The following is a 56,126-nucleotide window of genomic DNA, read 5'->3' on the forward strand; positions in this document are numbered from 1 at the left end:
TACTGGCGACGCTGCGCAGCCGTTGTCGTCTCCATCATTTGGCGGTACCTCAGGAATCGTGGGCGTTAAGCTGGCTTGAGCGAGAGGTGACAACGTCACAGGAGAGTGCGTTGTCTGCGCTGCGCCTCAGCAGCGGCGCCCCCGCGGCGGCGCTGGCATTACTACAGCCTGACGTCTGGTCGCAGCGAGAAGCGCTCTGCCGGGCCGTTGAGGCTTCACTTAACAACCAGGACTGGCTGAGTTTACTGCCTGCGCTGAATAGCGATCGGGCCGTCGAGCGTCTGCACTGGCTGGCCTCCTTATTGCTCGATGCGCTAAAAATCCAGCAAGGGGCTACGCTGCTGACTAACCCGGACGCGTGGCCCCTGGTGAACATGCTGGCAAGCCGCCTTACAGGCGCGTCTCTGCACGCTATCCTTCATGATGTTTGCGAGAGCCGCGAACAGCTTTTAACCGTGACGGGTCTTAATCGCGAGCTTTTGCTGACCGACCAGTTACTGCGTATTGAACACTACCTGCAACCGGGCGTTACGCCGCCTGTTTCCCATCTCTGAGAGAGACATTATGTTTTTAGTCGACTCACACTGCCATCTTGATGGCCTGGATTATCAATCCCTGCACAACGACGTGGATGACGTGCTGGCGAAAGCCGCTGCCCGCGATGTGAAATTTTGTCTTGCGGTGGCGACGACGCTGCCGGGGTATCGCTCAATGCGTGAGCTGGTGGGCGATCGCGATAACGTGGTGTTCTCCTGCGGCGTTCATCCGCTGAACCAGGACGAAGAGTATGACGTAGAAGAGCTGCGCCGACTGGCAGCAGAAGCGGGCGTCGTGGCGATGGGTGAAACCGGGCTGGACTATTTTTACACGCCGGAAACGAAAGCGCGCCAGCAGGCGTCTTTCCGCAACCATATCCGCATCGGCCGCGAACTGAATAAACCGGTCATCGTACATACACGCGATGCGCGCGCCGATACGCTGGCGATCCTCCGGGAAGAAAACGTGACGGATTGCGGTGGCGTACTACACTGTTTCACAGAAGACAGAGAAACGGCGGGTAAACTGCTTGATTTGGGGTTTTATATTTCGTTTTCCGGGATCGTGACGTTCCGTAACGCTGAGCAGCTCCGTGATGCTGCGCGCTATGTCCCGCTCGATCGCATTCTGGTGGAAACAGACTCTCCGTATCTGGCGCCGGTACCGCATCGCGGTAAAGAGAACCAGCCGGCCATGACGCGAGACGTCGCAGAGTACATGGCCGTGCTTAAAGGCGTCAGTATCGAAGAGCTGGCCCGCGTCACGACGCAAAACTTCTCTGCGCTGTTCCATATCGACCCCGCCCGCCTGCAATCCGTCTGATAAGCCTGTTTTTTTTAGGCTCGTAATTAATAAATAAAACGAGTAAAGTTCACCGCCTCATTTGGGGCGGTGACGGTGTTCTTAGAAACATCCAGACATGCTTTTTGTAAATTACTGAAAGTTTTTCGACCGTCTTAAGCTGAAACGTGATAGCCGTCAAACAAACTCAGAGGGAATTATTTTACTCTGTGTAATAAATAAAGGGCGCTTAGATGTCCTGTCCACGGCACGGTACTCCCCCCGGGCCAATGCGTGAAAGCGTAAAAAAAGCACAAATACTCAGGAGCACTCTCAATTATGTTTAAGAATGCATTTGCTAACCTGCAAAAGGTCGGTAAATCGCTGATGCTGCCAGTATCCGTACTGCCTATCGCAGGTATCCTGCTGGGTGTCGGTTCTGCTAACTTCAGCTGGCTGCCAGCCGTAGTTTCCCATGTGATGGCTGAAGCAGGCGGTTCCGTCTTTGCTAACATGCCTCTGATCTTCGCTATCGGTGTGGCGCTGGGCTTCACCAATAACGACGGCGTTTCTGCGCTGGCTGCAGTGGTTGCTTACGGCATCATGGTGAAAACCATGGCTGTGGTTGCGCCGCTGGTTCTGCATTTACCTGCAGAAGAGATTGCCGCGAAACACCTGGCAGATACCGGTGTTCTGGGCGGTATCATCTCCGGTGCGATTGCAGCGTATATGTTCAACCGCTTCTATCGCATCAAGCTGCCTGAGTATCTGGGCTTCTTCGCGGGCAAGCGTTTTGTTCCGATCATCTCTGGTCTGGCAGCGATTTTCACTGGCGTGATCCTGTCCTTCATCTGGCCACCAATCGGTTCCGCTATCCAGACCTTCTCTCAGTGGGCTGCTTACCAGAACCCGGTTGTCGCGTTCGGTATCTACGGCTTCATCGAGCGTTGCCTGGTGCCATTCGGTCTGCACCACATCTGGAACGTTCCATTCCAGATGCAGATTGGTGAATTCACCAACGCAGCAGGTCAGGTGTTCCACGGCGATATCCCACGTTACATGGCGGGTGACCCAACTGCAGGTAAACTGTCTGGTGGCTTCCTGTTCAAAATGTACGGCCTGCCGGCTGCTGCGATTGCAATCTGGCACTCTGCTAAGCCAGAAAACCGTGCAAAAGTGGGCGGTATCATGATCTCCGCAGCGCTGACCTCGTTCCTGACCGGTATCACCGAGCCGATCGAGTTCTCCTTCATGTTCGTTGCGCCAATCCTGTACATCATCCACGCTGTACTGGCTGGCCTGGCGTTCCCAATCTGTATCCTGCTGGGTATGCGTGACGGTACGTCCTTCTCTCACGGCCTGATCGACTTTATCGTTCTGTCCGGTAACAGCAGCAAGCTGTGGCTGTTCCCAATCGTGGGTGCGTGCTACGCCGTTGTTTACTACACCATCTTCCGCGTGCTGATCAAAGCACTGGACCTGAAAACTCCGGGTCGTGAAGATGCAACTGAAGACAGCAAAGCAGGCGCGACCAGCGAAATGGCTCCGGCACTGGTTGCTGCGTTCGGCGGTAAAGAGAACATCACTAACCTGGACGCGTGCATCACTCGTCTGCGTGTGAGCGTTGCCGACGTTGCGAAAGTGGACCAGCCGGGTCTGAAAAAACTGGGTGCAGCGGGCGTGGTTGTTGCAGGTTCGGGCGTTCAGGCTATCTTCGGTACTAAATCCGATAACCTGAAAACCGAAATGGATGAGTACATCCGCAACAGCTAAGCTGTGACCTGGGGAGACTAAGGCAGCCGAATGGCTGCCTTTTTTATTACTGTGGTTTGTTGTGCCAACACTCAGAAGTCGTAGCTTGCGCTCACTGAGACGTTCAGCGGTGCGCCATAAACCACGTAAGAGCCGACGTAATCGTAATACTCTTTGTCGAACAGGTTGTTGACGTTCGCCTGAATAGCAAAATCTTTGGTGACCTGATAGCGGCTGAACAGGTTAACCAGTCCGTAGCTGCCTTGCTCTGCGCGGGATTGTCCCGCCGGGCCACCGTCCACATCCGTCCACACTTTGTTCTGCCAGTTTACGCCACCGCCCACCGTCAGCGCCGGCAGCATTGGCAGTTGATAACGGGTAAACAGCTTCATTGTCGTGCGCGGCTGATCGGAAATGACAGCGCTGCCGTTCTTTTCTTCCGCAATGTAGCGGGTCGCGCCGAACGTCAGCTGCCAGTTATCGGTCAGGGCGCCGTTCAGCTCGAACTCAATCCCTTTGCTGACCACGCCGTCCAGCGATTCATAAATCGACTCACCGCTCGGCATGTAGGTATAGGTGTTGCTCGCCACGTTATCCTGCTCGATGCGGAAAATCGCCAGCGAGGTGGTCAGACGGGTATTAAACCAGTCTGCTTTAACACCGGCTTCGTAGCTTTTGCCCGTGGTCGGATCGAGATAACGTCCGCTGGCGTCGCGCTTGTCCTGCGGCTGGAAGATGGAGGTATAGCTGACGTAGGTCGACCAGTCTTCGTTGATATCGTAGACCAGGCCCGCGTAAGGCGTTACGTCATCTTCAGTGCTTTCCAGACGGGTGTCAGGAGAGCCCGCCGGGTTATAGCGAATGTTGTAGTTGGTGTAGCGCGCCCCGAGGATCAGGTGCAGCGGGTCAGCCAACGAGAAGCGGGCGGAGGTGTACGCTGAGGACTGGCGAATGTCGTCCTGGCTATAGAGCTTCCACGGCGTCCACTGCGGATCGGCGATATTTCCGTTCCAGTTTTTGAAATTCCCCACGTCCACCATGCCGTACAGCGCATCCGGCATTCTGTTGTCATAGTGGTTGCGCTGTCGGCTGAAACTGCCGCCAAACATCATCTCATGCTGGCGGCCGAAAAGATCGAAGCCGCCGCGCAGGAAGGCATCAACCGCATCCTGTTTGCGTTCACCTCTGTTCCAGCCGCCGTAGCCAACCATGCCCGCCCCGGTCTCTTTTTCCGGATAGCCGGACATATACATCAGCTTGCTGTCGAAGTTGGTCTCCGCGTGCATGCCGTTGACGTGCGCTTCCCAGCCGTTGTCGAAACGCTGGGTCAGGTTAGCGAAGATGCGGGTGCTATCCTTGTCCGAGTAGGCCCAGTCAGGCGCGACGGTCTGGCTGCGATTGTAGTCGGTTTTACTCCCGTCGCTGTACCAGGTCGGCAATCCGCCCCAGGTCGGATCGGCGGTGTGGCTTTCCTGATATTCATACCCTACAGAGAGGGTGGTGCTGTCGGTGACGTCCGCATCCACCACGCCGTAGAGGAACTTCTTCCGGTAGTGGTAGTTATCAACGAAGCTGTCGTTGTCCTGATAGCCCGTAATCAGGCGTCCCCGTACCTTCCCGGACTCTACCAGCGGTGCCTGGAGATCCAGCACGTAGCGCTGTTTGTCCCAGCTGCCGTAGCTGGCCGAGACATTGCCTTTGAACTCATTGCTGTCCGCATGCTTACGCACCATATTGACGTACGCCGCCGGGTTACCGGTGCCGGACATCAGCCCGGTCGCGCCGCGAACCACTTCGATACGGTCGTAAATCGCGGTATCGGCGGCGGTGTCGCCGAAGTTCCACACTTCGCTGATGGAGGTGGGCAGGTCGTCAAAGGCGTAGTTACTGACGAAAAATCCGCGCGAGTAAAATACGGTACGATCGCTGTCCTGCACCTGCGCCGTTACGCCCGTGGTGTTAGTCAACACCTGGCCGATAGACTGAAGGTTCTGATCCGCCATGCGCTGTTGGCTAATGACGCTAACGGACTGTGGGATATCACGGGGAACCAGCAACAGCTTTGTGCCGGTGGTGGTGGTTTTTACGCTGTAATCCCGGTTCTGACTTGCGGAAGGATCCTGCGTATTGTCAAAACCTCCATCCACGACGACGGTGTCTTCGGTTGCTGATGCAGCGAAAGCGGCGGCTGGCGTCAATGCCATAGCAATACAGGCTGCCAGCAACGAAGGTGTTGCGACAGGCTGACGTTGCCCATCCCTGGTGTGATCAATGAAAGACATTATCAAACCCTTATGAACGGTGAAGAGTGTTTGCGTCAGTCCCACAAATACGGTCTGACGTCGTTTTCTATGTTAAAAATGCGCATGAAAATGCAAATGCGAAATATACGCATTGCCATTAATGCTGTAAACAGATGTGTCGTGCGAAACTGAAATAATGTTTCAGCCCGTTATGGCACGCGAGCGGTCACTCTTCAGTCAGCTGATAAATATTCAGCAAAGAATTCGGGGGAGAAGGTTGAAAGGACAGGAGAAACTCGCTCATACTCTTGAATTGTGTCACACAGTCCTCCAGAGAGTGTGTTAACAGCGGACGCACCTAACAAAAAAGGAAAAGGTCATGGCTGAAGAAACGATTTTCAGTAAAATTATTCGCCGCGAAATCCCGTCGGATATCGTCTATCAGGATGAACTGGTAACGGCTTTCCGGGACATTTCCCCTCAGGCACCGACACACATCCTTATCATTCCTAATATTCTGATTCCGACCGTAAACGACGTAAAAACCGAGCACGAAGTGGCGTTAGGTCGTATGCTGACGGTGGCGGCGAAAATTGCCGAGCAGGAAGGCATAGCGGAAGACGGTTATCGTCTGATCATGAACTGTAATCGTCATGGCGGCCAGGAAGTTTATCATATTCACATGCATCTGCTGGGTGGACGTCCGCTGGGACCGATGCTGGCTCACAAAGGTCTGTAACATGTTTAAAGGGCGTATTGCAGCGCTGGTAATGACGATGATGGTTGTGGGGTGCAGCACGCGTCCGGCGATCCCCGTCAGCGATGAACAGACGCTGGTGATGGAATCCTCCGTGCTGGCTGCGGGCATCACGGCGCAACAGCCCGCACTGACCATCAGTGAAATTAAATCTTCTGCCTCCTCTACGCTCTATAACGAAAGAAATGAACCGGTGACGGTCCACTACCGTTTTTTCTGGTATGACGTAAGAGGTCTTGAGATGCACCCGCTGGAGGCGCCGCGCAGCGTCACTCTTCCGGCAAGGTCGTCGGTAACGCTCTATGACAGCGCCAGCTATCTGGGTGCGCATAAGGTGAGACTTTATCTTTATCTCTAAGGGGTGAACCTTGATTAAAAATATGAGCCGTTATGCGCTCGTGACCGCATTCGCGCTGTTCCTCGCAGGGTGTGTGACCCGTACAGAACAGCCAGCACCTGTGGAAGAGGCAAAGCCGGGTACCGAGCAGCCGACACCGCCAACGCAGACCCAGCCAACCGTGCCGTCTGTACCGTCTATTCCGTCACAGCCTGGCCCGATTGAACATCAGGACCAGACGTCACAACCTGCGCCGCGCGTGCGCCATTACGACTGGAACGGTGCGATGCAGCCGATGGTCGGTAAAATGCTGCAGGCTCAGGGCGTGACGGCAGGCAGCGTGCTGCTGGTGGATAGCGTGAACAACCGTACCAACGGTTCGCTGAACGCGGGCGAAGCGACAGAAACGCTGCGCAATGCACTGGCAAACAACGGTAAGTTTACGCTGGTCTCTGCTCAGCAGCTCGCGTTAGCCAAACAGCAGCTGGGCCTGTCGCCGCAGGATAGCCTCGGCACCCGCAGCAAGGCGATTGGCATTGCCCGCAACGTTGGCGCCCAGTATGTGCTGTACTCTAATGTGACCGGTAACGTGAATACCCCAGCCCTGCAGATGCAGCTGATGCTGGTTCAGACAGGCGAAATTATCTGGTCAGGTAAAGGTGCGGTTACGCAACAATGACACCACGCGTGAAGAGATTCTGACGCGTTATTTTCCACAGTACCGCCTTATCGCGCCGCAGGCCCACTCCGGGCTTAGCGGCGCGAGTTGCATTATAGCGCGGGGCGCGCACCGTCTGGTCTTGCGGCAGAACCACGATCCCTTCGCCCCGGCTTTCCAGTTTCGCCGTCAGTTTCGCGCCCTCAAACGCCTTCCGTCGGATCTCGTGCCTGAACCCCGATTTTTCAGCAAGGGCTGGATGGCCGTCGACTATCTGGAGGGGGAGGTGAAAAGCGCGCTGCCGGACACCCCAGCGCTTGCGGCGATGCTGTATCATCTGCACCAGCAACAGCGTCTGGGGTGGCGAATCGCCTTACTTCCACTGCTGGAAAACTACTGGCAACAAGCCTCTCCAGCAAGACGTACCCCAGTGTGGCTTGCGCATCTCAAACGGCTGCGTAAAGCGGGCGAGCCGCAACCGATTCGGCTCTCGCCGTTACATATGGATGTGCACGCCGGGAACATCGTGCATACGCCACAGGGCGCCAGGCTTATCGACTGGGAATATGCCGGAGACGGCGATGTGGCGCTGGAGCTGGCCGCGGTCTGGACGGAAAGTGAAGCCGCGCGGCAGAAACTCATCAGAGACTATGCCAGCGTTGCGCACTTTAACGCCGATGCGCTGGCACACCAGGTGAGACGCTGGCGGCCCTGGGTCATCATGCTGATGGCGGGCTGGTTTGAGATGCGTTTGCAGCAGTCCAGAGATAAACAATTTATTGCGCTGGCAGACGATGCCTGGCGCCAGTTACAAACGAAAGGATAAGAGAGGTGAGTGTGGGTCCAGTCATGTTAGATGTAGAAGGGTTTGAGCTGGATGCGGAGGAGCGTGAAATTCTGGCGCATCCGCTGGTGGGCGGCCTGATCCTGTTTACCCGCAACTATCACGATCCGGCGCAACTGCGTGAACTGGTGCGCCAGATCCGCGCCGCGTCGCGCAATCATCTGGTGGTGGCCGTCGATCAGGAAGGCGGCCGCGTGCAGCGTTTTCGCGACGGTTTTACCCGCCTGCCGGCAGCCCAGTCTTTCGCCGCGCTGCTCGGCACGGAAGAAGGTGGGAAACTGGCGCAGGAAGCCGGCTGGCTGATGGCCAGCGAAATGATTGCCATGGATATCGACATCAGCTTTGCCCCGGTGCTGGATGTGGGCCATATCAGCGCCGCGATTGGCGAGCGCTCCTACCATGAAGATCCGCGTATTGCGCTGGCAATGGCGACCCGGTTTATCGACGGGATGCACGAGGCGGGAATGAAAACTACCGGGAAACACTTCCCGGGCCACGGGGCGGTGACGGCGGATTCCCACAAAGAGACCCCGCGCGACCCGCGTCCGGAAGCGGAAATTCGCGCCAAAGATATGTCGGTGTTCCGCTCGCTTATCACCGATAACAAGCTGGACGCCATTATGCCCGCGCACGTGATTTACAGCGATGTCGATCCGCGTCCTGCCAGCGGCTCCCCGCACTGGCTGAAAACCGTTCTGCGCCAGGAGCTGGGTTTCAACGGCGTCATTTTCTCCGACGATCTGTCGATGGAAGGGGCGGCAATCATGGGCAGCTATGCTGAGCGCGGTCAGGCCTCGCTGGATGCAGGTTGCGATATGATCCTGGTCTGCAATAATCGTAAAGGTGCCGTTAGCGTGTTGGATAACCTGTCACCGATCAATGCAGAGCGTGTTACGCATTTGTATCATAAAGGTTCATTTAGCCGTCAGGAGCTGATGGATTCGGCGCGCTGGAAGTCGGTCAACGCCCGGCTTGAAGACCTGAATGAGCGCTGGCAGGCACATAAAGCCAGCCTGTAAACCCTCCCGGAAGGCGTAGCGTGGTGAGAAGACAATGATCATCTATTTACACGGTTTTGACTCAAACAGTCCTGGTAATCATGAGAAGGTGCTACAGCTGCAGTTTATCGATCCCGATGTACGGCTGATTAGCTACAGTACGCGCCATCCGAAGCATGATATGCAGCATCTGCTCAAAGAGGTGGACAAGATGCTGCAGCTTAACGTCGACGATCGCCCGTTGATTTGCGGCGTGGGGCTGGGCGGCTACTGGGCGGAGCGGATTGGCTTCCTGTGCGACATCCGCCAGGTGGTCTTCAATCCTAATCTTTTCCCGAATGAGAACATGGAAGGCAAAATTGACCGCCCGGAAGAGTATGTCGATATTGCGACCAAGTGCGTGAGCAACTTCCGTGAGAAAAACCGCGATCGCTGTCTGGTGATCCTCTCGCGTAATGATGAAGCACTGAACAGCCATCGGGCCGCAGAGCTGCTGCATCACTATTACGAGATCGTCTGGGACGAAGAGCAGACCCACAAGTTCAAGAACATCTCCCCGCACCTCCAGCGCATCAAAGCCTTTAAAACGCTGGGCTAAACCACAGCCTGCCACTTCAGAAACCCGGTCGCGAATGCGCACCGGGTTTCTTTTTGTCCAGAATTGTCTACTTTTAAGCCATCAAAACTTGATGCATATCAATTTTGGTATGACCAATGCGCCTGACGTGTTATTCTCAATGCACCTGAATGGTTTCAGTGCTGTAACCTGTTGTTAATTAAGGGTTATTTTCATAACTTTTAATTAACAATTGGTTAATAATTTGAGGGGGTCACGTTGACTACGCCATTGAAAAAGATAGTGATTGTAGGCGGTGGTGCTGGCGGGCTGGAGCTGGCCACACAGTTGGGCAAGAAGCTGGGGCGCGGTAAAAAAGCCAAAATCACGCTGGTGGATCGTAACCACAGCCACCTGTGGAAACCGCTGCTGCACGAAGTGGCGACCGGCTCACTGGATGAGGGCGTGGACGCGCTGAGCTATCTGGCGCACGCGCGCAACCATCATTTCCAGTTCCAGCTGGGCTCGGTGGTTGACATCAACCGTGAGAGCAAAACCATTACCCTGGCCGAGCTGCGTGATGAAAAAGGCGAGCTGCTGGTCCCCGAGCGCAAGCTGGCGTATGACACGCTGGTGATGGCGCTCGGCAGTACCTCCAACGACTTCAACACGCCGGGCGTTAAAGAGCACTGTATCTTCCTCGATAACCCGCACCAGGCGCGTCGTTTCCATCAGGAAATGCTGAACCTGTTCCTGAAGTACACCAGCAATCTGGGTGCGAATGGCAAGGTTAACATTGCCATTGTCGGCGGCGGCGCGACAGGCGTTGAGCTGTCCGCAGAGCTACACAATGCGGTTAAACAGCTGCACAGCTACGGTTACAAAGGGTTAACGAACGATGCGCTGAACGTCACGCTGGTTGAAGCCGGTGAACGCATTCTGCCTGCGCTGCCTCCGCGTATTTCCGGTGCGGCGCACAATGAACTCACCAAGCTGGGCGTGCGGGTGCTGACGCAGACCATGGTGACCAGCGCCGACGAAGGCGGCCTGCACACCAAAGACGGCGAGTATATCAAAGCGGATCTGATGGTCTGGGCGGCCGGTATCAAAGCGCCTGACTTTATGAAAGATATCGGCGGCCTGGAAACCAACCGCATTAACCAGCTGGTCACCGAGCCGACGCTGCAAACCACGCGCGACCCTGAAATCTTCGCTATTGGTGACTGTGCTTCCTGCGCGCGTCCTGAAGGGGGCTTCGTGCCGCCGCGCGCTCAGGCCGCGCACCAGATGGCAAGCCTGGTGCTGCACAACATCCTGGCGCAGTACAAAGGCAAGCCAATGAAGGCGTATGTCTATAAAGACCACGGTTCGCTGGTATCGCTGTCAAACTTCTCTACCGTCGGTAGCCTGATGGGTAACCTGATGCGTGGCTCGATGATGGTGGAAGGGCGCATTGCACGCTTCGTGTATATCTCCCTGTACCGTATGCACCAGATCGCGCTGCACGGCTACTTTAAAACGGGCCTGATGATGCTGGTGGGCAGAATCAACCGCGTCATTCGTCCACGTCTGAAGCTGCACTAATCTTTCACTCCCTCCGGGCCATCCGGAGGGATTTTTTAGCATATCATGCTGCTCGTCGTGGATTAGGTGCCTAAGAGTTCTCCTAAACGCGATATATCTCTCCCCGATGTCCACTTTTTGATCCTTTGTCTTATTGGCGAAGCCGCGCCTCCATAGCAGAATTGTTACCAATAGCAACAAAGGAGGAAGTCCCGTGAATAAATCAATGTTGGCGGGTATAGGGATCGGCGTCGCAGCTGCGTTAGGTGTGGCTGCTGTTGCCAGTCTCAACGTTTTAGATCGCGGCCCGCAGTATGCGCAGGTGGTTTCTGCAACGCCTATTAAAGAAACCGTAAAAACCCCACGTCAGGAGTGCCGTAACGTCTCCGTAACCCACCGTCGTCCGGTACAGGATGAAAACCGTATTGCCGGCTCTGTTCTGGGTGCGGTAGCGGGTGGGGTGATTGGTCACCAGTTTGGCGGTGGCCGGGGTAAAGATGTCGCGACCGTGGTCGGCGCGCTGGGTGGCGGCTATGCCGGTAACCAGGTGCAGGGCGCAATGCAGGATAACGATACTTACACCACGACCCAGCAGCGCTGTAAAACCGTCTATGACAAGTCGGAAAAAATGCTGGGCTATGACGTGACCTACAAAATTGGCGATCAGCAGGGCAAAATCCGCATGGATAAAGACCCGGGCACCCAAATTCCACTGGATGGAAACGGCCAGCTGGTACTGAATAACAAAGCGTAAAAAAGATGTTCTCTGAACTTAGCTCCTCAAGCGCTCAGGCTGAGGAGCTTTTTTTTTGCGTCAGATTTTGAGCAGTTCAGGCCACAGGCGCAGCGTGGTGTCGGAAATGTTCTGCAGTTTTTCCAGCGTCGCCCCTTCACGGGCGCTGATCGACATTCCCTGTAAAATACAGCTCAGGTATTGCGCCAGCATCTGAGGCTGGCAGTGCGCGGGAATTTCACCGCGCTGCTGGCGCTGAGCCAGAAATGCGCTGAGCGTCTCCTCCTGCATCGCATGACGCGATTTCACCGTATTGGCGATCTCTTTTGATGCTGCCGCCAGGGTGGCAGAGGTGTTAATCATAAAGCAGCCCGCGGGCGTATCTTTACTGGTGAAGCAGGTGGCAACGGCGGTGAAGTAATCCCGTAGCGCCTGTTCAACGCTTTTCTCTTCACAAAATAGCTGGGCTTCGTGTTTCGCCGCAAAGCGCGAAATGTACCTGTCCAGCACCGCCCTGAACAGCCCCTCTTTATTGGTAAATTCAGCATAAAGCGTCGGCGCTTTAGCTCCGGTGGCTTCTACCAGATCGGAAAGCGAGGTCGCTTCATACCCATGTTGCCAGAAGAGAGTCATGGCCTTATCAAGCGCTGCATCCCTGTCAAACACTTTTGGTCGGCCACGGCTTTTCTTCACACAACTCGTGACGTCGGTTGTCATTTGCCGTTGGTCCTCTGTTGGTTTGTTGAATAACCATTATAAAAATAAACGCAACCCACCACCAGTGCAGAATGCTTAAAAATAAATTAATCATATATGTATGAAAAATAAGAAGTTTAAAAATTAATTAATACTCGTTATAAAAATATGTTGACGCGTGAGCTGGATCACATTTATTATTTACCTATCGATCGTTAACTAAATAGATAACGACCAAAAAATTCATCTGCCAAAGGTAAACATTATGAAAAACGTAAAAACCCTCATCGCTGCTGCTGTACTGAGTTCACTCTCTTTCGCAAGCTTTGCTGCTGTACAGGTACAATCCACTCCAGCCGATCAGCATAAAGTCGGGACGATTTCTGCGTCTGCCGGGACTAACCTGGGCTCTCTGGAAGATCAGCTAGCACAAAAAGCGGAAGCAATGGGTGCAAAATCTTACCGCATCACCTCTGTGACCGGTCCTAACACCCTGCACGGCACCGCTGTCATCTACAAATAAGCCGGGCATAAACCCTCATTTATGCCACTGCAATAAAAAACGCCCTGCTTAGCAGGGCGTTTTACTTTCCGTCTTACATGGACTGCTGGACGACATCGTGATGCCGGGTGACATCGGTCGGCATGCCTGACCGCGCTTCCATCGCGCGCTCCATCACCAGGCTATCGGTATTCGCATTCGTTTTGAAGCTCACCATCGCGGCATTCAGGTTAATGGGTAACGTCTGGGGATCATCGCCGATATTTTTTGATAGCGGCTGGTGAATCTCAACCAGCCGCACGCCGCCTGGCTCTTCAGAGACCTTAATCGGCGTATTGATAATATTCACCTTCGTTCCCGGCGTAACGACGTTAAACAGCGTTTTGATATCGTCATCGCGCAGACGAATGCAGCCGGAGCTGACGCGCATGCCGATGCCAAAATCCGCGTTTGTACCGTGCAGCAGGTACACGCCGCCGTATGCGGCAAGGCGGATCGCGTGATGACCCATCGGGTTATCCGGGCCTGCCGGAACCACGGCAGGAAGATCGATGCCCTGGGCCTTATAGCGGGCGCGAATGTTGGCCGTCGGCGTCCAGGTTGGGTTGGCGCGTTTATCCGAGACGGTGGTGACCATCGTCGGCGTCAGCGTATCGCCGCCCAGTTGACCAATACCGATAGGGTAGACGGTAACCTCATTTTTACCCGGCGGGTAATAGTACAAACGCAACTCCGCCAGATTGATCACGATCCCCTCCCGCGGGGCATCCGGCAGGATAGTCTGTAACGGAATGGTCAGTACGCTGCCCGCGCGCGGGACGTACGGATCGACGCCGGGGTTCGCCTGCAGCAGGGCCAGAAAACCGACGTTATATTTTTTGGCTATCGCTTCCAGTGAGCCACCATTGTTTTCAACCACATGAAAGCGGTTTTCACCCACCACCTTGCTGCCGGGCGGGGGAAGGGGCCAGGTGTTTGCCCGCGCAGGAAGCGCAACTGCGACGGTGGCTGCCAGCGCAAACAGGGTTATCCAGCGGGTAAAACGCGAAGAGGTCATCATCACCATAATCCATATAAATGATAAGGTTATTGTTTTATAAGGGGTTAAGATAATTATGGCGAATGGGTGTGTCGGGAAGATCGGGTGAAGTGCAAAGAGTTTGTAAATTGTCCCCCCGCCATCACTGCGCTAACGGGGGGAAGGGCGAGTTACGCGACAGCGTTCTCTTCCAGCTGACGCATAAAGCTACGCACCCAGTCCATGCGCGTTTTGCGCTCCGTCAGCTCCTGGGTAAATTTCAGTCGCGTCGGGCCATCAAGACGGAAGTGCTGCGGCTGTTTTTGCAGCAGGCCGATCAGCCACATCGGGTTGACGTGGTTCTTCTCGGCAAATTCAATGACGCCGCCTTTTTCGTTGCCCTCAAGCTTGCGAATGCCCAGCTTCTGCGCCTGCTGGCGCAGGCGCGCGATATCCAGCAGGTTACGCGCAGCATCTGGCAGCAGGCCGAAGCGGTCGATCAGCTCAACCTTAATTTCTTCCAGCTCGTTTTCCGTCTTCGCGCTGGCGATGCGCTTGTAGAACGACAGTCGGGTATTCACGTCCGGAATGAAATCATCTGGCAGCAGGGAAGGCATTCGCAGCTCGACCTCGGTTTGCTGGCTGGTCAAATCTTCCAGAGACGGCTCGCGCCCGGCCTTCAGAGCGTCCACCGCGTTTTCCAGCAGCTCCATATAGAGCGAGAAGCCGATGGTCTCCATGGAGCCGCTCTGGTCCTCACCCAGCAGTTCACCCGCACCGCGGATCTCCAGATCGTGCGTGGCCAGCGCGAAGCCTGCGCCGAGGTCTTCCAGCGAGGCGATGGCTTCCAGGCGCTTTTGCGCGTCGGTGGTCATCGCTTTCGGATGCGGCGTCAGCAGCCAGGCGTAGGCCTGATGGTGCGAACGCCCGACGCGGCCGCGCAGCTGGTGAAGCTGGGCCAGGCCGAAGTGATCCGCGCGTTCGATGATAATTGTGTTCGCCGTTGGAATGTCGATCCCGGTTTCGATGATGGTGGTACACACCAGCACGTTAAAACGCTGGTGGTGGAAGTCGTTCATCACCCGCTCCAGCTCGCGTTCGCGCATCTGTCCGTGACCGATGGCAATACGCGCTTCCGGTACCAGTTCCGCCAGCCTGTCGGCGGCTTTCTGGATATTTTCGACATCGTTATACAGGTAATAGACCTGACCCCCGCGCAGCACTTCACGCAGAATGGCCTCACGCACCACCAGATTGTCGTACTCGCGGACAAAGGTTTTTACCGCCAGACGACGCGCCGGCGGCGTGGCGATAATCGACAGATCGCGCATGCCGCTCATCGCCATGTTCAGGGTTCGCGGGATCGGCGTGGCGGTCAGGGTCAGGATGTCGACGTCCGCGCGCATCGCTTTGATGCGCTCTTTATGACGCACCCCGAAGCGGTGCTCTTCGTCGACGATCAGCAGCCCCAGATCTTTCCACTTCACATCGCTTTGCAGCAGCTTGTGGGTACCGATCAGAATATCGATCTTGCCTTCGCTTGCCTGCTCCAGGATCTGCGTCTGCTCTTTGGTGCTGCGAAAACGCGACAGCATCTCGATGCGTACCGGCCAGTTGGCGAAGCGGTCGCGGAAGTTGTCGAAGTGCTGCTGGGCGAGCAGGGTGGTCGGCACCAGCACTGCCACCTGCTTGTTGTTTTCAACCGCAAGGAAGGCGGCGCGCATCGCCACTTCGGTTTTACCGAAGCCGACGTCGCCGCAGACTAAGCGGTCCATTGCCAGCGGCTGGCACATGTCGCTCAGCACGGCGTTAATAGCCTGAGCCTGATCCGGCGTAGTTTCAAACGGGAAGCTGTCGCAGAACAGCTGGTACTGTTCTTTGTCGTGCTTAAAGGCGAAGCCCTCTTTGGCCGCGCGCTGGGCGTAGATATCCAGCAGTTCGGCCGCCACGTCGCGCACTTTTTCCGCCGCTTTCTGGCGTGCACGCGCCCAGGCGTCGCCGCCCAGCTTGTGCAGCGGCGCATTTTCCTCCGCGCCGCCCGCATAGCGGCTGATCAGGTGCAGCGACGAGACAGGTACATAGAGTTTGGCGTCGTTGGCGTAGGTCAGCATCAGGTATTCACCTTTGATACCGCCCGCTTCCAGCGTGGTCATCCCCTGATAGCGGCCAACGCCGTGCTCCAGGTGAACAATCGGCTGGCCTGGATGCAGCTCGGCCAGGTTGCGGATCAGCGTGTCCGGGTTGATGGTCCGACGGCTGTCCTGACGGCGGCGCGCGACGCGATCGCCCAGCAGGTCGCTTTCGCAAATCAGCGCCAGGTTGTTGAGCGTGTCAATGAACCCGTGCTCGGCGGCGCCAATCATCAGGTAACGACCGTTTCCGGTTGCTTCGCTCAGGCGAAGAATGCGCTTCGGCGCCACCTTAATGCGTCCCAGCAGCTCACCCAAAGCTTCGCGGCGGCCTTCACTCTCAACGGAGAACACCACCGGGCCAGTAAAGGACTCCAGGAACTTGCGCAGATTATCCAGCGGCGATTTCTGCTGAGCCTGAACGGCCAGCTCCGGCAGCGTGCGGAAGGCGAGGTTGGTGTTGGCGGCCTTATCGGCAAGCGAATCGGTTTTCAGCTGCATGCGCGGCCAGCGCTTCAGCTCGGCGTTGAGTTCGTCGGTGCGCAGCCACAGCGCTTCCGGCGGCAGGAGCGGACGCATCGGGTCAACGCCCCGGTTTTCGAAGCGTGCGCGGGTTTCGCTTTCAAAGCGGCTGGCGCTGGCGTCGATATCGCCGGTGTTCACAATCAGCGTATTCGCCGGGAAGTAGCTGAACAGGGCGGGCAGCGGCTCGCTGAAGAAAAGCGGCTGCCAGTATTCGATTCCGGCCGGGAGCGTACCTTTGCTGACCTGCTGATAGATATGTTCTGCATCGCGCTTTACGTCGAATCTGTCGCGCCACTGGCTGCGGAACAGCTCGATGGCGGTTTTGTCCGTCGGGAACTCGTGGGCAGGCAGTAAATTGATGGATTCCACCTCTTCCAGCGTGCGCTGGGTGTCGGCATCGAACACGCGCAGGCTGTCGATTTCATCATCAAAGAAATCCAGACGATACGGCTGGTCGCTGCCCATCGGGTAAAGGTCGAGCAGCGCGCCGCGGGTGGCATATTCCCCGTGCTCCATGACCTGATCGACATGGCGATATCCGGCACCGTCAAGCTGGTCTCGCAGGGTGTCGCGAGACAGACGCTGGCCTTTTTTCATCACCAGCGCGTGACCGTGCAGATAGCTATGCGGGCAGACGCGCTGCATCAGGGTATTCACCGGCACAATCAGCACGCCGCGCTGCATGGTCGGGAGTTGATATAGCGTCGACAGGCGCGAGGAGATGATCTCCTGATGCGGGGAGAAACTGTCATACGGCAGCGTTTCCCAGTCGGCCAGGCTGAACACCAGGCTATCGGTGAACTGGCGGATTTCATCGTGCAGGCGCAGGGCGTTTTGCATATCCGGGGCAACCAGCACCACCGGGCCAGGGTGCCGCTCAGCGATTTCTGCCACCAGCGTGGCGCACGCCGCGCCCGTGAGTTCACCCAGCTGGCGCTGGTCGCCCGCTTTGACGGGCAAGGAATAACGATAGTGTTCAGGCATGGCTATGTCAGAGTCTCTTATGGATATACCAACAGTATTGGGGCATATCACTGATACGCAATGTCTTTATTATCCTCGATCGTTTTACATAAGCAAATTGTAACCGCACGGCAGGGCTAAACGCCCCCAAAACGGGGGCGGAGAGGGCATTAACGGGTGGCAGGTGACAGGCTCCGCGTAGACGGAGGAGAGAAGAAAAGGTCCCCGAACAGCGAGGTGGAAATTTTACGCACCCCAAGCCCGGCAAGGGTACAGATCAGCAGGCTGGCAATCGGGTAGATCAGAATTAAGCACAGCTCTGCCCAGACCGGCCACAGGGCGGCATTCATCTCGCCAATCAGGATCAGGCTGAAGGCCTCAATTAAGATGCGGTGGGTGGTATAGATCGCAATGGTGTTTGAGCCAATCACGTTCAGCAGGTTGTTGGGATGTACGGCATAACGCTGCTCAAGGCTGTAGAACAGCTTCATGATCAACACGATCGACAGCAGAGAAAGCAGGAGAGGAACGTTAGCAAACCACAGCACCACGGAGACGGCCGCGAAAGCGCCAGTAGCCAGCCAGGTGCGGCGCAGGTTGAAGCTTTTCATCCACGCCATCAGCTCGGCGCCATACCACGCCCCCAGGCTGTAGTAGATCATGTTGCGTACCACGCTGTTCATTCCCCACCACGGCAGCGGCAGGAAGTTGATCGCGATGCTCGCCAGCGCAAGCAGTCCGAGTACCGGCAGCTTCCAGCGGCTCAGCAGTTTACATAGCGTGAAGTAGACCACCAGAGCATACAGATACCACAGGCTGGTGCTGGCGGTGAGCATGCCCCGCACAAATCCTGCCAGGGAATCGGCGTAGGCCGCGTTCGACGAGGTGGCAAGCTCGCGATCGGGCGCCAGCCAGGCGTTCAGGTGGATCAGCGCCTGCCATTGCAGGATCCCCCACAGCGCCAGAACCCAGACAATGCTCCAGATCCGCTTGTCGAGGCTGGTGCGCCAGTCTACCTCATCAATATAACGACGGATCAGATAGCCGGAGATAAAGAAGAAAACCGGCATCCGGAACGGGGCGAGATAGAGGTTAAAATAGACCCAGCATTTGGCGAGGAGACCGGAGAGCGGATGCTGTAGCCCGCTGAGATGAGGATAAAAGGTGATGACCGAGTGGTAAATCACCACCAGACAGATGCACAGCCCTTTTATCTGGTTTATCCATAATGCTTTTTGCTTCATTGTTCGCAACTACCTTATTGCCATAGACGAACGAGCAATTGTTGTTAAACGAAACCGTGATGTAATGGGTAACAGTCTGTATCAGGAGGTTTTTCGGAAAAGGTGGAGGTTGCGAGGCGCGGTTTCAGACATTAGTACCCTGATTTATCTGAATTTTTCGGAAAAATGATTACCAAAGCTTACGGTTTCAGTCATTTACCCTTAACGGATTCGCTTATATACTCGTGGGTCTGCTATCAGCAAACAGACGGACTTCATGTATCAACCTGTCGCACTCTTCATAGGCTTACGTTACATGCGTGGGCGCGCCGCGGACCGCTTCGGTCGCTTTGTCTCCTGGCTTTCGACTATTGGCATTACGCTCGGCGTGATGGCTCTGGTGACGGTGCTTTCCGTCATGAATGGCTTCGAGCGCGAGCTGCAAAACAACATCCTGGGGCTGATGCCGCAGGCCGTTCTCTCATCGAATAACGGTTCCGTTAACCCGCAACAGCTGCCGGAAAGCGCGGCGAAGTTACAGGGCGTCACGCGCGTTGCGCCCTTAACCACTGGCGATGTGGTGCTGCAAAGCGCCCGCAGCGTGGCGGTCGGCGTAATGCTGGGGATTGACCCGGCGCAAAAAGACCCGCTGACGCCGTTCCTGGTTAACGTGAAGCAAACCGATCTGGAAGCCGGAAAATACAACGTGATTCTGGGTGAGCAGCTTGCCGGGCAGCTTGGCGTCAACCGCGGCGATCAGCTGCGCGTGATGGTGCCGTCCGCCAGCCAGTTTACGCCAATGGGTCGCCTGCCGAGCCAGCGCCTGTTTAACGTGATTGGTACTTTTGCCGCCAACAGCGAAGTTGACGGCTATCAGATGCTGGTGAACATTCAGGATGCGTCACGCCTGATGCGCTACCCGGCGGGGAATATCACCGGCTGGCGCCTGTGGCTCGATCAGCCGCTGAAGGTCGATACCCTCAGCCAGCAAAAACTGCCGGACGGCACCAAATGGCAGGACTGGCGCGAGCGTAAAGGCGAGCTGTTCCAGGCCGTGCGCATGGAAAAAAACATGATGGGGCTGCTGCTGAGCCTGATCGTCGCCGTGGCTGCATTTAACATCATCACCTCGCTGGGCCTGATGGTGATGGAGAAGCAGGGCGAAGTCGCCATCCTGCAAACCCAGGGTTTGACGCCGCGCCAGATCATGGCGGTCTTTATGGTGCAGGGGGCCAGTGCAGGCATTATCGGCGCGCTGTTGGGCGCCGTGCTCGGCGCGCTACTTGCCAGCCAGCTTAATAACTTAATGCCGATCATCGGCGCGCTGCTTGACGGCGCGGCGCTGCCGGTGGCTATCGAGCCGCTGCAGGTGGTCGGAATTGCGCTGGCCGCGATGGCCATTGCGCTGCTTTCTACGCTTTATCCTTCCTGGCGCGCTGCCGCCACTCAACCCGCTGAGGCTTTACGTTATGAATAAGATCCTGTTGCAATGCGACAACCTGTCCAAACGCTATCAGGAAGGCACTGTGCAGACTGACGTGCTGCACAATGTGAGCTTCAGCGTGGGCGAGGGCGAGATGATGGCGATTGTCGGCAGCTCCGGCTCGGGCAAAAGTACTCTGCTGCACCTGCTGGGCGGGCTGGACACGCCAACTAACGGCGACGTGATCTTCTCCGGTCAGCCGATGAGCAAAATGTCCTCTGCGGCGAAGGCCGAGCTGCGTAACCGCGAGCTGGGCTTTATCTACCAGTTCCACCACCTGCTGCCGGACTTCACGGCGCTGGAAAACGTGGCGATGCCGCTGCTGATTGGTAAAAAGAAACCGGCAGAAATTAACGCCCGCGCCAGCGATATGCTGAAAGCGGTAGGACTGGGCCACCGGGGAAATCACCGCCCGTCGGAGCTGTCCGGCGGCGAGCGCCAGCGCGTGGCGATTGCCCGCGCGCTGGTCAACAACCCGCGTCTGGTGCTGGCGGATGAACCGACCGGTAACCTGGACGCACGCAATGCGGACAGTATCTTCCAGCTTCTCGGCGAGCTGAACGCCTCGCAGGGAACCGCGTTTCTGGTGGTGACTCACGACCTGCAGCTGGCAAAACGCATGGGTCGCCAGCTTGAGATGCGCGACGGCCATCTGAATGCGGAACTGACCCTGATGGGAGCAGAGTAATGGCGTCACCGTTATCGTTACTCATCGGGTTACGTTTTAGCCGCGGTCGCCGACGCGGCGGCATGGTGTCGCTGATCTCCGTTATCTCGACCATCGGTATTGCGCTGGGCGTAGCGGTGCTGATTGTCGGCCTGAGCGCCATGAACGGCTTTGAGCGCGAGCTGAATAACCGCATTCTGGCGGTGGTGCCGCACGGGGAGATCGAGCCGGTTAACCAGCCGTGGGCCAACTGGAGCGATGCGCTCGCCAAAGTGGAAAAAGTGCCGGGCATTGCCGCGGCCGCGCCATACATTAACTTTACCGGGCTGGTGGAGAGCGGGGTAAACCTGCGCGCCATTCAGGTGAAAGGGGTGAATCCGGCCCAGGAGGAGCGGCTCAGCGCGCTGCCGAAATATGTGCAGAACGGCGCGTGGGCGAACTTTAAGGCCGGCGAGCAGCAGATCATTATGGGTAAAGGCGTTGCCGATGCCCTGAAGGTGAAGCAGGGCGACTGGGTGTCAATCATGATCCCCAACGCCAGTGCCGATCACAAATTACAGCAGCCCAAGCGCGTGCGCCTGCACGTCACCGGTATTCTCCAACTGAGCGGCCAGCTTGACCATAGCTTTGCGATGGTTCCGCTGGAAGATGCGCGCCAGTATCTCGACATGGGCGACAGCGTGACGGGCATTGCCATTAAGGTGAACGACGTCTTTAACGCCAACAAACTGGTGCGTGATGCCGGCAGCGTCACCAATAACTATGTTTACATCAAAAGCTGGATCGGCACTTACGGCTATATGTACCGTGATATCCAGATGATCCGTGCGATCATGTATCTGGCGATGGTGCTGGTGATTGGCGTGGCGTGCTTTAATATCGTCTCGACGCTGGTCATGGCGGTTAAGGACAAGAGCGGCGACATCGCCGTGTTGCGTACCCTCGGGGCAAAAGACGGTCTTATTCGCGCCATCTTCGTCTGGTACGGTTTGCTGGCAGGGCTGTTCGGCAGCCTTTGCGGCGTGGTGATTGGCGTGGTGGTTTCTCTGCAGCTGACGCCGATTATCAACGGGATTGAAAAGCTTATTGGTCACCAGTTCCTGTCCGGTGACATCTATTTTATTGACTTCCTGCCGTCTGAACTGCACTGGCTGGACGTTTTTTATGTGCTGGTTACAGCACTTTTACTGAGTCTGCTGGCAAGCTGGTATCCGGCGCGTCGCGCAAGCCGAATTGATCCGGCGAGGGTATTAAGTGGCCAGTAATTACGTCATGGTGTAGCGGTCCTGAGGCCGCTATGTCAGAAAGAGGAATGCGTTATGTATTATGGATTTGATATTGGCGGCACCAAGATTGCGCTCGGCGTGTTTGATAAAGACCTCAAACTCCAGTGGGAAACCCGCGTTCCCACGCCGCGCGAAAGCTACGATGAATTTTTAACCGCCATTGCCGCGCTGGTAGCGCAGGCGGATGAACGATTTGGCGTGAAAGGCAGCGTCGGCATCGGTATTCCGGGGATGCCGGAAACCGATGATGGCACGCTGTATGCCGCCAACGTGCCTGCCGCCAGCGGTAAACCGCTCCGCGCCGACCTCTCGGCCCTCCTAGAACGCGACGTGCGTTTAGATAACGATGCCAACTGCTTTGCCCTCTCTGAAGCCTGGGACGATGAATTCCGCCGCTATCCGCTGGTGATGGGGCTGATCCTCGGTACCGGCGTAGGCGGGGGGATTGTCATCAACGGCAAGCCGATTACCGGGCGCAGCTACATCACCGGGGAGTTTGGTCATATCCGTCTCCCGGTGGATGCGCTGGAGGTGGTAGGGCGTGATTTCCCGCTCACCCGCTGCGGCTGCGGCCAGCACGGCTGTATCGAGAACTCTCTCTCAGGACGCGGGTTTGCATGGCTTTACGAACACTTCTATCATCAGAAACTTGAGGCCCCTCAAATCATTACCCTGTGGGAGCAGGGGGATGCGCAGGCGCGTGAGCACGTCGAGCGCTATCTGGATCTGCTGGCGGTGTGCCTGGGAAATATTCTCACCATCGTCGACCCGGATCTGCTGGTGATCGGGGGAGGGCTGTCAAACTTTACTGCGATAACGGAACGGTTGTCCGGGCGTCTGCCCCGACATTTATTGCCGGTCGCCCGCGTGCCGCGCATTGAACGCGCGCGACACGGGGACGCGGGAGGCATGCGCGGAGCCGCATTCCTTCATCTCACCGATTAGTTTACGAGGTCTTTATGCTGTCGCGTCGCCAGGGTCGACTCAGCCGTTTTCGCAAAAACAAACGCCGCTTACGAGAGCGCTTGCGCCAGCGGATCTTTTTCAGAGACAGAATCATGCCAGAAGCGATGGATAAACCCAGAGTGGTGGTACTGACCGGGGCGGGGATCTCCGCCGAGTCAGGAATTCAAACCTTCCGTGCGGCAGACGGGCTGTGGGAAGAGCACCGCGTCGAGGACGTGGCGACGCCGGAAGGCTTTGCCCGCGATCCGGAACTCGTGCAGGCGTTTTACAACGCTCGCCGTCGGCAGCTTCAGCAGCCTGAGATTGCGCCAAACGCGGCGCATCTGGCGCTGGCGAAGCTGGAAGAGGCGCTCGGGGATCGTTTTCTGCTGGTGACGCAGAATATCGACAATCTGCACGAGCGGGCCGGTAACAAGAACATCATCCACATGCATGGCGAGCTGCTTAAAGTTCGCTGCGCCTGGAGCGGCCAGGTGCTGGACTGGAAAGAGGACGTGCTGCCAGAGGACAAGTGCCACTGCTGCCAGTTCCCGTCGCGCCTGCGTCCGCACGTGGTCTGGTTTGGCGAAATGCCGCTGGGGATGGATGAGATCTACAGCGCGCTGGCGATGGCGGACGTGTTTATCGCTATTGGCACATCAGGTCACGTTTACCCGGCGGCGGGGTTTGTTCACGAAGCGCGACTGCACGGGGCGCATACGGTGGAGCTCAATCTGGAGCCGAGCCAGGTGGGCAGCGAGTTTGAAGAGAAGCAATATGGCCTGGCGAGCGAAGTGGTGCCAGCGTTTGTAGATAAGCTTCTGAAGGGGCTGTAAGAGTAACGGGCGACGTTGCGTCGCCCGTTATGTATTGCATTAACGACCTGCTTTTAACTTCTGATAATACTCTTCGTAAAGGCGGCTCGCGTCGCCTACATCGTTCTGCCATTCTCCTTTGCTGATGGTTTCGGCATCCGGATAGAGTGACTTATCGTTAGCCACGTCAGGCTTCAGCAGTTTGCGGGCGGCCAGGTTTGGCGTCGGGTAGCCAATCGTCTCGGCTACCTGTTTCGCCACGTCCGGACGCAGCAGGAAATTAATCAGCTTCAGCGCACCGTCCACGTTCTTCGCGTTGGCCGGGATCGCGAGGCTATCCATCCAGAAGATCCCGCCTTCCTTCGGCCAGACCACCTCCAGCGGCGTCCCGGCCTGACGGGCAACATACGCAGAGCCGTTCCACACCATCCCCAGGTTTACTTCGCCTTCCATATACGGGTTTGCCGGGTTATCAGAGTTGAATGCCGCCACGTTAGGCATCAGCTTTTTCAGCTCGTTGTAAGCCGCGTCGATCTCTTTCGGATCGGTGGTGTTACCGGAATAGCCAAGCTTACGCAGCGCGATCTGGAACACTTCACGCGCGTCATCGGTTAACAGCAGGCTGCCTTTGTATTCCGGTTTCCACAGATCCGCCCAGCCGGTGACCGTTTTCGGATCGATGGCCTCGCTGTTCACGCCAATCGCCGTCGCGCCCCAGATGTACGGAATGGAGTAGTCGTTATTCGGGTCGAAAGGCTTGTTGAGCATCTCAGGATCGAGGTTTGAAAAATTAGTTAGCTTCGTTTTGTCGATCTTCTGGATCATGCCCTCTTTGCGCATTTTGTCGACAAAGTACGTGGAAGGAACCACCAGATCGTAGGCGCCGTCCTTGTAGGTTTTGAGCTTGGCGTACATGGTTTCATTCGACTCGTAGGTCGAGTAGATCACCTTGATGCCCGTCTCCTTTGTGAACTGTTCCAACAGGCCCGGCGGCACGTATTCCGTCCAGTTGTAGAAGTAGAGCGTTTTGCTGTCATCAGCGTGCGCGGCACCCATGCCAAGCACCAGCGCCGCAGCGGCGAGCATTTTTTTCATTTCATTGTCCCCTGAGATTTTGTTTTATCACGAGCAAGAACCTGGCTGGCGATCACCAGAACCAGCGAAAATAGCAGCAGTATGGTCGCCAGCGCGTTCACCTCCGGTGAGACGCCAACTTTTACCATCGAATAGATCTTCAACGGCAGAATTTCGTAGCTCGGCCCGGTCACGAAGGAGGAAACCACGACGTCATCCATCGACAGGGTAAAGCTGAGCAGCCATCCGGCGGCGACGGCAGGCATCGCCAGCGGCAGGATGATTTTGCGCAGGATGATCATCTCGCTGGCACCCAGATCTTTCGCCGCTTCCAGCATGCGCACGTCGAACCCTTTCAGACGCGCGTAGACGGTGACCACCACAAACGGCAGGCAGAAGGTGATATGGGAAAACAGCAGCGACCAGAAGCCAAGCTGTACGCCCAGCAGCATAAACAGCACCAGCAGCGAAATCGCCATCACGATGTCCGGCGACATCATCACTACAAACAGCATGCCGCTGACAAAGGGCTTGCCGCGAAAACGGTAGCGATACAGCGCCACGGCGGTCAGCGAGCCAATCAGCGTGGCGAAGGTGGCGGAGACGATCGCCATCGTCAGCGAGTGCTGTGCGGCCTGCAGCAGGCTGTCATTGTTCATTAGCAGGCTGTACCAGTTGGTGGTAAACCCCTGCCAGTTGATCCCGAACCGCGAGCTGTTAAACGAGTTCACGATCAAAATGATAATCGGGATATAAAGGTAAGCGTAAATGGCGGTCATAAAACCGCCGCGAAGCAGTCGACCGATCATTCGAGTTCCACCTTCTTGTTGAGCAGGCGAGAAGCGCGCCAGTAAACGAGCAGCATCAGCCCCATCACCACCGTGAGCGTAATGCTGGTCGCGGAGCCGAACGGCCAGTCGCGGATGTTCAGGAACTGGCTCTTGATCACGTTCCCAATCAGCAGGTTTTTCGCCCCGCCCATCAGGTCAGACACGTAGAACAGGCCCATCGCCGGGAGCATCACCAGCAGACAGCCCGCAATAATGCCGGGCATGGTCAGCGGAATGATAATGCGGATAAAGGTCTGCAGCTTGCTGGCCCCCAGATCTTTTGCCGCTTCCAGCAGCGGTTTATCGAGCTTCTCAATGCTGGAGTAGAGCGGCATCACCATAAACGGCAGCAGGATATAGACCAGGCCAATGATTACCGCACCTGGGGTAAACATGATGCGCACTGGCGTATCAATCACGCCCAGCCACAGCAGAAACGCGTTGAGGTAGCCTTTGGTGCTGAGGAAGATTTTCAGCCCGTAGATGCGAATCAGCGAGTTGGTCCAGAACGGCACAATCAGCAGAAACAGCAGCAGCGGGCGCACCTTTTGCGGCAGTCCCGCCAGGAACCATGCGAAAGGGTACCCCAGCAGCAGGCAGGCCACGGTGGCAATCAGCGCCATATTGAGCGAGTGCAACAGCACGTCGAAATAGAGCGGATCGAGCAGGCGCGCGTAGTTGTCCAGCGTAAAGACCAGCGAAACGAAGTTTGCATCGTCGCGGGTCAGGAAGCTGGTGGCGATGATCATCAGGTTGGGTAAAAAGACAAATAACACAAGCCAACCGACGATAGTGGCAATGACCACCTTCTGGAACTTACTTGTGTTCTTCATCAGCCAGCACAACCTCCCAGCTTTCTACCCAGTTGATAACCATTTTCTGGTCAAGAGAGTGGTCAAAGTCAGGATCGTCCTCGTTAAAGAATTCGCTGACCATCACCATTTTGCCGTTCTCCAGTTCCACAACGGACTCGAGGGTCATCCCTTTATAGTTACGTTCGCGAACGTAACCGATCAGACCTTCGACGTCGGCCGTGTCGTGGATCTCATCAACGCGGAGATCTTCCGGGCGCAGCAGGACATTGAGTTTTTGTCCTTTCTCGACGGCAAAGTTCACGGTGATAATGCAGTCGCGTCCCTCGACGTTCGCGCGAACGCGCTGTGCATCCAGACGCTCAAGCACGGTGGCGTTGAAGATATTGATCTCGCCAATAAAGCTGGCGACGAACAGGTTTTTCGGCTCTTCGTAAATTTCACGCGGCGTACCGTCCTGTTCAATCTTGCCGTCACGCATTACCACGATACGGTCTGACATGGTCAGCGCCTCTTCCTGATCGTGGGTGACGAAGACAAAGGTGATGCCGAGCTTGCGCTGTAGCGCTTTCAGCTCGTTCTGCATCTGCTTGCGCAGCTTGTAATCCAGCGCGGAGAGGGATTCATCCAGCAGAAGCAGGCGCGGTTTATTGACGACCGCGCGGGCAATGGCCACGCGCTGCTGCTGACCGCCGGAGAGCTGGTGGGGCTTTCGCTGGGCAAACGTCTCCAGCTGAACCATGCGCAGGGCTTCGGTGACGCGCGGTTCGATCTCATTAGCCGGGGTTTTTTGCATCCGCAGGCCAAACGCCACGTTCTCAAACACGGTCATGTGCGGGAACAGGGCGTAGCTCTGAAAAACGGTATTGACGTGGCGATCTTCGGCAGGAACCTGGGTTATGTCCTGGTTCTCAAGATGGATGCGGCCATTATCAACGCTTTCCAGCCCGGCGATAAGGCGCAGTACGGTGGTTTTGCCGCAGCCGGAAGGGCCAAGCAGCGTAAGAAACTCACCATCATTGATGGTCAGGTTGAGGTCGGAAATGACGTCTTTGCCATCAAAGCTTTTACGAATTCGTTCCAGTTGCACCAGCGGTGAACGAGAACGGGATTGTGTATTCAATTTTTGCGCTGTCCCATATAGACGCCTCAGGCAGCAGACTGAAGCGGGGTTTGTGTGTAACCACCTTGGTGACTCGTAATGAGGGCGGACATTCTACGGCAATCCCCCGTAATCGCCAATCCTTGTCACTGATTCATAAGCTACATTTATTAACGCATAAAGATATAAACGTAAAAAGTTCTCGTTTGCGGGATAAAAGTGACCTGACGCAATATTTGCGTTTTGATGCTTACTGATAATGTTGTCACAAAAAGTGAGGGTGACTGCATGGATAAATTACTTGAGCGTTTTTTACAGTATGTTTCGCTGGATACCCAATCTAAGCCGGGTGTCCGCCAGGTGCCAAGCACCGAAGGCCAGTGGAAGTTGTTAAACCTGCTTAAAGAGCAGCTTGAGGCCATGGGGCTGGTCAACGTCACGTTAAGCGAAAAAGGCACTGTGATGGGAACGCTGCCGGCGAATGTGCCGGGTGATATTCCGGCGATTGGCTTTATTTCTCATGTCGATACCTCACCTGATTTTAGCGGCAAACACGTGAACCCGCAGATCGTGGAAAACTACCGCGGCGGTGATATCGCGCTGGGGATTGGCGACGAAGTGCTCTCTCCGGTGATGTTCCCGGTGCTGCACCAGCTGCTCGGCCAGACGCTGATCACCACCGACGGCAAAACGCTGCTGGGGGCGGATGACAAGGCGGGCATCGCGGAAATCATGACGGCGCTGGCGGTGCTGAAAGGTAAAAACATCCCGCACGGGGACATCCGCGTTGCTTTTACCCCAGATGAAGAGGTGGGTAAGGGCGCGAAGCACTTCGACGTGGACGCTTTTAACGCGCAGTGGGCGTATACCGTCGACGGCGGTGGCGTGGGCGAGCTGGAGTATGAAAACTTCAACGCGGCGTCGGTGACCATAAAAATTGTCGGAAACAACGTTCACCCAGGGTCTGCCAAAGGGGTGATGGTGAACGCGCTGTCGCTGGCGTCGCGTATTCATGCGGAAGTCCCGACGGAAGAGAGCCCTGAACAGACAGAGGGGTACGAGGGCTTTTATCACCTCACCAGCATCAAAGGCACCGTGGACAGCGCGCAGATGCACTACATCATCCGCGATTTTGACCGTAAAGCTTTTGAGGCGCGCAAGCGCAAAATGATGGAGATCGCCAAGAAGGTTGGGAAGGGATTGCATCCTGACTGCTATATTGAGCTGATTATTGAAGACAGCTATTACAATATGCGCGACAAGGTGATGGCCCATCCGCACATTCTGGATATCGCCCAGCAGGCGATGCGAGACTGCGATATTGAACCGGTCTTAAAACCGATTCGCGGCGGCACTGACGGCTCGCAGCTATCGTTTATGGGGCTACCGTGCCCGAACCTGTTTACCGGTGGCTATAACTACCACGGCAAGCATGAATTTGTGACGCTGGAAGGGATGGAAAAGGCGGTGAAGGTGATTGTGCGCATAGCCGAGTTAACCGCTAAACGCTAAAAAAATGCCCGGTGGCGCTGCGCCACCGGGCATTGTCACAACTCAGTCCTCAAAGAACCAGTACCCGCTGTTGACCAGCGCGGCCAGCATCGCGAGGAAGGATGGGTCTTCCAGCGCGTCGCCAAAGGTTTCTGCAGTCAGTACCATATGGCTGGCAATGGCTTCCAGCGCCGGACGGTGCGGGGAGTCGAGCTTTTCACCGTTGACGAAGACCTCTTCACCAATGCGCAGCACGCGTAATCCGCCCAGACGAACCAGCTTGTCACCCTGCTGCAGCGCATCATAGATCTCATCTGCCTGATACGGCGGCTCCGGCGGTGCAACGTCCAGCTCGTGGCGTGACTGGCTGATAAATTCGCCAAACCACTGCCTGAAATGTTCCGGCTCGTTGATCAGATCCAGCATCATGCCGCGCAGCTTATCCAGCTCTTCTGGCACGATGTCTGCCGGATGCTCGCGTGCAGGCACATCCGGATCGCTGTAGCGATAGCTTCCCAGCTCGCGCTGCAGGACATAGTCGGCAAAGCCGCTGATCATTTCGCGGCCGCTTGGCGCACGGAACCCGACAGAGTAGTTCAGCGAGTTCTCCAGGGAGTAACCTTCGTGAGGGAATCCTGGCGGAATGTAGAGAATATCGCCTGGCTCCAGCTCTTCGTCGATAATGCCTTCGAACGGATCCACCTGAAGCAGATCCGGGTGCGGGCAGTGCTGCTTCATCGGCACTTTTTCGCCCACGCGCCAGCGGCGACGGCCCGTGCCCTGAATGATAAATACGTCGTACTGGTCCAGATGCGGACCCACGCCGCCGCCAGGTACGGAGAAGGAGATCATCAGATCGTCCATTCGCCAGTCGGGCAGGGCGCGGAACGGGCGCATTAGCGCGGCAGTCGGCTCGTGCCAGTGGTTAACCGCCTGCACCAGCAGCGACCAGTTGCTTTCGCCGAGATGATCGTAGCTTTCGAAAGGACCGTGGCTGACCTGCCATTTCCCGTCCTGGTGGCTGACCAGACGGCTGTCGACTTCGTTTTCCATGGCCAGACCGGCCAGCTCGTCAGGTGAGATAGGGTCGACAAAGTTGCTGAACCCGCGTTTCAGAACCACCGGGCGCTTTTGCCAGTAACGTTCAATAAATTCGGGCCAGTTAAGTGTTAAGTGATAATCCATATTTTTTTATCCGCAGGCTCTTACTGACTCGGATTATAACGGAAGCTCAGCCCCCCGGCTGCGAGATCCTCGCATTTTTCACATAACGGGTTAACTATCGTCCGATGTGGGCTGCTGACGACCAAAAATCACTTCCATTCTGGCCCCGCCGAGCAAGCTTTCGCTGGTTTCGATTTTTCCGTCATACTGGTCGACAATCTCGCGGGCGACGGCTAAACCCACGCCCTGACCGGGGCGCAGCGTATCCGCTCGCTGACCGCGATCGAACACCACATCACGTTTATTAAGCGGGATCCCGGGGCCATCATCCTCAACGATAATGTGTAACTCGTTATCCGTCTGGCGCGCCGATACTTCAACAAACTCCAGGCAGTATTTACAGGCGTTATCCAGCAGGTTGCCCATCACTTCCATGAAGTCATTTTTTTCGCCAACAAAGCTAATTTCAGGCGAAATGTCGAGACTGATGTTGACCCCTTTACGCTGATACACCTTGTTAAGGGCGGACGTGAGATTATCCAGCAGCGGGGCCACCGGGTGCAGCTCGCGGCTCAGGAGCGCGCTGCCGGAACGCATGCTGGCGCGGTGCAGATAGTAGCCAATTTGCTGCGAGATTCGGCTGATTTGTTCCAGCATCACCGGCTCGGCATCGTCGACGCTCAGCCTTGAGCTGCGCATGGAACGCAGGGTGCTTTGCATTACGGCCAGCGGCGTTTTCAGGCTGTGGGTGAGGTCGGTCAGGGTCGTGCGGTACTTATCATAGCGTTCACGCTCGCTTTTCAGCAGGCGATTGAGGTTACGCACCAGACTGGTCAGCTCACGGGTGGTTTCCGGATTGAGTTTTTCACGATGATGTTCCTCAAGCTCGCGCACCTCTCGCGCCAGGGACTCAATAGGGCGCAAGCTCCACCACGCCGCCACCCAAAGCAGCGGGATCACCAGCAGCAGGTTTGCGGCCAGAACATAAACGAACCAGCCCCAGACCTTATAGGAACGTTTTAGCTCAACCGGAATGGTGTCGATCACCACAATAGTTAACTGCGGCATGTTCATGGTCGCCGGGTAGATATTGATCGCCACCGAATGCGTCATTTCCGTCTCGGCATCGTCAGCCCGGATTTCATTGAGCTTTTGCTGCATCGAGCGATCTTCGCGAATCAGCGTGCTGGTGGTATTGAGATCGGCTTCTATCTCATGAAACCCGTTGGTTTTGAGCCACTCCGGACGAATGCTTTTCGCCAGCCACGGAATATCGCGTTGCGCCCAAAGCAACTTTCCCTTTTCATTGTAAATCAGGGCTAAAGTAGGACTCTGTTGATCCAGGTTCTCCGGCATTTCAACGGTGATGTGGTTGTCTTCCCATGTGGCCAGGGTATAAAACAGATTACTTTCGCCGCGTAACAGTCGAAAGGTCGTTTTATCGAAGCTGACGCTGTAGCCCACCAGGGCGACCAGACCGTAGGAGAGCGACAGCACCAGCACCACCGCGGCCGTTGCCAGTAAAAAACGAACCCGCAGCGAGAGGGGCAGAATGTGGCGCAAAATCCGTCTCATTTAGCGTAATTCGAACAGGTAGCCCTGGCCGCGAACGGTCGTAATCACGTCCTGCGGATACTGCGCCTGAATTTTCTTACGCAAACGGCCCATCAGCACGTCTATGGTGTGACTCTCGCGCAGCTCAGCATCCGGGTAGAGCTGGAGCATTAAGGAGTCTTTGCTCACTACTTTTCCGCTGTTACGGATCAGCGTTTCCATAATGGTGTATTCGAACGCGGTGAGCTTGATTACTTCATCGTTAATCGAGAGCTCGCGACGGGAGAGATCCACCTGGAAAGGCGGAATGGAGATAACCTGTGAAGCCAGCCCGCTGTTGCGGCGTAACAGCGCCTGCATGCGCGCCGCCACTTCTTCAATGTGAAACGGTTTGGTGACGTAATCATCCGCACCGGCGCTGAGCACTTCAACTTTGTCCTGCCAGCCTTCGCGGGCGGTGAGAACCAGAACCGGCAGGGAAACGTCATGGCTGCGCCAGCGACGAATTAACGACAGGCCGTCTTCATCAGGCAGGCCTAAATCGACAATGGCGATGTCCGGCAGGTGTTCATTGAGATAATAATCGGCTTCTTTTGCATCTTCAGCATCATCCACCTGATGTCCCATCTCCTGAAGCTGAACCTTCAGGTGGTGGCGTAGCAATGCGTTATCCTCAACAACCAGTACGCGCATCATCTTTTCTCCCAGAATAAATAGTATGAATAGTTTAACGCTGATTATGTTGCTGTGGGGATAAACATTCAGTAAACCGGGGAAAAGCAACCCCCTTTCCGGGCGGAAAGGGGGGAAGGAACATTACTTCAGCTCATCAACCATGGTGATGGCGCGGCCAATGTAATTCGCCGGAGTCATGGCCTTCAGGCGGGTTTTCTCTTCTTCCGGCAGTGCCAGACCGTCGATAAACTGTTTCATGCCTTCGGCATCGACGCGTTTACCGCGTGTCAGCTCTTTCAGCTTCTCGTACGGTTTTTCGATACCGTAGCGGCGCATCACGGTCTGAATCGGCTCTGCCAATACTTCCCAGTTGTGATCCAGCTCGTCAAGAAGACGATCACGGTTCACTTCGAGCTTGCTCACGCCCTTCAGGGTGGACTGATACGCGATCAGCGCGTAGCCAATGCCCACGCCCAGGTTACGCAGCACGGTGGAGTCGGTCAGGTCGCGCTGCCAGCGGGAAACCGGCAGCTTGCTCGCCATATGCTGCAGCACGGCATTCGCCAGGCCCAGGTTGCCTTCGGAGTTTTCGAAGTCGATTGGGTTCACTTTGTGCGGCATGGTGGAGGAGCCAATTTCCCCGGCGATGGTCTTCTGCTTGAAGTGGTTCAGCGCGATGTAGCCCCACACGTCGCGATCGAAGTCGATCAGGATGGTGTTGAAGCGCGCGATGCAGTCAAACAGCTCTGCAATGTAGTCGTGCGGCTCAATCTGGGTGGTGTACGGGTTCCACTGGATCCCCAGAGAGGTCACGAACTCTTCGCTGAACTGATGCCAGTCCACTTCCGGGTACGCGGCAATGTGGGCATTGTAGTTACCGACCGCGCCGTTGATTTTACCCAGAATTTCAACCTGCTCCAGCTGACGATACTGGCGCTCCATACGGTACGCCACGTTCGCCATCTCTTTACCCATCGTGGATGGGGTGGCTGGCTGGCCGTGAGTACGGGAAAGCAGCGGAATGTCGCGGTATTCCACGGACAGCGCTTTCACCGCGTCGATGATTTTACGCCAGTAAGGCAGCACCACTTCTCTACGCGCGGTGGAGAGCATCAGCGCGTGAGACAGGTTGTTGATATCTTCGGACGTACAGGCGAAGTGAATGAACTCGGATACCGCATGCAGGGCCGGGACGCTTTCCACTTTCTCTTTCAGGAAGTACTCAACCGCTTTCACGTCGTGGTTGGTGGTGCGTTCAATGGTCTTAATGCGCGCGGCATCTTCTTCGCTAAACTCAGCAACGATTTTATCAAGGTAATCGTTTGCCTTTTCGTCAAAAGCAGGAACTTCCTTGATTGCTGCCTGGGCGGCCAGCTTCTGCAGCCAGCGTACTTCAACCTGAACACGGAACTTCAGCAAACCATATTCGCTGAAGATCCCGCGCAGCGCGCTGACTTTATCGCCATAGCGTCCATCGACAGGGGATACGGCGGTCAGTGAGGATAATTCCATAATTCGCAACTCCGGGAGGTTAACAATGAGCAAGAATTTGTTTTGCCTGAGTAGTCAGGCGATTACGAGAAAACATTAACTGCAGGCGGCCACCGCCAACCTGATGCCACAGCACGGCGGCGCGGATCCCAGCCAGCAGGGAAGCGCGGACCTTCGCCTGCACCTGCGGGCTTTGCAGTACGGCAGGGGAGCCGGTGACCTGAATGCGCGGGCCCAGCGGGCTGATGACGTCAACGTAAATGCCCGCCATGGCGCTCAGCAGCGTTTCAGACTGCAGGTCAAAATGGTCGAGCTGACGCTGTAGCCCGGCGATGCGCTCGCCCAGGGTATTGAGCGCGCCTTTCGCCGCGCTCAGCTTACGCTCAAGCACCATCAGGCTTAAGGTGTAGCGGGTCAGTTCCGCGTTTAGCCCCTGACGGCTACTGGCGTTAAGCACGCCAAGCAGGGTTTCAAGACCGAGACGAAGATTGGTTTCGCTGCCGCCGAACACGCCCAGGGTTGAACCGGGGTTGAGGTCGATAACGCTGTTGAGCGAAACGTGCAGGGCATCAGCGTCACAGTGACCCTGATGCGCCAGCTGTTGCACCAGACGAGCAGACTGGCAAATTCCTGCCAGCGCCAGGGTGATGTCATAATAATTCTTCGCCACACGGTCTCCTTTATGTGTGCAATCGGTTAAACAGCGGGCAGCGGCAGGCGCTGTTCAATGATCCCGCCGCCCAGGCAGATTTCGCCGCTGTAGAAGACAGCAGACTGGCCCGGGGTAACGGCGGCGACCGGCTCGTCGAAACGGACGTCAATACGGTCGTCATCAAGCACGGTGATGGTGCAAGGAATATCGGTCTGGCGGTAGCGCGTTTTCACCGTGCAGCGCAGCCTGCCTTTCAGGGGCTCGCGATCGACCCAGTGCAACTGCTGTGCGATAAGGCCAACGGACATCAGACGCGGGTGGTCGTGACCCTGAGCCACCACCAGAATATTGTTTTCGACGTCTTTGTCGACCACGTACCACGGATCTTCGCTGCCTTCTTTCGTCCCACCAATACCCAGGCCTTTACGCTGGCCTAAGGTGTGGTACATCAGCCCCTGATGCTGACCAATCTCGTCGCCATCAACGGTGACAATTTTACCTGGCTGTGCAGGCAGGTAGCGGCCCAGGAAATCACGGAATTTGCGCTCGCCGATAAAGCAGATACCGGTGGAGTCTTTTTTCTTCGCGGTGATCAGGTCCAGCTCTTCGGCAATTTTACGCACTTCCGGCTTTTCCAGTTCGCCGACCGGGAACAGGCTTTGCGCAATCTGTTCGTGGCTCAGCGTATAAAGGAAGTAGCTCTGATCTTTATTGCCGTCGAGGCCGCGCAGCAGTTGGCTTTTGCCATTCACGTCCGCACGACGCACGTAGTGACCGGTCGCAATGTAGTCAGCGCCCAGATCTTCCGCGGCGAATTCCAGGAAGGCTTTAAATTTGATCTCTTTGTTGCACAGAATATCCGGGTTCGGGGTACGGCCCGCTTTGTACTCTTCAAGGAACAGTTCAAAGACGTTGTCCCAGTATTCTGCGGCAAAGTTAACGGTGTGCAGTTCAATGCCGAGCTTGTCGCATACGGCCTGCGCGTCGGCGAGATCCGCTGCGGCAGTGCAGTATTCCTCGCCATCGTCTTCCTCCCAGTTCTTCATGAACAGGCCCTCCACCTTATAGCCCTGTTGCTGCAACAGGTAGGCGGAAACGGAGGAATCGACACCGCCGGACATGCCGACGATCACTTTTTTCTGGCTGTTATCTGACATGGAATACTCACGACATTGAACTTCAAGGCGGCGTATTCTATCACGCCCCCCCACCGTTGACACCCTCTGTAAACGGCCAGTTAAATTCTCCGATGACACCCAGCGGCAGGCGTGCGCCTGACTGCCAGCAGCGGATGCTTTCCGCAACCAGCGGCGAGCGCAGGTTTGGCGCGTTCAGGATCTCCTCGGCGGTGACCCACAGGCAGCGATCGATATCGTCATCATGCGGTTCTGTGGCGCACGTTTCGCTAAGCTCAACGGCGAATAAAAAGCGCAGGAATGGGGTGCTGTCGGGCGCAATCCACTGATGCATGCGAATGAAGTGCTGGGGCTCAGCGCGGATGCCAGTCTCTTCCCAGAGCTCGCGCTTCGCGGCCTGCAGCAACGTTTCATTGGCTTCAAGATGCCCGGCAGGCTGATTCCACAGCGCCCTGCCGTTGATGCTCTCTTCCACAACGAGGAATTTTCCCTGCGCGTGCACCACGCAGGCGACCGTAACATGAGGTTTAAACATCGTTTCTCCTTAAGGGGCAGCGTCGCGCCATTCGCCGTTTGCCAGCGTATCCAGCGTGTAGCTGCCCATGGCGTAGCGAATCAGGCGTAGGGTAGGGAAGCCGACGTGCGCGGTCATTCGCCTCACCTGGCGGTTGCGGCCTTCATACAGGGTGATTTTGAGCCAGCTTGTCGGGATGGATTTGCGCTCGCGAATGGGCGGGTTACGCGGCCACAGCCACTCCGGCTCATTCACGCGTTCAATACCGGCGGGCAGGGTGGGGCCGTCGTTCAGCGTCACCCCGCTGCGCAGTTTCGCCAGCGTCTCTTCGTCCGGCTCGCCTTCAACCTGCACAAAGTAAATTTTGCCGGTGCGTTTGCCCGGTTGTGTAAGCTTTGCCTGTAGGGCGCCGTCGTTGGTTAGGACCAAAAGTCCTTCGCTGTCCCGGTCCAGGCGACCGGCGGCGTAGACGCCCTGAACGGGGATGTAATCCTTTAGCGTGCTGCGTCCGGCCTCATCGGTAAACTGCGGCAAAACATCGTAGGGTTTATTGAACAGAATAACCCGCTTTGGCTGGGTTTCTTGCGGTCGTCTGGCGGCTTGTCGCGAGCTGAATCGCTCAACCCGGTGTTTTGTAAAAGAAGTTTTCTTCATGGTATTTTCAGGCGTTATCAATTGCCGCATTATAGCCTAATAACGAAGACCTTTCATGGCGCAGGACAATCAGGTACTATCGAAGGGCTCATTACAATTTATTAACATAAGATCAGTAACAACCAGAAGCGCTCGAAGGAGAGGTTAATGGAAAGCAAAGTAGTTGTTCCGGCGGAAGGTAAAAAGATCACCCTGCAAAACGGCAAGATTAACGTTCCTCACAATCCGATTATTCCGTTCATCGAAGGCGACGGTATCGGTGTAGACGTTACCCCGGCAATGCTGAAAGTGGTTGATGCCGCTGTTGAGAAAGCCTACAAAGGCGAGCGTAAAATTTCCTGGATGGAAATTTACACCGGTGAGAAATCAACGCAAGTTTATGGCCAGGACGTCTGGCTGCCAGCGGAAACGCTGGACCTGATCCGCGACTACCGCGTTGCTATTAAAGGCCCACTGACCACTCCGGTCGGCGGCGGCATCCGTTCTCTGAACGTGGCGCTGCGTCAGGAGCTGGACCTGTACGTGTGTCTGCGTCCGGTTCGTTACTATCAGGGCACCCCAAGCCCGGTTAAGCACCCTGAACTGACCGACATGGTTATCTTCCGCGAAAACTCAGAAGACATCTACGCGGGTATCGAGTGGAAAGCGGACTCTGCTGATGCAGAAAAAGTGATTAAATTCCTGCGCGAAGAGATGGGCGTGAAGAAAATTCGCTTCCCTGAGCACTGCGGTATCGGCATTAAGCCGTGCTCTGAAGAAGGGACCAAGCGCCTGGTGCGTGCGGCCATCGAATACGCGATCACCAACGACCGTGATTCTGTGACCCTGGTTCACAAGGGCAACATCATGAAGTTCACCGAAGGCGCGTTCAAAGACTGGGGCTACCAGCTGGCGACCGAAGAGTTCGGCGGTGAGCTGATCGACGGCGGCCCGTGGCAGAAGATCAAGAACCCGAACACCGGCAAAGAGATCATCATTAAAGATGTGATCGCCGATGCGTTCCTGCAGCAGATCCTGCTGCGTCCTGCTGAATACGACGTGATCGCCTGTATGAACCTGAACGGTGACTACATTTCTGACGCCCTGGCGGCACAGGTTGGCGGTATCGGTATCGCCCCTGGCGCGAACATCGGCGACGAGTGCGCCCTGTTCGAAGCAACCCACGGTACTGCACCAAAATACGCAGGCCAGGACAAAGTGAACCCAGGCTCTATCATCCTCTCCGCAGAGATGATGCTGCGTCATATGGAATGGTTCGAAGCCGCAGACCTGATCGTCAAAGGTATGGAAGGCGCAATCAACGCGAAAACCGTAACTTACGATTTCGAACGTCTGATGGAAGGCGCTAAGCTGCTGAAATGTTCAGAGTTTGGCGACGCGATTATCGCGAACATGTAATCCAGATTCTGGGTTAAACAAGAGCGGGGGCCTGAGGGTTCCCGTTTTTTTTGCTTCTGCCTGCGGGAAATAACACGATGCTCGCTACTGTTCTTATCACTGTCGTTGCATTCATCCATATCTACATTCTTGTGCTGGAAATGTTCCTGTGGAACACCAGAACAGGGCACAAGGCTTTTAATCTGCGTCCCGATTTTGCGCGCGACACCCGCGTGCTGGCCGCGAATCAGGGGCTGTATAATGGTTTTCTGGCTGCGGGTCTGCTCTGGAGCCTCTGGCTTGGTGAAAAGGGTATATCTGTGGCCATCTTCTTCCTGACCTGCGTGTTGATTGCCGGACTCTTTGGCGCAGCGACCGCCAGCCGAAAGATACTGTACGTTCAGGCCATACCTGCTCTTGCAGCTCTGCTTGCCCTGCTTATCTGACGCAACGCGTTGGTTAACCGTACGTCGTCGGATATACTTGTGGCTTCACCCTCAGAGATTAACGCTGCTATGAATAACGAAATCCCACTGAAGTATTATGACATCGTCGAAGAGTACGCGACGGAAGCCACAAAGCCCGTGAGTGAGTCAGAGCAGGACTCGCTGGCGCATTATTTCCAGCTGCTTCTCACGCGTTTGTCGAATAATGAGGAGATCGATGAGGAAGCTCAGCAGGAGATGGCGCGTGAAGCCGGGGTTCGTGCCGAACGTATTGATGATATTGCAAACTTTCTTAATCAGTGGGGAAACGAGTAACCTACCGCGCGATCCCAGCGAGTCGCTTCGCAAGCTCGCTTCGGGTGACAGATTTTGAGAAATACCATCCCTGAATCAGCGCCTCGGGGTATCTTTCAGCAATAAAGCGATACTGTATTTCGCTCTCTACGCCTTCGAAAACAAGCGTTTTATTCAGTTTTGCGAGGGCGTCGCTAAAAATGACAAAAATGTTCTGCTTGTAATGTTCACTGATGCCATCGACCAGCGACTTGTCGATTTTGATCTCATCATATTCAAGCAGCGAAAGCCTTGCCAGGTTTGAGTTTTGCACCCCGAAGTCATCAATGGATATTCTCACGCCAAGGTTTTTTAAATCCTTGCAGAAATCTTCCAGAATATTCCCCGTTGAAATGGCTTTTTCAGAAAGCTCGATTTTGATCAGAGAGAGCGGAATGTTATTAGCTAAACAGCTACGGCGCAAAATGCTGATAAACTGTCCGTCTTCAATTTCCGTTCGGCCAACATTGAGCGAAACAACCAAATGATATTTAATAATAAGTGGCGCGATATCCGAAAGGGATTTTTGGAGAATATTAATATAGTAATTTTTATACAGGCCAATTTTTTTGATTAATGGAATAAACAGTTCCGGGGAGACGTCACCGTATCTTGCGTCACGCCATCTCGACAAGACCTCCACGCCTACAATTTTTTTATCCTCAATCCGAACAATGGGCTGGTAATGAACGCCGATAGTATTAGTGATAACAGCTTTGACCAGCGTCCGCTCCAGGGAGAACCGGTCCTCGTTGAGTCGAAAGAAAAAGAGCGTTATCGCTATCCAGATAAAACATAAAATGACCGCGAGAACGATAAATAAAACGGGAGATAACGAGGCCAGTCCCGCGTTGTGATGCTTCACAATGACGCACAAATCCCATGTGGTGCTGCACCGGGTGAGGGTCAGGGTAAACAAGGAGGAATTCAGTTCGCTCTGTTGGTTTAATTCAGGCGTAGCCGAAAAAAACGTTCTGCTTAAGTCCCTGGTGGTGGTGCTCAGAGAATAGCTCTCCGTAACCGGGGTGAATTTATCGTAAGCATAGCGGGAGGTGAAGATAATGTGATTATTATAGATGGCCGCATTGCCGGTAAAAAAATCCTTTCTCGAAAATTGCGCGAGGAGAAATCCTCTGGGCGTTTCATGGAGCTCTTCAGGAAGCGGGACAGGATTAACGAGTTTACCCCAAAAAGCGGTACAGACTATTTTTCCCTTTTCAATAAAACCGACGTCAGCGACATAGCGGCTTTCGAGCTTGACCTGCCGGTAGCGATCGAGGCTGTCTCTGTCGCATCCCTGTGTGGTCAGGTTTTTGAGCGTCTGCGCCATGCTCTGGGTCAGACTTTCTGAATGCTGTAAAAGGGTTCGGGAAATCTCAAGCTGTTTGCTTTTCTGCTGGCTCCCGATAACTGCATTAACCGCAAAAAGAGACAGGAAGACCAGAAACGCTGAAACGATAGTAACGGCAATGATCTTTTTCATTTTCCAGATACCCTGTCCGCTCCCTCATCTCTCAAATCTTATCACAGGCAGTGCAAGCTACAAGCCTGATAATAACGGCAGCCGTTATGCTTAAGTGCAATTTGTTTTCCTCTTAACCTGAGCTTTGTTACAGTGACAAGAGTTGTCAGCCAGGGATGCCAGGCGTGATAAGGTGGAAAAGCTCGTGCATGTGAAAAATACTTTTTACACAACAACCATTACCGTCATCATTGTCTCATTGATTGTTTCATTGTCGCTTGCCGTCCAGATTGCCACGTCCCGACAGCAGTCAATCCAGCAAATCAATACAAGCGTTGCCAACCTGAGCCATACCCTTAACGTCTACACGGAAGGGATCATTCGCCAAAGTGAAATGTTGATTACCACCGTTTCCGACACAATCGAAATTTATGGTATGACCCCGCAACAGGCGATCAATATTCAGCGAATGATAAGCAATCAGGATAATCTTCTTACTCAGATTAATAATGTGGTTGTCTATGATGCGCATGGGGATATCTTCACTGCATTGCACAAAAATTTTGCGGGCCCCCATAATGGCGCGGATAGAGCATTTTTTGTCTATCACAAGGAAAATAAAAGTCAGCAGATTTATATTGGTGAGCCGGTGATAAGCAGAACCAATGGTAAATGGGTTATTACTCTTAGCCGACGCCTTGAAACCCACACCGGTGCATTTAACGGTGTTGTGGTGGTGACGCTGGGTATCGAAAATTTTCTGGCGCTTTATGGACAGATTAATATTGGTCACGCGGGCGTTATTGGTTTAACGACGCAAGCAGGCGTTTTACTGATTCGTTATCCCTTTAAAAATAACTATATCGGTACGATTTTTTCTGACTCACCTCTCTTCAGAAAATACCTCAAGGTACAAAATACTGGGATAGCCAGCTCTGTCTCCAGGTTTGATAAAATCGAACGCATTTATGCCTATGAGAAAAACAGGCGCTACGGACTGGTTACGACGGTAGCGGTAAGCATTGATGAAGCCCTTTCACCGTGGCGCAAGCAGGCGATTCAGCTTGCCGCACTTATTTTGGTGTTTACCGCGACGCTCATCGTGGCGTCCTGTTTCCTCTATTCCGACTTATCCAGAAAAGCACGGGATAACAAAGCGCTAAAGATTATTGCCTCGGAGGATGCGCTGACAGGGCTTTATAACAGGCGCATCTTTGATGAAAAAATCGTCTCGGAAATTGCGGCGTGTGCGGCAAAGGACGCGCCGGTTTCGCTGCTCCTTGTGGATGTGGACTACTTCAAAAAGTACAACGATAACTACGGTCATCCGGAAGGGGACAGTTGCCTGGCGTTGCTGGGAAACTGCCTCAGGGAAAGTCTCACCCGCGACAACCAGATTGTGGCGCGCTATGGCGGGGAGGAGTTTGCGCTGATTTTGCCTGAAACGGATATCCAGGAGGCGCTCCGCCTTGCGCAGAGGATTATTTGCTATGTTTTCTCTCAGCAAATTGAACACGCATTTAGCCCCTTCGGGCGGGTCACGGTAAGCGTAGGGGTCTCCAGTGCGCGTGCTGTCAACATCGCGGGTAGCCAGCAGAATATTATTAATGCTGCCGACCAGGCGCTCTATCAGGCAAAACGCGGCGGGCGCAACCGGCACGCTTTCGTTGGGGCTTGATCAAAAAAAAGCCCACTCATGAGTGGGCAAGAAATACTGGAAGCAATGTGAGCAATGTCGTACTGAATACCTGAGTGTTTATCTCAACTATTCAGTGTTGAGAAAGATAATCTTTCTCAACAAAAGATGCAACCCCATAGTTCTTGTGGAAGGGCATGTTGATGAAGAAATGCGCAGACTCTCTCTGTGAGGCTTATCACAAATTTCCTTTCTCAGATCCTGTGCTATCCTTTTTGTGTCGTTGATTTAATGACAAAAACCATACAGAGAGGAAAGTTATGGGAATTTTATCCTGGATTATCTTTGGGCTTATTGCGGGTATTCTGGCGAAGTGGATCATGCCGGGCAAAGATGGCGGTGGGTTTATCGTCACCATAATACTGGGTATTGTCGGCGCGGTAGTCGGCGGTTGGATCAGTACGCTGTTCGGTTTTGGTAAAGTCGATGGCTTTAACTTCGGCAGTTTCGCGGTCGCGGTGATCGGCGCGCTGGTTGTGCTGTTTATCTACAGAAAGATCAAAAGCTAATACTGAAGCGTTAAAAAGGCTGCCATATGGCGGCCTTTTTACGTAACGGGTTTACCACCAGCCAAACTGCGTGCCGGCAAACGCCACGACGGCAACGATCAACATAATGAGGGTGGTTTTTCTCATTTATGCCCCCGGAGCAGCGTAACCACCGACAAAAAACCACGCCAGAAATACCACCGCCGTTATAAAAATAACGACCGGGAAGAGGATCCCTATTCTCATATCATCACCTGTTTCGGTTTTTATAACGCCGTAGAGTGTACGGGGTTAATCCATCGCGAGAAAGCCTGTTTTGCTTTTTCCTTTCTTATCCTGATACATCGCGATATCTGCGGCACGTAACGCACTGTCCGGATCGGTTACGCCGGGATCCACTTCGATAACGCCGAGGCTGGCGCCAGGATAAATGATGCTGATGCTACCCAGCCAGTATTCCCCCGCAATTCGGGCGCTGAGGCGCGTTCTGAGAAGGTGGATTTGCTCCTCATCCTCGACGTTGCTCAGAGTGGCCACCAGGAACTCATCGCCGCCCAGCCGGCCGATGATATCGTCCTGCTGTTTTTCTGCGGTCAAACGCTTGCCCACTTCAATCAGGAACTGGTCGCCTGCTTCATGCCCGTATCGATCGTTAATCAGTTTAAAATCATCCAGATCGATAAAGGCAATGATGGCGTTACGTTTCAGATGCCGCGCCAGCGAAAACAGGGTGGTCAGATCCTCAAAAATGGCGCGACGGTTGGGTAACCCTGTAAGGGCATCTGTGTAGGAGTGGGCGATAAGCGCCGCGTTGGCTTCACGGAGCTGGGTCACCAGAGACTCTTTCTGAATGTACTGACTAATCAACCCGGCGAAGAGTTTTAGCATCTGCTCACCGCGTGCGCTGAGCGGTTTTTTTGCCGTGCTGGTGGCGCAGAGCGTACCGTAAAGTGAGCCATCGGCAAGATGAACGGGGATGCTCATATATGTGGTGATGCCGAGTGCTTTCGCCGCTTCACACTCCGGCCAGCGCTCGGGGACATCGTTACTGAATAATGTGTCGCTATCCAGCGCGCGCTTACACAGCGTTTCATCCCATGGCACGCTTAACCCTTCCGGGATAGTCATCTGCTTGCTGTTTCGGGCATAGAGGATATGCTGCAGCCGGGCTGTTATATCCACCTTCGTCAGATACGTCGACTCCATGTCGGTGACGATTTCCAGCATCTCCAGCAGCTGACGAACGAGGCTTTCAAGGGATTGCTCGGTGGCAAGGGTTTCTGAAACGCGAGCGAGGATAAGATCCGACATGACGTAGAATGACTCCCAGGCAGAAGACGTCTGCATCTGCATGTTATGCTGAATTTTTAGGCTTCCGGCATAGTAAAACATGAATATAGAAAATTTAATATATGCAGAGGTAGGCAGCAGGCGGGAAAAAAAGCCCCGTTGTTGAGAACGGGGCAAAGACATCTTGATTACGGAATGATGTTCTCTGGTCAAAGTGAGAACATGCCAGACTGTAGCGTTGAAAAGTGCAGTTAGAATGGAGAAATCATGGAGAAAGCGGCGACAAGCCGTTACCCTTAGCCAACGATGATGTCAAAAGGATCAACAAGATGAGATTTCTGCTAATGGCGCTGGCGCTTCCCCTGGTTGCCTGCACCGCAAAAACAACCCCACCCGACGCCCCGAAACCGCCGCACGCCGTGGGCATGGCGAACCCGGCTTCCGTTTACTGCCTGGAAAAGGGCGGGGAACAGGTCCCAATTCAAAGCCCGCAGGGAGTCCGCACCGAGTGCAAGCTGCCCAGTGGCGAAGTGATCGACGAATGGACGCTCTATCGTCGCGATCATCCGCAACCTGCCAGGTGACAGAGGGACAGTAGCTGCGATACACTTCTCTTTAGGATTATTCTTAGCCAATTTCTGGCTACCGTTACCGCGAGAGAAGTATGTTTCAGCTTAAACCGGGCAGCGTGGCGATGATCGTCGGTGCCCGCACGGCGTCAGGCCGTCGCAATATTGGTAAATCTGTGGAGCTATTTGGTCTTTGCCAACCCGGCCAGCGTTTCGTTAACCCGGTCAACGGCGTGATGACGCAGTTACCCGCAAGCGCGGACCGCGCGCTCTGGCTGGTGACGGGAGACGTCTACGCCTTTGATAATCAGCACGGCTTTGCGTTTGTTCGCGCCGAACACCTGATGCCGCTCACCCCGGACGAAGCTCCGCAAATTCAGGATGAGCTGACGGTCAGCTGATCACAGATGGCGCAGCCAGTCGGCTAAGACCAGAGCGTGATTCTGCTTCGTGTCCTTCGCGCCGTAGAGCAGGGTTACGGTCTGCTTTTTCGCCAGCGCCGCCAGACGCTCTCCTTCGTCCTTATGCTGCGCCAGCTCTTCCTTGTAGGCTTTAGTGAAGGCCGCGAAATCAATCGCTTCGCTATGAAAGTCCTTGCGTAACGCGCTGGATGGTGTGAGCGTTTTACACCATTCGTCATACGCGAGGTCCGTTTTTTTCACCCCACGGGGCCAGAGCCTGTCCACCAGAACCCGATAGCCATCGCCCGGGCTCGCCTGTTCATAGACGCGTTTGCACTGAATCATAATTCCACCCTCCCAATTTAAGGTATTGTGATAATTGCAGAAGATCGGTAGTCTGAGGTTCCTTATGTTATCTGATAATACTCTGGCATAAGGAACCTTTCATGGAACACCTCCCGGTTAAAACGACGCTGCGCATTGCGCTGGTTGGCGATTACAATCCTGATGTTATTGCACACAAGGCGATCCCGCTGGCCATTGACGACGCCGCCGCGGTCCTTGACCTCACCGCCGATTACGACTGGCTTGCCACCACGGAATTAACCAGTTCTGAGGATCTGGTGGGCTACGATGCCATCTGGCTGGTTCCCGCAAGCCCCTATAAAAATACCGAGGCGGCCTTTATTGCCGCACGCTACGCGCGTGAAAACAGCATTCCGTTCCTGGGCACCTGCGGTGGGTTCCAGCATGCGTTAATTGAGTATGCCCGTAACGTGCTGGGCTGGAGCGACGCGGCACATGCTGAGACGGATACCGAAGGCACGATGGTGATTGCGCCGCTGACCTGCTCGCTGGTGGAAAAAACCGATGCCATTGAGCTGCGCAATAATACGTTGATCGCGAAGGCCTACGGAAAGCCGGAAATCGTAGAGGGTTATCACTGTAACTATGGCGTATCGGCGGCGTTTGCTCAGGAACTGGAGAGCGGTGATATGCGCGTGACGGGCTGGGATGAGCAGGGGGAAATTCGCGCTGCGGAGCTGGTGACCCATCCGTTCTTTGTGATCACCTTATTCCAGCACGAGCGTGCTGCGCTGGAAGGGCGTCCGGTGGTGCTGGTGCAGGCAATGCTGCGCGCGGCGCGCGGGTAAAAAAGGCAGACCCGATGGTCTGCCACCGTGTTTATCGGGGCGCGATTTCCCGGTCGCGCCCGGCAAGTACGCCGCAGATGGCCATGACGACAGCGGCCAGCGCGCAGGCGAGAAGTGGGATCCGCCAGTCTCCAGCCGAATCGTGAATTTTACCCATCAGCGGCGGACCGCAGGCGGCGAGCAGATAACCAATAGACTGTGCCATACCGGACAACGCTGCCGCCTGGTGTGCGGAGCTGGCGCGCAGGCCGATGAACGTCAGGCCGAGGATCATCGTTGCCCCGGTACCAAAGCCAAACACCAGCGTCCACATCACCGCCATCTCAGGCATAAACCACAAACCCGCCGCGCTAACCGCGCACATCAGCCCAACCGCTCCGGCGATGGTTCGCTGATCCTTCAGGCGCTGGAGGACGAGCGGAACGGCAAGCCCCGGCACGGCCGTGGCAAGCTGTAAAAGACCGTGCACCGAGCCGGCCTGCGCTTCGCTAAAGCCATGGCTGAGTAATATGGCCGGCAGCCAGCCGATGATGACGTAATAAATCAGCGAGTTAATCCCCAGAAAGAGCGTCACCTGCCAGGCGAGTGCCGAGCGCCAGATCGCTCGGTTATGCAGCGCGCCTGCGCCCGTTACGGTTGCGACGTGTTTTTGACGCCACTGCGGCAGCCAGAGCAACAGCGCGATCAGCGGAAACGCCATCAGCATCAGCAGCGCGCCATGCCAGCCCGCATCACCCTGCGCCAGGGGAACAATCAGCGCCGAGCCTAACGCGGCAGAGACACCCATCGTCAGGGAATAGGCGCCGGTGAGTTTTGCCACCTGACCCGGGAAATCACGCTTAATTAAGCCGGGCAGCAGCACATTCCCCAGAGCGATCCCGCAACCAATCACCGCCGTTCCGATGAAAAGCAGGGTAGCGGAGGGCAGGGAGCGAACCGCAATCCCGATGCAAATCAGCATCAGGGCGATAAACAGGCTGCGCTCCATGCCGATACGCCGGGCAACGCCCGCCGCGAGCGGGGAGACAAGAGCAAAGGCCAGCAGGGGCAGGGTGGTCAGCAGACCGGTTTGCGCCGTGCTTAAGCCATAATCAAGGCGAATAGTGTCGAGCAGCGGCGCTGCGCCGGTAAAGGTGACGCGAAGCGTGGTGGCAATCATCAGGATGCCTGCAATCAACAGCGCGCCCTGTTTTCCTGAGGTGCGAAGAGCAGTAGTCATTGTGTTCTCATACGTTCAAGCGAGCGCACACAATACCGATTTTCTCCGCGGTTGAAATCAGGCTAAAATGACAGTTTATCGCTAATATCGGACAACCTGATGATTGGTCTGGGACTGGACGGCTACGATCCTGATAGCCAGCACGATGCGGCCGTCGCGTTTCGCATCCGCGTGGTGACGGAAGAACAATATATTCCGCAGCATCAACACCGTAAGGGGCAGCTGATTCTGGCCCTTGGCGGCGCGATCACCTGCGAAGTGGAAAATGCGATGCTGATGGTACCGCCCCAGTATGCCGTCTGGATCCCAGGCCAAATGCCGCACAGCAACAGGGCCACGCCGGGGGCGCAGCTCTGCTTTTTGTTTATTGAGCCTGGTGCCGCCAGCCTGCCCGACCGCTGCTGCACCCTGAAAATCTCTCCTCTGGTGCGGGAACTGATTTTATCCCTGGCGGAGAAATCACGTGAACAGCTGCATCTTGCGGCCACATCGCGTCTGGTGGACGTCCTGTTTGACGAGCTGCCGCTCCAGCGCCAGGAGCATCTGCAGCTGCCCGTCTCTCCCCATCCTAAAATCCGGCTGATGAGCGAGAAGATGGCGGAAGAGCCCGCCGCCTGGCAGACGCTGGCACAGTGGGCGAGCCATTTCGCGATGAGTGAACGCAACCTGGCGCGGCTGGTGGTCAAAGAGACCGGTTTAAGCTTTCGCCGCTGGCGTCACCAGCTTCAGCTGATCGTGGCGTTACAGCATTTGATTAGCGGAAAATCGGTGCAGCAGGTGGCACAGTCTCTGGGCTATGACTCTACCACCGCGTTTATCACCATGTTCAAAAAGGGGCTGGGCCAGACGCCGGCGCGTTACATGGCCAGCCTGACTATGACTTCCCGATAAACAGGGACACCAGCCCTGCCGCAATCAGCGGGCCTACCGGCACGCCGCGGAAGAGCGCCACGCCGAGTACAGTGCCCACCAGCAGGCCCGCCACCAGCGAGGGCTGGCTGCTCATCAGCGTAACGCCGCGTCCGCCCAGCCACGAAACAAAAATCCCCACCGCGATCGCCACCAGTGATTTCCAGTTCACAAACGAGTGCAGCAGCGTTGAGGCGGGAAGGGTGCCGCTGGCGATGGGAGCCATCACCCCGATGGTTAAAATGATGATCCCGATGGTGAGGCCTTGTTTTTCTATCCACGGGAAAAAGGTATTTAACGGGGTCACGCGCACAATAATCAGCACCAGAATCGAGATGGCGACGGTGGTGTTATGGCTGATAAAGCCGAGCGCGGCGAGCGCCAGAAGAATGAGCAGAGTTGGGTCAAACATGGGGGATCCTTGCCAGAATAATTATCCTGCTTACTGTACGCGTAAACGCGGCGGAGGACAGCGTTTAAAAGATTTTATCGCTGTCATTACCCTGTCATTTACGCGGATTAAAACGAAGGCAGGTATCGCAAAGGGATCGCCATCATGAACGATCACATGTTTGTTGAAACGCTCATTATCTCCTCATCGTTTTTCGCTATTGCCGTGATTCTCGTCGCCTCCGTGCTGTTTCTGGAAAGAAGAGGCTAGCGCCGTTACGACGACGCTTTATGGAAGTTTACAAGCTCAGGACGGGCGATGCGCAGGTAATCCTGGGTGTCCATGATCACGGATTTCTCCAGTAAACCGGCGTTAAAGGCAATTTCGTCGAAACGCTCGAACAGCAGCGGGTCGGCCACCAGCGCCAAATCAGGATGGAAGCTAAAGGGCGGGATCGCGCCAAAAACGCAGGCGGTAAGGGTATCGACCTCGGCCGGGCTGGCGAGGGAGGCTTTAAGCCCGCCAAAATGGCTGGCAAGCTGGCTCAGATCGGCCTGCAGGTCGGCGGCCAGAATCGCCAGTACGTGTTTTTTAACGCCGTTGCCCTTCACCTTGCAGACCAGGGCTTTTGCCCCCTGGCGCAGATCGGTCCCGCGAATTTCACTCACCGCTTCGCATTTCCCCACCGCCTCGTGCTCCATGACGCGAAAACGCGCGCCCTGCTCGGTGAGTAAGGTAATCAGCTGATGGTGGGTACTTGTCCCCATAACGTAGTCAGTCATCACAATTTTCCCGGTGATAATCCAGTATGCAGCTTGCTACATTAGCACGGGATAAACGGGGTCGAAAGAAAACAGCCAGCGGATTCGCTGGCTGTTGGGTTATGCGTTGCTGGTAGCAGATTGCTTGTGGAACAGCTCCCTGAACACAGGATAAATATCATCCTGATCGCGGATATGCTGCATGGCAAAGTTATCGAACATGGACTGCAGATGTTCATATTCCCGCCACAGGGTTTGGTGGGCACGACGGGTGATTTCGATATAGCTGTAGTAACGCACCACCGGCAGAATTTTCTTCGCCAGGATCTCGTGACATAGCGGTGAGTCGTCGGCCCAGTTGTCGCCATCCGATGCCTGCGCCGCATAAATGTTCCACTGCGCCGGGTCGTAACGCTCTTTCACTACTTCATCCATCAGCTTCAGGGCGCTTGATACGATGGTCCCCCCGGTCTCCTGGGAGTAGAAGAACTCATGTTCATCCACCTCTTTGGCCTGGGTGTGATGGCGGATATAGACCACTTCCACGTTCTTATAGGTTCTGCTCAGGAACAGGTAGAGCAGGATGTAGAAACGCTTCGCCATATCCTTGGTGGCCTGATCCATCGAGCCGGAGACGTCCATCAGACAGAACATCACCGCCTGGCTGGAGGGTTCAGGACGTTTTTCGTAGTTCTTGTAGCGCAGGTCGAAGGTATCGATAAACGGCACGCGGTCGATCTTCGCTCTTAGCTCGGCAATCTCTTTACGCAGGCGCTCCTCTTCCAGCAGCTGCGCCGGCTCCGTGTTTTCCACGACCTTCAGGCTGCTCTCCAGCTCGCGCAGTTCGCGACGTTTGCCTGCCGTCATGGCCGTGCGGCGCGCCAGAGAATTCTGCAACGAACGCACAACGCTGATATTGGCGGGCACGCCGTTAGCGGTATAGCCCGCGCGATGGGTTTTATACTCGTTAAGCTGACGATGCTGATTCTTTTTAAGATTCGGCAGCGCAAGGTCCTCAAACAGCAGGTCGAGATATTCATCTTTCGAAATCTGGAAAACGAACTCATCCTGGCCTTCACCGTCCTGGCTGGCCTGCCCCTGACCGCTTCCTGAACCACCGCCGCCGCCCTGAGGGCGCTCAATCCTGTCGTTCTGAACGAAGTGGTCGTTACCTGGATGAACGCGATGGCGCAGGCCGCCGCGCCCCTGATGAAACATCGGTTCGCTGATGTCATCGGTAGGGATGGAGACAGACTCGCCGCTGTCGACGTCGGTCACCGAGCGTTTGTTGATGGCCTCGGAGATCGACTGTTTAATTTGCGCTTTATAACGGCGCAAGAAGCGCTGGCGGTTCACCGTGCTCTTGTTTTTGCCGTTAAGACGCCGGTCAATAAACCAGGTCATATACCCCCCGTACTGCATTTGCCAACTTGCGTTTTTGTTGGCCCGGCAGGCGCAGGCGCTACCGGGCACTTGTTTTAGGACGATTTACGCACGCGCAGATACCATTCGCAGAGCAGGCGAACCTGTTTGCGGGTGTAGCCTTTTTCCATCATACGGTCGACAAAATCGTCGTGTTTCTTCTGCTCGTCGGTTGAGGTTTTGGTGTTGAACGAGATCACCGGCAGCAGCTCTTCGGTATTGGAGAACATTTTCTTCTCAATAACCGTGCGCAGCTTCTCGTAGCTGGTCCAGTTCGGATTGCGCCCGTTATTATGCGCTCTGGCGCGCAGGACGAAGTTCACAATCTCATTACGGAAGTCTTTCGGGTTGCTGATCCCGGCAGGCTTCTCGATTTTTTCCAGCTCCGCGTTCAGGGATTCACGATCAAACAGCTGGCCGGTATCCGGGTCGCGGTACTCCTGATCCTGGATCCAGAAGTCAGCATAGGTGACATAGCGGTCGAAAATGTTCTGCCCGTATTCTGAATAGGATTCCAGATAGGCCGTCTGGATCTCTTTGCCAATGAACTCGGCGTATTTCGGGATCAGGTAGCCTTTCAGGAACTCAAGGTAGCGTTCAGCCTGCTCCTGCGGGAACTGCTCGCGCTCGATTTGCTGCTCCAGGACGTAGAACAGATGAACCGGGTTGGCCGCCACTTCCGCGTGGTCGAAGTTAAAGACCCGGGAGAGGATCTTAAACGCGAAACGCGTGGAGAGGCCGTTCATCCCTTCATCAACCCCGGCGTAATCGCGGTATTCCTGGTACGATTTCGCTTTCGGGTCGGTATCTTTCAGGCTTTCACCGTCGTAGACGCGCATTTTCGAATAGATGCTGGAGTTTTCCGGCTCTTTCAGACGCGACAGGATGGAGAAGCGCGAGAGCGTTTCCAGCGTGCCCGGAGCGCATGGCGCATGCACCAGCTCACTGTGGTTAAGCAGTTTTTCGTAAATTTTGATCTCTTCGGAGATCCGCAGGCAATAAGGCACCTTGACGATGTACACGCGGTCAAGGAAGGCCTCATTGTTTTTGTTATTACGGAAGGTTACCCATTCCGATTCGTTCGAGTGGGCGAGAATAATCCCGTTAAACGGCAGGGCGGAGATACCTTCCGTACCGTTGTAGTTACCTTCCTGGGTCGCTGTCAGCAGAGGATGCAGCACTTTGATCGGTGCTTTAAACATCTCGACGAATTCCATAATCCCCTGGTTGGCGCGGCACAGCGCACCGGAATAGCCATAGGCATCCGGGTCGTTTTGTGCGAAGTTTTCAAGCTTACGGATATCGACTTTACCCACCAGCGCCGAGATATCCTGGTTGTTCTCATCACCCGGTTCCGTTTTGGCAATAGCGATCTGCTCCAGGATAGATGGCCACACTTTCACGACGCGGAATTTGGTGATATCACCGCCAAATTCGTGCAGGCGTTTTGCCGCCCACGGCGACATAATGGTGCCGAGGTAGCGACGCGGGATGCCAAACTCTTTATCCAGAATTTGCGCATCTTCCTGCGGGTTAAACAGGCACAGCGGATGGTCGTTCACCGGGCTGCGTTCGCCGTTGGCGCTCAGCACATAAATCGGTACGCGCTGCATCAGCGACTTCAGGCGTTCAGCCAGCGAGGATTTACCGCCGCCGACGGGGCCGAGTAAATAGAGGATCTGTTTCTTCTCTTCCAGACCCTGGGCGGCATGCTTCAGATAGGAGACAATCTGTTCAATGGCATCTTCCATACCATAGAACTCTTCGAACGCCGGATATCGGGCGACCACCCGATTCGAAAATAGACGGGAAAGCCGTGGCTCCAGGGCAGTATCAACCATGTTTGGCTCACCGATAGCCATCAATAGCCGTTCTGCCGCATTGGCATAGGCACTGCGATCTTGCCGACAAATGGTAAGAAACTCCTGCAGTGTGAACTCTTCGTCCTTGGCAGCTTCGTAGCGCTGGCGATAGTGATCGAATATATTCATGGCATGCCGTCCTTTCGTTTTTTAGCACAGGATAAGAGCCGTTCGTATGAGTAGTGGAGGCTCCCGGAAGAGAATCTCTCGCACCCCACTGCCAGAGCAGCAACCTGTGTGCCAGGTCAGACGCTAAGAACCGCAGGTGTTCAGGAAAACTCTTCTTAAATTTAAGCGTAGATGGCATTTGCCAAACTTGCATGCTGAGAAAAACTAATTTCAATGACATATCAATAACTCATCCAAAAATTTCCACCCTGGTTATAAGGCTTAAGCACGTTTTTCATGCATCGGTCATATAAATGAAAGCGGGTTGTCATCTGAAAAGTTAAAAATAATGGGTTAATCAGACTGATTAGCAGGCAAAAAATTTTGGGATGTACGGGAATGGCGGTTACACTTCACCCGCTGATTATTTGACTACAGGAAAGAATGGATTGTGACCAAACTCAAACTTCTGGCATTGGGCATCCTTGCCGCGACCGCAGTTAGTACCGCTCAGGCGGAAAGTCAGTGGACGGTGGGTGCGGGCGTTGGCGTCATTAACAGCCCATACAAACAGTATGACCGCGATGTTTATCCTGTACCCGTTATCACCTATGAAGGCGATAACTTCTGGTTCCGCGGTCTCGGCGGCGGCTACTATCTGTGGAACGATACGGCCGATAAGCTTTCTATCATGGCCTACTACGATCCAACGCACTTCAAGCCAGGCGACAGCGACAGCCACGCGCTTCGCCAGCTCGACAAGCGCAAAAGCTCCATGATGGCCGGGCTTTCATACGTGCATAACACCCAGTATGGCTTCCTCCGTACGGCCCTGGCGGGTGATACGCTGGATAACAGCAACGGCTTTATCTGGGATCTGGCGTGGTTGTATCGCTATACCAATGGTGGGCTCACCCTGACGCCGGGTATCGGCGTGCAGTACAACAGTGAAAACTACAACGACTATTACTACGGCGTCTCTAAAAACGAGTCCCGTCGCAGTGGGCTGAAAAGCTACAGCGCCGATGATGGCTGGGATCCTTACCTGGAGCTGACCGCGAGCTATAACTTCCTTGGCGACTGGAACGTCTACGGTACCGGCCGTTACGAGCGTCTGAGCGACGAAGTGAAGGATAGCCCGATGGTTGATAAGTCCTGGGCTGGCATCTTCTCGGTGGGTGTGACCTACAAGTTCTGATTGTGCATTATCGCGGTGCAATCATTGCATCAAAACGGGGCGCTTGCGCCCCGTTTGCTTTGGTGTGGTGCAGCGACCTTATCGCTTAACGATGCGAATTGTCTGCCCTAAACGAGACGGCTTTTCCTCGCTCGCTTTCTGCGGGGTGGTTACGCAGGCCGTTTCCACGCAGACGAACGTTTTGTAACCGTCCTCAGGGATGTCGGCCATGCTGATGGAGAGTGCAGGCCCCGGGTTCCAGCCCACCACGTTGCTGTGATGGTGATGAACCACCTCAATGCCGCGGTTCAGAGCACCGTCGTGGATCACGCTGCACGCTTCCGGATGCAGATAGACGCGGTCAGTACGGTCAGGGAACGCCTGAACGCCGTCGCTCAGCTTACCTTCCTTCGCGTTATCAACTTTGTCGATAAAGGTATCGCCCAGGCCGCTCACCTTCACTGCATTGATGTCACCCACGTTGAAGTAGGTATGCAGGGCAGAGGTGGTCTCGAACTCGCCGTGGGCTTCCAGCTCAATCTCGCAGCTCTGACCCAGTTTGAAGCGGGCATACAGGGTGAAATCATGCGGCCACAGGGCGCGGGTTTCATCATTAGCCTGCAGCTCAAAGGTCAGTACTGCGCCGTTGTCATCTTCGTTATGCGCTTTGAGCGTCCACTGCTGGTTACGGGCGAAACCGTGAGAAGGCAAACCCGGCTGTACGGACGGGCCAAACCACGGCCAGCAGATCGGCACGCCGCCGCGAATCGCATCCCCTTTTTTGAACGAGGTGGCGTCACTCAGCCACAGCGCTTCCGCTTCGCCTTCCGGTTTCCAGGAGAGCAGGTGCGCGCCGTTCAGCGCCACGGAGGCTTTAACGCGCGGGTGGTCAACGACGATAACGTCAGCACCGTCAATCTGACGGCGGGAGAGCACAGGGGTAAGTTGTTCGACTACCGGAAGTGCAAAAATTTTATTTATCATTAAGCAATCCTCTGTCTAAAAAACAATAAAAAAGGCGACCGAAGTCGCCTTTTTGGATCAATCACTCATCTCAACTTATTTGGAGATGTGAGCGATCAGGTCCAGTACTTTGTTAGAGTAGCCGGTTTCGTTGTCGTACCAGGAAACCAGTTTCACGAAGTTGTCGTTCAGTGCGATACCTGCTTTAGCATCGAACACGGAAGTGCACACTTCGCCGTTGAAATCGGTAGATACAACGTCGTCTTCGGTGTAACCCAGAACGCCTTTCATTGGGCCTTCGGAAGCAGCTTTGATTGCTTTCTTAATTTCTTCATAAGAAGCAGCTTTTTCCAGACGAACTGTCAGGTCAACAACGGATACGTTAGGAGTTGGAACGCGGAACGCCATACCAGTCAGTTTGCCATTCAGTTCTGGCAGTACTTTACCTACAGCTTTAGCAGCACCGGTAGAGGATGGGATGATGTTCTGAGCCGCGCCACGGCCGCCGCGCCAGTCTTTGTGAGACGGGCCGTCAACGGTTTTCTGGGTAGCGGTGGTCGCGTGAACGGTAGTCATCAGACCTTCGATGATGCCGAAGTTGTCGTTGATTACTTTAGCCAGCGGTGCCAGGCAGTTGGTGGTGCAGGATGCGTTAGAAACGATGTCCTGGCCAGCGTAAGTTTCGAAGTTTGCACCGCGAACGAACATTGGGGTGTTGTCTTTGGAAGGACCAGTCAGAACAACTTTCTTCGCACCCGCAGTGATGTGTTTACGTGCAGTTTCGTCGGTCAGGAAGATACCGGTTGCTTCAGCAACAACGTCAACACCGATTTCGTTCCATTTCAGGTTAGCTGGGTCTTTCTCAGCAGTAACGCGGATGGTTTTGCCGTTAACAACCAGGTGGCCGTCTTTCACTTCAACGGTGCCGTCGAAACGACC

General features: G+C 55.2%; 57 protein-coding genes (2 of these 57 only partly in view). 29 read left to right on the forward strand and 28 right to left on the reverse strand.

Annotation, left to right across the window (positions count from 1 at the left end; translation table 11 throughout):
* The 3 genes from holB to ptsG all read left to right on the forward strand — a co-directional run.
* On the forward strand, positions 1 to 554 hold the 3' portion of the coding sequence (holB, locus tag IM265_RS11460; protein ID WP_045261638.1) for a DNA polymerase III subunit delta'. Its footprint begins 451 nt before the window's first position; only the last 554 of its 1,005 coding nucleotides appear in the window; the start codon falls outside the window, past its left edge; the stop codon is at positions 552 to 554.
* 10 nt (positions 555 to 564) lie between these two features.
* A complete protein-coding gene (locus IM265_RS11465) occupies positions 565 to 1,359 on the forward strand; it encodes a metal-dependent hydrolase (protein WP_028012723.1) in 795 nt (264 codons plus the stop codon).
* Between the two features lie 297 nt (positions 1,360 to 1,656).
* Positions 1,657 to 3,090 carry a PTS glucose transporter subunit IIBC gene (ptsG, locus tag IM265_RS11470; protein ID WP_028012724.1) on the forward strand — a complete coding sequence of 478 codons (1,434 nt, stop codon included), beginning with the start codon at positions 1,657 to 1,659 and terminating at the stop codon, positions 3,088 to 3,090.
* 71 nt (positions 3,091 to 3,161) lie between these two features.
* Here the strand turns inward: ptsG and fhuE are convergent, their stop codons facing one another.
* Positions 3,162 to 5,351 carry a ferric-rhodotorulic acid/ferric-coprogen receptor FhuE gene (gene fhuE / locus IM265_RS11475; RefSeq protein WP_193031001.1) on the reverse strand — a complete coding sequence of 730 codons (2,190 nt, stop codon included), beginning with the start codon at positions 5,349 to 5,351 and terminating at the stop codon, positions 3,162 to 3,164.
* Positions 5,352 to 5,691: 340 nt separating this feature from the next.
* Between fhuE and hinT the strand changes: the two genes are divergently transcribed.
* The 8 genes from hinT to IM265_RS11515 all read left to right on the forward strand — a co-directional run bounded on the left by hinT (position 5,692) and on the right by IM265_RS11515 (position 11,779).
* Positions 5,692 to 6,051, forward strand: a complete 360-nt coding sequence (gene hinT / locus IM265_RS11480) for a purine nucleoside phosphoramidase (protein WP_006809243.1) — start codon at positions 5,692 to 5,694, stop codon at positions 6,049 to 6,051.
* 1 nt (position 6,052) lies between these two features.
* Complete coding sequence (locus IM265_RS11485) at positions 6,053 to 6,427, forward strand: YcfL family protein (protein ID WP_041910507.1); 375 nt, start codon at positions 6,053 to 6,055, stop codon at positions 6,425 to 6,427.
* A 13-nt stretch (positions 6,428 to 6,440) separates the two neighbouring features.
* Positions 6,441 to 7,085, forward strand: a complete 645-nt coding sequence (lpoB, locus tag IM265_RS11490; protein WP_193031022.1) for a penicillin-binding protein activator LpoB — start codon at positions 6,441 to 6,443, stop codon at positions 7,083 to 7,085.
* Entirely contained in the window at positions 7,066 to 7,890 is an 825-nt protein-coding gene (thiK, locus tag IM265_RS11495; protein ID WP_048959699.1) for a thiamine kinase, read from the forward strand. The genes lpoB and thiK overlap by 20 nt, the downstream gene beginning before the upstream one ends.
* An 11-nt stretch (positions 7,891 to 7,901) precedes the next feature.
* Positions 7,902 to 8,927 carry a beta-N-acetylhexosaminidase gene (gene nagZ, locus IM265_RS11500; protein WP_045261820.1) on the forward strand — a complete coding sequence of 342 codons (1,026 nt, stop codon included), beginning with the start codon at positions 7,902 to 7,904 and terminating at the stop codon, positions 8,925 to 8,927.
* A gap of 34 nt (positions 8,928 to 8,961) precedes the next feature.
* Positions 8,962 to 9,504, forward strand: coding sequence for an alpha/beta hydrolase YcfP (gene ycfP, locus IM265_RS11505; protein ID WP_008500781.1), 543 nt, complete (start codon positions 8,962 to 8,964; stop codon positions 9,502 to 9,504).
* Positions 9,505 to 9,741: 237 nt separating this feature from the next.
* Complete coding sequence (locus tag IM265_RS11510; protein WP_080327508.1) at positions 9,742 to 11,046, forward strand: NAD(P)/FAD-dependent oxidoreductase; 1,305 nt, start codon at positions 9,742 to 9,744, stop codon at positions 11,044 to 11,046.
* Positions 11,047 to 11,239: 193 nt separating this feature from the next.
* Complete coding sequence (locus IM265_RS11515) at positions 11,240 to 11,779, forward strand: glycine zipper 2TM domain-containing protein (protein ID WP_028012731.1); 540 nt, start codon at positions 11,240 to 11,242, stop codon at positions 11,777 to 11,779.
* A gap of 60 nt (positions 11,780 to 11,839) precedes the next feature.
* On the opposite strand, the gene comR is transcribed toward IM265_RS11515, so the two are convergent.
* Entirely contained in the window at positions 11,840 to 12,475 is a 636-nt protein-coding gene (gene comR, locus IM265_RS11520) for a TetR family copper-responsive transcriptional repressor ComR (protein ID WP_048959700.1), read from the reverse strand.
* A 244-nt stretch (positions 12,476 to 12,719) separates the two neighbouring features.
* On the opposite strand from comR, the gene bhsA reads away from it, so the two are divergent.
* On the forward strand, positions 12,720 to 12,977 hold the full coding sequence (gene bhsA / locus IM265_RS11525) for a multiple stress resistance protein BhsA (RefSeq protein WP_023332711.1): 258 nt from the start codon (positions 12,720 to 12,722) through the stop codon (positions 12,975 to 12,977).
* Positions 12,978 to 13,050: 73 nt separating this feature from the next.
* Here the strand turns inward: bhsA and IM265_RS11530 are convergent, their stop codons facing one another.
* The 3 genes from IM265_RS11530 to IM265_RS11540 all read right to left on the reverse strand — a co-directional run bounded on the left by IM265_RS11530 (position 13,051) and on the right by IM265_RS11540 (position 18,835).
* Positions 13,051 to 14,016 carry a L,D-transpeptidase family protein gene (locus IM265_RS11530; RefSeq protein ID WP_048959701.1) on the reverse strand — a complete coding sequence of 322 codons (966 nt, stop codon included), beginning with the start codon at positions 14,014 to 14,016 and terminating at the stop codon, positions 13,051 to 13,053.
* Between the two features lie 149 nt (positions 14,017 to 14,165).
* Positions 14,166 to 17,612, reverse strand: coding sequence for a transcription-repair coupling factor (mfd, locus tag IM265_RS11535; protein WP_193031003.1), 3,447 nt, complete (start codon positions 17,610 to 17,612; stop codon positions 14,166 to 14,168).
* A gap of 149 nt (positions 17,613 to 17,761) precedes the next feature.
* Entirely contained in the window at positions 17,762 to 18,835 is a 1,074-nt protein-coding gene (locus tag IM265_RS11540) for an acyltransferase family protein (RefSeq protein WP_193031005.1), read from the reverse strand.
* Positions 18,836 to 19,091: 256 nt separating this feature from the next.
* Here IM265_RS11540 and lolC point away from each other — a divergent pair, with 256 nt between their 5' ends.
* Genes lolC through cobB form a run of 5 tightly spaced genes read left to right on the forward strand, consistent with a single transcriptional unit; the run spans position 19,092 to position 24,031 of the window.
* Positions 19,092 to 20,291 carry a lipoprotein-releasing ABC transporter permease subunit LolC gene (gene lolC, locus IM265_RS11545; RefSeq protein ID WP_028012739.1) on the forward strand — a complete coding sequence of 400 codons (1,200 nt, stop codon included), beginning with the start codon at positions 19,092 to 19,094 and terminating at the stop codon, positions 20,289 to 20,291.
* On the forward strand, positions 20,284 to 20,985 hold the full coding sequence (gene lolD / locus IM265_RS11550) for a lipoprotein-releasing ABC transporter ATP-binding protein LolD (protein ID WP_008500772.1): 702 nt from the start codon (positions 20,284 to 20,286) through the stop codon (positions 20,983 to 20,985). Before lolC ends, lolD begins: the two co-directional genes overlap by 8 nt.
* A complete protein-coding gene (gene lolE, locus IM265_RS11555) occupies positions 20,985 to 22,229 on the forward strand; it encodes a lipoprotein-releasing ABC transporter permease subunit LolE (RefSeq protein WP_047368298.1) in 1,245 nt (414 codons plus the stop codon). Before lolD ends, lolE begins: the two co-directional genes overlap by 1 nt.
* A gap of 54 nt (positions 22,230 to 22,283) precedes the next feature.
* The gene (gene nagK, locus IM265_RS11560) at positions 22,284 to 23,195 is read left to right on the forward strand and encodes an N-acetylglucosamine kinase (protein ID WP_063153838.1); all 912 of its coding nucleotides are present in this window, start codon (positions 22,284 to 22,286) and stop codon (positions 23,193 to 23,195) included.
* Positions 23,196 to 23,209: 14 nt separating this feature from the next.
* Positions 23,210 to 24,031 (forward strand): Sir2 family NAD+-dependent deacetylase, encoded by an 822-nt coding sequence (gene cobB, locus IM265_RS11565; protein WP_193031007.1) that lies wholly within the window; start codon positions 23,210 to 23,212, stop codon positions 24,029 to 24,031.
* A 39-nt stretch (positions 24,032 to 24,070) separates the two neighbouring features.
* On the opposite strand, the gene potD is transcribed toward cobB, so the two are convergent.
* The 4 genes from potD to potA are packed head-to-tail and all read right to left on the reverse strand — an operon-like array spanning position 24,071 to position 27,879.
* A complete protein-coding gene (gene potD / locus IM265_RS11570) occupies positions 24,071 to 25,105 on the reverse strand; it encodes a spermidine/putrescine ABC transporter substrate-binding protein PotD (RefSeq protein WP_028012743.1) in 1,035 nt (344 codons plus the stop codon).
* Positions 25,102 to 25,893 carry a spermidine/putrescine ABC transporter permease PotC gene (potC, locus tag IM265_RS11575; protein WP_048959704.1) on the reverse strand — a complete coding sequence of 264 codons (792 nt, stop codon included), beginning with the start codon at positions 25,891 to 25,893 and terminating at the stop codon, positions 25,102 to 25,104. Before potC ends, potD begins: the two co-directional genes overlap by 4 nt.
* A complete protein-coding gene (gene potB / locus IM265_RS11580; protein ID WP_041910497.1) occupies positions 25,890 to 26,747 on the reverse strand; it encodes a spermidine/putrescine ABC transporter permease PotB in 858 nt (285 codons plus the stop codon). Before potB ends, potC begins: the two co-directional genes overlap by 4 nt.
* Entirely contained in the window at positions 26,731 to 27,879 is a 1,149-nt protein-coding gene (gene potA, locus IM265_RS11585) for a spermidine/putrescine ABC transporter ATP-binding protein PotA (RefSeq protein WP_167401640.1), read from the reverse strand. The genes potB and potA overlap by 17 nt, the downstream gene beginning before the upstream one ends.
* Before the next feature lie 237 nt (positions 27,880 to 28,116).
* On the opposite strand from potA, the gene pepT reads away from it, so the two are divergent.
* Positions 28,117 to 29,340 carry a peptidase T gene (gene pepT / locus IM265_RS11590; protein ID WP_192985962.1) on the forward strand — a complete coding sequence of 408 codons (1,224 nt, stop codon included), beginning with the start codon at positions 28,117 to 28,119 and terminating at the stop codon, positions 29,338 to 29,340.
* A gap of 42 nt (positions 29,341 to 29,382) precedes the next feature.
* On the opposite strand, the gene IM265_RS11595 is transcribed toward pepT, so the two are convergent.
* From IM265_RS11595 to rluE, 8 genes are all read right to left on the reverse strand, one after another.
* Positions 29,383 to 30,504: a cupin domain-containing protein gene (locus tag IM265_RS11595; RefSeq protein ID WP_047364295.1), complete on the reverse strand. Its 1,122-nt coding sequence runs from the start codon at positions 30,502 to 30,504 to the stop codon at positions 29,383 to 29,385.
* 90 nt (positions 30,505 to 30,594) lie between these two features.
* A complete protein-coding gene (gene phoQ, locus IM265_RS11600) occupies positions 30,595 to 32,058 on the reverse strand; it encodes a two-component system sensor histidine kinase PhoQ (protein WP_045630113.1) in 1,464 nt (487 codons plus the stop codon).
* The gene (gene phoP, locus IM265_RS11605) at positions 32,059 to 32,730 is read right to left on the reverse strand and encodes a two-component system response regulator PhoP (RefSeq protein WP_025911763.1); all 672 of its coding nucleotides are present in this window, start codon (positions 32,728 to 32,730) and stop codon (positions 32,059 to 32,061) included.
* Between the two features lie 123 nt (positions 32,731 to 32,853).
* Positions 32,854 to 34,224: an adenylosuccinate lyase gene (gene purB, locus IM265_RS11610; RefSeq protein ID WP_193031009.1), complete on the reverse strand. Its 1,371-nt coding sequence runs from the start codon at positions 34,222 to 34,224 to the stop codon at positions 32,854 to 32,856.
* A gap of 19 nt (positions 34,225 to 34,243) precedes the next feature.
* Positions 34,244 to 34,873, reverse strand: coding sequence for a high frequency lysogenization protein HflD (gene hflD / locus IM265_RS11615; protein WP_148243202.1), 630 nt, complete (start codon positions 34,871 to 34,873; stop codon positions 34,244 to 34,246).
* Positions 34,874 to 34,899: 26 nt separating this feature from the next.
* Positions 34,900 to 36,012, reverse strand: a complete 1,113-nt coding sequence (gene mnmA / locus IM265_RS11620) for a tRNA 2-thiouridine(34) synthase MnmA (RefSeq protein ID WP_193031012.1) — start codon at positions 36,010 to 36,012, stop codon at positions 34,900 to 34,902.
* 40 nt (positions 36,013 to 36,052) lie between these two features.
* Positions 36,053 to 36,526: an NUDIX hydrolase gene (locus tag IM265_RS11625; protein ID WP_028012752.1), complete on the reverse strand. Its 474-nt coding sequence runs from the start codon at positions 36,524 to 36,526 to the stop codon at positions 36,053 to 36,055.
* A gap of 9 nt (positions 36,527 to 36,535) precedes the next feature.
* Positions 36,536 to 37,189: a 23S rRNA pseudouridine(2457) synthase RluE gene (gene rluE / locus IM265_RS11630; protein WP_045261618.1), complete on the reverse strand. Its 654-nt coding sequence runs from the start codon at positions 37,187 to 37,189 to the stop codon at positions 36,536 to 36,538.
* A 117-nt stretch (positions 37,190 to 37,306) separates the two neighbouring features.
* Between rluE and icd the strand changes: the two genes are divergently transcribed.
* The 3 genes from icd to IM265_RS11645 all read left to right on the forward strand — a co-directional run bounded on the left by icd (position 37,307) and on the right by IM265_RS11645 (position 39,297).
* Positions 37,307 to 38,557 carry an NADP-dependent isocitrate dehydrogenase gene (icd, locus tag IM265_RS11635; protein ID WP_003857898.1) on the forward strand — a complete coding sequence of 417 codons (1,251 nt, stop codon included), beginning with the start codon at positions 37,307 to 37,309 and terminating at the stop codon, positions 38,555 to 38,557.
* Between the two features lie 77 nt (positions 38,558 to 38,634).
* Positions 38,635 to 38,982 (forward strand): DUF1304 domain-containing protein, encoded by a 348-nt coding sequence (locus IM265_RS11640; RefSeq protein WP_063942643.1) that lies wholly within the window; start codon positions 38,635 to 38,637, stop codon positions 38,980 to 38,982.
* A 69-nt stretch (positions 38,983 to 39,051) separates the two neighbouring features.
* Positions 39,052 to 39,297 (forward strand): DUF2543 family protein, encoded by a 246-nt coding sequence (locus tag IM265_RS11645; RefSeq protein WP_028012755.1) that lies wholly within the window; start codon positions 39,052 to 39,054, stop codon positions 39,295 to 39,297.
* Between the two features lies 1 nt (position 39,298).
* Here IM265_RS11645 and IM265_RS11650 read toward each other — a convergent pair whose 3' ends face one another.
* Positions 39,299 to 40,798: an EAL domain-containing protein gene (locus IM265_RS11650; RefSeq protein ID WP_048959707.1), complete on the reverse strand. Its 1,500-nt coding sequence runs from the start codon at positions 40,796 to 40,798 to the stop codon at positions 39,299 to 39,301.
* Between the two features lie 172 nt (positions 40,799 to 40,970).
* Between IM265_RS11650 and IM265_RS11655 the strand changes: the two genes are divergently transcribed.
* A complete protein-coding gene (locus IM265_RS11655) occupies positions 40,971 to 42,455 on the forward strand; it encodes a sensor domain-containing diguanylate cyclase (protein WP_252028204.1) in 1,485 nt (494 codons plus the stop codon).
* 278 nt (positions 42,456 to 42,733) lie between these two features.
* Positions 42,734 to 42,982 carry a GlsB/YeaQ/YmgE family stress response membrane protein gene (locus IM265_RS11660; protein WP_028012758.1) on the forward strand — a complete coding sequence of 83 codons (249 nt, stop codon included), beginning with the start codon at positions 42,734 to 42,736 and terminating at the stop codon, positions 42,980 to 42,982.
* A 126-nt stretch (positions 42,983 to 43,108) separates the two neighbouring features.
* On the opposite strand, the gene IM265_RS11665 is transcribed toward IM265_RS11660, so the two are convergent.
* Together IM265_RS11665 and IM265_RS11670 are read right to left on the reverse strand one after the other, a co-directional pair.
* The gene (locus tag IM265_RS11665) at positions 43,109 to 43,207 is read right to left on the reverse strand and encodes a YoaK family small membrane protein (protein ID WP_014883431.1); all 99 of its coding nucleotides are present in this window, start codon (positions 43,205 to 43,207) and stop codon (positions 43,109 to 43,111) included.
* Between the two features lie 45 nt (positions 43,208 to 43,252).
* On the reverse strand, positions 43,253 to 44,272 hold the full coding sequence (locus IM265_RS11670) for a sensor domain-containing diguanylate cyclase (protein WP_063154459.1): 1,020 nt from the start codon (positions 44,270 to 44,272) through the stop codon (positions 43,253 to 43,255).
* Between the two features lie 308 nt (positions 44,273 to 44,580).
* Here IM265_RS11670 and IM265_RS11675 point away from each other — a divergent pair, with 308 nt between their 5' ends.
* A complete protein-coding gene (locus tag IM265_RS11675; RefSeq protein WP_153656048.1) occupies positions 44,581 to 44,835 on the forward strand; it encodes a DUF333 domain-containing protein in 255 nt (84 codons plus the stop codon).
* Positions 44,836 to 44,915: 80 nt separating this feature from the next.
* Positions 44,916 to 45,221, forward strand: a complete 306-nt coding sequence (locus IM265_RS11680; protein ID WP_045630116.1) for a periplasmic protein — start codon at positions 44,916 to 44,918, stop codon at positions 45,219 to 45,221.
* Here the strand turns inward: IM265_RS11680 and IM265_RS11685 are convergent, their stop codons facing one another.
* The gene (locus IM265_RS11685) at positions 45,222 to 45,566 is read right to left on the reverse strand and encodes a DUF488 domain-containing protein (protein ID WP_041910484.1); all 345 of its coding nucleotides are present in this window, start codon (positions 45,564 to 45,566) and stop codon (positions 45,222 to 45,224) included.
* 101 nt (positions 45,567 to 45,667) lie between these two features.
* On the opposite strand from IM265_RS11685, the gene IM265_RS11690 reads away from it, so the two are divergent.
* Complete coding sequence (locus IM265_RS11690; RefSeq protein WP_028012763.1) at positions 45,668 to 46,375, forward strand: CTP synthase; 708 nt, start codon at positions 45,668 to 45,670, stop codon at positions 46,373 to 46,375.
* Between the two features lie 31 nt (positions 46,376 to 46,406).
* Here the strand turns inward: IM265_RS11690 and IM265_RS11695 are convergent, their stop codons facing one another.
* Positions 46,407 to 47,594, reverse strand: a complete 1,188-nt coding sequence (locus IM265_RS11695) for a CynX/NimT family MFS transporter (RefSeq protein ID WP_028012764.1) — start codon at positions 47,592 to 47,594, stop codon at positions 46,407 to 46,409.
* Between the two features lie 99 nt (positions 47,595 to 47,693).
* Here IM265_RS11695 and IM265_RS11700 point away from each other — a divergent pair, with 99 nt between their 5' ends.
* On the forward strand, positions 47,694 to 48,485 hold the full coding sequence (locus tag IM265_RS11700) for a helix-turn-helix transcriptional regulator (protein ID WP_041910482.1): 792 nt from the start codon (positions 47,694 to 47,696) through the stop codon (positions 48,483 to 48,485).
* Here IM265_RS11700 and IM265_RS11705 read toward each other — a convergent pair.
* Positions 48,469 to 48,915: a DUF441 domain-containing protein gene (locus IM265_RS11705; protein ID WP_008500737.1), complete on the reverse strand. Its 447-nt coding sequence runs from the start codon at positions 48,913 to 48,915 to the stop codon at positions 48,469 to 48,471. The two genes, IM265_RS11700 and IM265_RS11705, sit on opposite strands and share 17 nt — an antisense overlap.
* Positions 48,916 to 49,059: 144 nt before the next feature.
* Between IM265_RS11705 and yoaI the strand changes: the two genes are divergently transcribed.
* Positions 49,060 to 49,164 (forward strand): small membrane protein YoaI, encoded by a 105-nt coding sequence (gene yoaI, locus IM265_RS11710; RefSeq protein WP_088205013.1) that lies wholly within the window; start codon positions 49,060 to 49,062, stop codon positions 49,162 to 49,164.
* A 5-nt stretch (positions 49,165 to 49,169) separates the two neighbouring features.
* Here the strand turns inward: yoaI and IM265_RS11715 are convergent, their stop codons facing one another.
* The 3 genes from IM265_RS11715 to yeaG all read right to left on the reverse strand — a co-directional run bounded on the left by IM265_RS11715 (position 49,170) and on the right by yeaG (position 53,068).
* Positions 49,170 to 49,676 carry a YbaK/prolyl-tRNA synthetase associated domain-containing protein gene (locus IM265_RS11715; protein WP_193031014.1) on the reverse strand — a complete coding sequence of 169 codons (507 nt, stop codon included), beginning with the start codon at positions 49,674 to 49,676 and terminating at the stop codon, positions 49,170 to 49,172.
* 99 nt (positions 49,677 to 49,775) lie between these two features.
* Positions 49,776 to 51,059, reverse strand: coding sequence for a YeaH/YhbH family protein (locus IM265_RS11720; RefSeq protein ID WP_028012767.1), 1,284 nt, complete (start codon positions 51,057 to 51,059; stop codon positions 49,776 to 49,778).
* A 74-nt stretch (positions 51,060 to 51,133) separates the two neighbouring features.
* A complete protein-coding gene (yeaG, locus tag IM265_RS11725; protein ID WP_014883443.1) occupies positions 51,134 to 53,068 on the reverse strand; it encodes a protein kinase YeaG in 1,935 nt (644 codons plus the stop codon).
* A 430-nt stretch (positions 53,069 to 53,498) separates the two neighbouring features.
* On the opposite strand from yeaG, the gene IM265_RS11730 reads away from it, so the two are divergent.
* A complete protein-coding gene (locus IM265_RS11730) occupies positions 53,499 to 54,245 on the forward strand; it encodes a MipA/OmpV family protein (protein WP_041910477.1) in 747 nt (248 codons plus the stop codon).
* 78 nt (positions 54,246 to 54,323) lie between these two features.
* Here the strand turns inward: IM265_RS11730 and IM265_RS11735 are convergent, their stop codons facing one another.
* Positions 54,324 to 55,208, reverse strand: coding sequence for a D-hexose-6-phosphate mutarotase (locus IM265_RS11735; protein ID WP_193031016.1), 885 nt, complete (start codon positions 55,206 to 55,208; stop codon positions 54,324 to 54,326).
* Positions 55,209 to 55,283: 75 nt separating this feature from the next.
* On the reverse strand, positions 55,284 to 56,126 hold the 3' portion of the coding sequence (gapA, locus tag IM265_RS11740) for a glyceraldehyde-3-phosphate dehydrogenase (protein ID WP_006809136.1). It continues 153 nt past the right edge of the window; 843 of the gene's 996 nt are visible here — the last part of the coding sequence; its start codon lies beyond the right edge, outside the window — the gene reads right to left on this strand; it ends in the stop codon at positions 55,284 to 55,286.

Source organism: Enterobacter cloacae complex sp. P17RS (genome assembly GCF_014895885.1).
Lineage (GTDB): Bacteria > Pseudomonadota > Gammaproteobacteria > Enterobacterales > Enterobacteriaceae > Enterobacter > Enterobacter bugandensis.

Excerpts from the sequence above, each read along its gene's own strand:
- IM265_RS11690 (WP_028012763.1), top strand. The coding sequence starts at position 45,668 with ATGGAACACCTCCCGGTTAAAACGACGCTGCGCATTGCGCTGGTTGGC.
- IM265_RS11645 (WP_028012755.1), top strand. The coding sequence starts at position 39,052 with ATGAATAACGAAATCCCACTGAAGTATTATGACATCGTCGAAGAGTAC.
- yoaI (WP_088205013.1), top strand. The coding sequence starts at position 49,060 with ATGAACGATCACATGTTTGTTGAAACGCTCATTATCTCCTCATCGTTT.
- IM265_RS11720 (WP_028012767.1), bottom strand. The coding sequence starts at position 51,059 with ATGACCTGGTTTATTGACCGGCGTCTTAACGGCAAAAACAAGAGCACG.
- pepT (WP_192985962.1), top strand. The coding sequence starts at position 28,117 with ATGGATAAATTACTTGAGCGTTTTTTACAGTATGTTTCGCTGGATACC.
- comR (WP_048959700.1), bottom strand. The coding sequence starts at position 12,475 with ATGACAACCGACGTCACGAGTTGTGTGAAGAAAAGCCGTGGCCGACCA.
- lolC (WP_028012739.1), top strand. The coding sequence starts at position 19,092 with ATGTATCAACCTGTCGCACTCTTCATAGGCTTACGTTACATGCGTGGG.
- IM265_RS11700 (WP_041910482.1), top strand. The coding sequence starts at position 47,694 with ATGATTGGTCTGGGACTGGACGGCTACGATCCTGATAGCCAGCACGAT.
- lolD (WP_008500772.1), top strand. The coding sequence starts at position 20,284 with ATGAATAAGATCCTGTTGCAATGCGACAACCTGTCCAAACGCTATCAG.
- ptsG (WP_028012724.1), top strand. The coding sequence starts at position 1,657 with ATGTTTAAGAATGCATTTGCTAACCTGCAAAAGGTCGGTAAATCGCTG.
- IM265_RS11595 (WP_047364295.1), bottom strand. The coding sequence starts at position 30,504 with ATGGATTATCACTTAACACTTAACTGGCCCGAATTTATTGAACGTTAC.
- cobB (WP_193031007.1), top strand. The coding sequence starts at position 23,210 with ATGCTGTCGCGTCGCCAGGGTCGACTCAGCCGTTTTCGCAAAAACAAA.
- IM265_RS11665 (WP_014883431.1), bottom strand. The coding sequence starts at position 43,207 with ATGAGAATAGGGATCCTCTTCCCGGTCGTTATTTTTATAACGGCGGTG.
- IM265_RS11675 (WP_153656048.1), top strand. The coding sequence starts at position 44,581 with ATGAGATTTCTGCTAATGGCGCTGGCGCTTCCCCTGGTTGCCTGCACC.
- bhsA (WP_023332711.1), top strand. The coding sequence starts at position 12,720 with ATGAAAAACGTAAAAACCCTCATCGCTGCTGCTGTACTGAGTTCACTC.
- icd (WP_003857898.1), top strand. The coding sequence starts at position 37,307 with ATGGAAAGCAAAGTAGTTGTTCCGGCGGAAGGTAAAAAGATCACCCTG.
- hinT (WP_006809243.1), top strand. The coding sequence starts at position 5,692 with ATGGCTGAAGAAACGATTTTCAGTAAAATTATTCGCCGCGAAATCCCG.
- phoQ (WP_045630113.1), bottom strand. The coding sequence starts at position 32,058 with ATGAGACGGATTTTGCGCCACATTCTGCCCCTCTCGCTGCGGGTTCGT.
- IM265_RS11660 (WP_028012758.1), top strand. The coding sequence starts at position 42,734 with ATGGGAATTTTATCCTGGATTATCTTTGGGCTTATTGCGGGTATTCTG.
- IM265_RS11735 (WP_193031016.1), bottom strand. The coding sequence starts at position 55,208 with ATGATAAATAAAATTTTTGCACTTCCGGTAGTCGAACAACTTACCCCT.
- ycfP (WP_008500781.1), top strand. The coding sequence starts at position 8,962 with ATGATCATCTATTTACACGGTTTTGACTCAAACAGTCCTGGTAATCAT.
- IM265_RS11705 (WP_008500737.1), bottom strand. The coding sequence starts at position 48,915 with ATGTTTGACCCAACTCTGCTCATTCTTCTGGCGCTCGCCGCGCTCGGC.
- IM265_RS11685 (WP_041910484.1), bottom strand. The coding sequence starts at position 45,566 with ATGATTCAGTGCAAACGCGTCTATGAACAGGCGAGCCCGGGCGATGGC.
- IM265_RS11625 (WP_028012752.1), bottom strand. The coding sequence starts at position 36,526 with ATGTTTAAACCTCATGTTACGGTCGCCTGCGTGGTGCACGCGCAGGGA.
- nagK (WP_063153838.1), top strand. The coding sequence starts at position 22,284 with ATGTATTATGGATTTGATATTGGCGGCACCAAGATTGCGCTCGGCGTG.
- IM265_RS11650 (WP_048959707.1), bottom strand. The coding sequence starts at position 40,798 with ATGAAAAAGATCATTGCCGTTACTATCGTTTCAGCGTTTCTGGTCTTC.
- fhuE (WP_193031001.1), bottom strand. The coding sequence starts at position 5,351 with ATGTCTTTCATTGATCACACCAGGGATGGGCAACGTCAGCCTGTCGCA.
- purB (WP_193031009.1), bottom strand. The coding sequence starts at position 34,224 with ATGGAATTATCCTCACTGACCGCCGTATCCCCTGTCGATGGACGCTAT.
- potB (WP_041910497.1), bottom strand. The coding sequence starts at position 26,747 with ATGAAGAACACAAGTAAGTTCCAGAAGGTGGTCATTGCCACTATCGTC.
- mnmA (WP_193031012.1), bottom strand. The coding sequence starts at position 36,012 with ATGTCAGATAACAGCCAGAAAAAAGTGATCGTCGGCATGTCCGGCGGT.
- IM265_RS11485 (WP_041910507.1), top strand. The coding sequence starts at position 6,053 with ATGTTTAAAGGGCGTATTGCAGCGCTGGTAATGACGATGATGGTTGTG.
- IM265_RS11680 (WP_045630116.1), top strand. The coding sequence starts at position 44,916 with ATGTTTCAGCTTAAACCGGGCAGCGTGGCGATGATCGTCGGTGCCCGC.
- IM265_RS11670 (WP_063154459.1), bottom strand. The coding sequence starts at position 44,272 with ATGTCGGATCTTATCCTCGCTCGCGTTTCAGAAACCCTTGCCACCGAG.
- potC (WP_048959704.1), bottom strand. The coding sequence starts at position 25,893 with ATGATCGGTCGACTGCTTCGCGGCGGTTTTATGACCGCCATTTACGCT.
- IM265_RS11695 (WP_028012764.1), bottom strand. The coding sequence starts at position 47,594 with ATGACTACTGCTCTTCGCACCTCAGGAAAACAGGGCGCGCTGTTGATT.
- mfd (WP_193031003.1), bottom strand. The coding sequence starts at position 17,612 with ATGCCTGAACACTATCGTTATTCCTTGCCCGTCAAAGCGGGCGACCAG.
- IM265_RS11640 (WP_063942643.1), top strand. The coding sequence starts at position 38,635 with ATGCTCGCTACTGTTCTTATCACTGTCGTTGCATTCATCCATATCTAC.
- yeaG (WP_014883443.1), bottom strand. The coding sequence starts at position 53,068 with ATGAATATATTCGATCACTATCGCCAGCGCTACGAAGCTGCCAAGGAC.
- phoP (WP_025911763.1), bottom strand. The coding sequence starts at position 32,730 with ATGCGCGTACTGGTTGTTGAGGATAACGCATTGCTACGCCACCACCTG.
- potD (WP_028012743.1), bottom strand. The coding sequence starts at position 25,105 with ATGAAAAAAATGCTCGCCGCTGCGGCGCTGGTGCTTGGCATGGGTGCC.
- IM265_RS11715 (WP_193031014.1), bottom strand. The coding sequence starts at position 49,676 with ATGACTGACTACGTTATGGGGACAAGTACCCACCATCAGCTGATTACC.
- IM265_RS11530 (WP_048959701.1), bottom strand. The coding sequence starts at position 14,016 with ATGATGACCTCTTCGCGTTTTACCCGCTGGATAACCCTGTTTGCGCTG.
- rluE (WP_045261618.1), bottom strand. The coding sequence starts at position 37,189 with ATGCGGCAATTGATAACGCCTGAAAATACCATGAAGAAAACTTCTTTT.
- IM265_RS11465 (WP_028012723.1), top strand. The coding sequence starts at position 565 with ATGTTTTTAGTCGACTCACACTGCCATCTTGATGGCCTGGATTATCAA.
- lolE (WP_047368298.1), top strand. The coding sequence starts at position 20,985 with ATGGCGTCACCGTTATCGTTACTCATCGGGTTACGTTTTAGCCGCGGT.
- IM265_RS11540 (WP_193031005.1), bottom strand. The coding sequence starts at position 18,835 with ATGAAGCAAAAAGCATTATGGATAAACCAGATAAAAGGGCTGTGCATC.